Origin of the sequence: Actinomadura sp. 3N508, assembly GCF_044326375.1 — a bacterium.
In the GTDB taxonomy this organism is placed as follows: Bacteria; Actinomycetota; Actinomycetes; order Streptosporangiales; family Streptosporangiaceae; genus Spirillospora.
In genome coordinates this window covers 1-57671 of the sequence record NZ_JBIRAX010000007.1, presented here as the reverse complement: position 1 = coordinate 57671, position 57671 = coordinate 1, and the positions used below count along the sequence as shown (strand labels likewise).

The 57671-nt window shown below is 67.2% G+C and carries 52 protein-coding genes and 2 pseudogenes (1 of these 54 running past the window's edge); 31 read left to right on the top strand and 23 right to left on the bottom strand.

The genetic code is table 11. The features are described 5' to 3' along the window. Positions 1-540: the 5' portion of an IS21-like element helper ATPase IstB gene (gene istB / locus ACH34S_RS24625; RefSeq protein WP_395955142.1), read on the bottom strand. 252 nt of this gene lie to the left of the window's left edge; only the first 540 of its 792 coding nucleotides appear in the window; it begins with the start codon at positions 538-540; its stop codon lies off the left edge, out of view. Further along, positions 540-2090, bottom strand: coding sequence for an IS21 family transposase (gene istA, locus ACH34S_RS24620; protein WP_395955495.1), 1551 nt, complete (start codon positions 2088-2090; stop codon positions 540-542). The genes istB and istA overlap by 1 nt, the downstream gene beginning before the upstream one ends. A gap of 149 nt (positions 2091-2239) precedes the next feature. On the opposite strand from istA, the gene ACH34S_RS24615 reads away from it, so the two are divergent. The 5 genes from ACH34S_RS24615 to ACH34S_RS24595 all read left to right on the top strand — a co-directional run bounded on the left by ACH34S_RS24615 (position 2240) and on the right by ACH34S_RS24595 (position 5597). Beyond that, entirely contained in the window at positions 2240-2389 is a 150-nt protein-coding gene (locus ACH34S_RS24615; RefSeq protein WP_395955141.1) for a hypothetical protein, read from the top strand. Next, the gene (locus ACH34S_RS24610; protein WP_395955140.1) at positions 2370-2897 is read left to right on the top strand and encodes a DUF6879 family protein; all 528 of its coding nucleotides are present in this window, start codon (positions 2370-2372) and stop codon (positions 2895-2897) included. The genes ACH34S_RS24615 and ACH34S_RS24610 overlap by 20 nt, the downstream gene beginning before the upstream one ends. Before the next feature lie 8 nt (positions 2898-2905). After that, positions 2906-3592 (top strand): Scr1 family TA system antitoxin-like transcriptional regulator, encoded by a 687-nt coding sequence (locus tag ACH34S_RS24605; RefSeq protein WP_395955139.1) that lies wholly within the window; start codon positions 2906-2908, stop codon positions 3590-3592. Positions 3593-3645: 53 nt separating this feature from the next. Then, positions 3646-4242, top strand: a complete 597-nt coding sequence (locus ACH34S_RS24600; protein ID WP_395955138.1) for a hypothetical protein — start codon at positions 3646-3648, stop codon at positions 4240-4242. Between the two features lie 80 nt (positions 4243-4322). Further along, positions 4323-5597: an ISKra4 family transposase gene (locus ACH34S_RS24595; protein WP_395955137.1), complete on the top strand. Its 1275-nt coding sequence runs from the start codon at positions 4323-4325 to the stop codon at positions 5595-5597. Here ACH34S_RS24595 and ACH34S_RS24590 read toward each other — a convergent pair. Beyond that, positions 5575-6168, bottom strand: a complete 594-nt coding sequence (locus tag ACH34S_RS24590; protein ID WP_395955136.1) for a hypothetical protein — start codon at positions 6166-6168, stop codon at positions 5575-5577. The two genes, ACH34S_RS24595 and ACH34S_RS24590, sit on opposite strands and share 23 nt — an antisense overlap. Before the next feature lie 172 nt (positions 6169-6340). After that, positions 6341-8944, bottom strand: a complete 2604-nt coding sequence (locus ACH34S_RS24585; protein WP_395955135.1) for a VWA domain-containing protein — start codon at positions 8942-8944, stop codon at positions 6341-6343. 554 nt (positions 8945-9498) lie between these two features. Between ACH34S_RS24585 and ACH34S_RS24580 the strand changes: the two genes are divergently transcribed. The 7 genes from ACH34S_RS24580 to ACH34S_RS24550 all read left to right on the top strand — a co-directional run bounded on the left by ACH34S_RS24580 (position 9499) and on the right by ACH34S_RS24550 (position 18466). Then, complete coding sequence (locus tag ACH34S_RS24580; RefSeq protein ID WP_395955134.1) at positions 9499-10074, top strand: hypothetical protein; 576 nt, start codon at positions 9499-9501, stop codon at positions 10072-10074. 82 nt (positions 10075-10156) lie between these two features. Next, complete coding sequence (locus ACH34S_RS24575) at positions 10157-11677, top strand: ISKra4 family transposase (RefSeq protein ID WP_395955494.1); 1521 nt, start codon at positions 10157-10159, stop codon at positions 11675-11677. Positions 11678-12136: 459 nt separating this feature from the next. Further along, positions 12137-12427 (top strand): hypothetical protein, encoded by a 291-nt coding sequence (locus tag ACH34S_RS24570; RefSeq protein ID WP_395955133.1) that lies wholly within the window; start codon positions 12137-12139, stop codon positions 12425-12427. A gap of 115 nt (positions 12428-12542) precedes the next feature. Continuing rightward, positions 12543-13772 (top strand): methyltransferase, FxLD system, encoded by a 1230-nt coding sequence (gene fxlM, locus ACH34S_RS24565; RefSeq protein ID WP_395955132.1) that lies wholly within the window; start codon positions 12543-12545, stop codon positions 13770-13772. Between the two features lie 49 nt (positions 13773-13821). Continuing rightward, entirely contained in the window at positions 13822-14016 is a 195-nt protein-coding gene (locus tag ACH34S_RS24560) for an FxLD family lanthipeptide (protein ID WP_395955131.1), read from the top strand. A 95-nt stretch (positions 14017-14111) separates the two neighbouring features. After that, on the top strand, positions 14112-17234 hold the full coding sequence (locus ACH34S_RS24555; protein ID WP_395955130.1) for a lantibiotic dehydratase: 3123 nt from the start codon (positions 14112-14114) through the stop codon (positions 17232-17234). Then, positions 17231-18466 (top strand): lanthionine synthetase C family protein, encoded by a 1236-nt coding sequence (locus ACH34S_RS24550; protein WP_395955129.1) that lies wholly within the window; start codon positions 17231-17233, stop codon positions 18464-18466. Before ACH34S_RS24555 ends, ACH34S_RS24550 begins: the two co-directional genes overlap by 4 nt. A 73-nt stretch (positions 18467-18539) precedes the next feature. Here ACH34S_RS24550 and ACH34S_RS24545 read toward each other — a convergent pair whose 3' ends face one another. The 3 genes from ACH34S_RS24545 to ACH34S_RS24535 all read right to left on the bottom strand — a co-directional run bounded on the left by ACH34S_RS24545 (position 18540) and on the right by ACH34S_RS24535 (position 22278). Then, on the bottom strand, positions 18540-19508 hold the full coding sequence (locus ACH34S_RS24545; RefSeq protein WP_395955128.1) for an IS481 family transposase: 969 nt from the start codon (positions 19506-19508) through the stop codon (positions 18540-18542). Between the two features lie 618 nt (positions 19509-20126). Next, positions 20127-20552 (bottom strand): hypothetical protein, encoded by a 426-nt coding sequence (locus ACH34S_RS24540; protein WP_395955127.1) that lies wholly within the window; start codon positions 20550-20552, stop codon positions 20127-20129. 181 nt (positions 20553-20733) lie between these two features. Beyond that, positions 20734-22278 (bottom strand): ABC transporter substrate-binding protein, encoded by a 1545-nt coding sequence (locus ACH34S_RS24535; protein WP_395955126.1) that lies wholly within the window; start codon positions 22276-22278, stop codon positions 20734-20736. Positions 22279-22569: 291 nt separating this feature from the next. Between ACH34S_RS24535 and ACH34S_RS24530 the strand changes: the two genes are divergently transcribed. The 3 genes and pseudogenes from ACH34S_RS24530 (at position 22570) to ACH34S_RS24520 (ending at position 24810) form a co-directional block, all read left to right on the top strand. Continuing rightward, positions 22570-23304: a GntR family transcriptional regulator gene (locus ACH34S_RS24530; RefSeq protein WP_395955125.1), complete on the top strand. Its 735-nt coding sequence runs from the start codon at positions 22570-22572 to the stop codon at positions 23302-23304. 412 nt (positions 23305-23716) lie between these two features. Then, positions 23717-23869, top strand: a pseudogene (locus tag ACH34S_RS24525) (DNA-binding response regulator); the annotation flags it as partial. 215 nt (positions 23870-24084) lie between these two features. Beyond that, positions 24085-24810: a uridine kinase gene (locus tag ACH34S_RS24520; RefSeq protein ID WP_395955124.1), complete on the top strand. Its 726-nt coding sequence runs from the start codon at positions 24085-24087 to the stop codon at positions 24808-24810. 954 nt (positions 24811-25764) lie between these two features. On the opposite strand, the gene ACH34S_RS24515 is transcribed toward ACH34S_RS24520, so the two are convergent. Together ACH34S_RS24515 and ACH34S_RS24510 are read right to left on the bottom strand one after the other, a co-directional pair. Beyond that, positions 25765-26418 carry a TetR/AcrR family transcriptional regulator gene (locus ACH34S_RS24515; RefSeq protein ID WP_395955123.1) on the bottom strand — a complete coding sequence of 218 codons (654 nt, stop codon included), beginning with the start codon at positions 26416-26418 and terminating at the stop codon, positions 25765-25767. A gap of 674 nt (positions 26419-27092) precedes the next feature. Next, the gene (locus tag ACH34S_RS24510) at positions 27093-27362 is read right to left on the bottom strand and encodes a hypothetical protein (protein ID WP_395955122.1); all 270 of its coding nucleotides are present in this window, start codon (positions 27360-27362) and stop codon (positions 27093-27095) included. Between the two features lie 832 nt (positions 27363-28194). On the opposite strand from ACH34S_RS24510, the pseudogene ACH34S_RS24505 reads away from it, so the two are divergent. From ACH34S_RS24505 to ACH34S_RS24495, 3 genes and pseudogenes are all read left to right on the top strand, one after another. Next, a pseudogene (locus tag ACH34S_RS24505) lies at positions 28195-28314 on the top strand (hypothetical protein); the annotation flags it as partial. Positions 28315-28492: 178 nt separating this feature from the next. Continuing rightward, a complete protein-coding gene (locus tag ACH34S_RS24500; RefSeq protein ID WP_395955121.1) occupies positions 28493-29248 on the top strand; it encodes a phytanoyl-CoA dioxygenase family protein in 756 nt (251 codons plus the stop codon). A 797-nt stretch (positions 29249-30045) separates the two neighbouring features. Then, positions 30046-30210, top strand: a complete 165-nt coding sequence (locus tag ACH34S_RS24495; protein ID WP_395955120.1) for a hypothetical protein — start codon at positions 30046-30048, stop codon at positions 30208-30210. 109 nt (positions 30211-30319) lie between these two features. On the opposite strand, the gene ACH34S_RS24490 is transcribed toward ACH34S_RS24495, so the two are convergent. Beyond that, the gene (locus ACH34S_RS24490) at positions 30320-31081 is read right to left on the bottom strand and encodes a hypothetical protein (RefSeq protein WP_395955119.1); all 762 of its coding nucleotides are present in this window, start codon (positions 31079-31081) and stop codon (positions 30320-30322) included. A 1133-nt stretch (positions 31082-32214) separates the two neighbouring features. On the opposite strand from ACH34S_RS24490, the gene ACH34S_RS24485 reads away from it, so the two are divergent. From ACH34S_RS24485 to ACH34S_RS24470, 4 genes are all read left to right on the top strand, one after another. Continuing rightward, on the top strand, positions 32215-32592 hold the full coding sequence (locus ACH34S_RS24485; RefSeq protein WP_395955118.1) for an STAS domain-containing protein: 378 nt from the start codon (positions 32215-32217) through the stop codon (positions 32590-32592). A gap of 360 nt (positions 32593-32952) precedes the next feature. After that, complete coding sequence (locus tag ACH34S_RS24480) at positions 32953-33348, top strand: STAS domain-containing protein (protein WP_395955117.1); 396 nt, start codon at positions 32953-32955, stop codon at positions 33346-33348. Positions 33349-34161: 813 nt separating this feature from the next. Continuing rightward, a complete protein-coding gene (locus ACH34S_RS24475; RefSeq protein WP_395955493.1) occupies positions 34162-34431 on the top strand; it encodes a MerR family transcriptional regulator in 270 nt (89 codons plus the stop codon). A gap of 43 nt (positions 34432-34474) precedes the next feature. After that, on the top strand, positions 34475-35605 hold the full coding sequence (locus ACH34S_RS24470; RefSeq protein ID WP_395955116.1) for an NADH-quinone oxidoreductase subunit A: 1131 nt from the start codon (positions 34475-34477) through the stop codon (positions 35603-35605). A gap of 221 nt (positions 35606-35826) precedes the next feature. Here the strand turns inward: ACH34S_RS24470 and ACH34S_RS24465 are convergent, their stop codons facing one another. The 9 genes from ACH34S_RS24465 to ACH34S_RS24425 all read right to left on the bottom strand — a co-directional run bounded on the left by ACH34S_RS24465 (position 35827) and on the right by ACH34S_RS24425 (position 46116). Continuing rightward, the gene (locus tag ACH34S_RS24465) at positions 35827-36717 is read right to left on the bottom strand and encodes a hypothetical protein (RefSeq protein ID WP_395955115.1); all 891 of its coding nucleotides are present in this window, start codon (positions 36715-36717) and stop codon (positions 35827-35829) included. A 227-nt stretch (positions 36718-36944) separates the two neighbouring features. Continuing rightward, positions 36945-37757 carry an RNA ligase family protein gene (locus ACH34S_RS24460; protein WP_395955114.1) on the bottom strand — a complete coding sequence of 271 codons (813 nt, stop codon included), beginning with the start codon at positions 37755-37757 and terminating at the stop codon, positions 36945-36947. Between the two features lie 228 nt (positions 37758-37985). Next, positions 37986-39080: a hypothetical protein gene (locus ACH34S_RS24455; protein WP_395955113.1), complete on the bottom strand. Its 1095-nt coding sequence runs from the start codon at positions 39078-39080 to the stop codon at positions 37986-37988. A 4-nt stretch (positions 39081-39084) separates the two neighbouring features. Then, positions 39085-41139 carry a methyltransferase, FxLD system gene (gene fxlM, locus ACH34S_RS24450; RefSeq protein WP_395955112.1) on the bottom strand — a complete coding sequence of 685 codons (2055 nt, stop codon included), beginning with the start codon at positions 41137-41139 and terminating at the stop codon, positions 39085-39087. 41 nt (positions 41140-41180) lie between these two features. After that, positions 41181-42251, bottom strand: coding sequence for a lanthionine synthetase C family protein (locus tag ACH34S_RS24445; RefSeq protein WP_395955111.1), 1071 nt, complete (start codon positions 42249-42251; stop codon positions 41181-41183). Next, positions 42248-44284 carry a lantibiotic dehydratase family protein gene (locus tag ACH34S_RS24440; protein WP_395955110.1) on the bottom strand — a complete coding sequence of 679 codons (2037 nt, stop codon included), beginning with the start codon at positions 44282-44284 and terminating at the stop codon, positions 42248-42250. The genes ACH34S_RS24445 and ACH34S_RS24440 overlap by 4 nt, the downstream gene beginning before the upstream one ends. Positions 44285-44362: 78 nt before the next feature. After that, positions 44363-44548 carry an FxLD family lanthipeptide gene (locus ACH34S_RS24435; protein WP_395955109.1) on the bottom strand — a complete coding sequence of 62 codons (186 nt, stop codon included), beginning with the start codon at positions 44546-44548 and terminating at the stop codon, positions 44363-44365. A gap of 322 nt (positions 44549-44870) precedes the next feature. Further along, a complete protein-coding gene (locus ACH34S_RS24430; RefSeq protein ID WP_395955108.1) occupies positions 44871-45272 on the bottom strand; it encodes a hypothetical protein in 402 nt (133 codons plus the stop codon). A gap of 4 nt (positions 45273-45276) precedes the next feature. After that, complete coding sequence (locus ACH34S_RS24425; protein ID WP_395955107.1) at positions 45277-46116, bottom strand: TauD/TfdA family dioxygenase; 840 nt, start codon at positions 46114-46116, stop codon at positions 45277-45279. Positions 46117-46351: 235 nt separating this feature from the next. Here ACH34S_RS24425 and ACH34S_RS24420 point away from each other — a divergent pair, with 235 nt between their 5' ends. Beyond that, the gene (locus ACH34S_RS24420) at positions 46352-46744 is read left to right on the top strand and encodes an NUDIX domain-containing protein (RefSeq protein WP_395955106.1); all 393 of its coding nucleotides are present in this window, start codon (positions 46352-46354) and stop codon (positions 46742-46744) included. Positions 46745-46754: 10 nt separating this feature from the next. Beyond that, the gene (locus tag ACH34S_RS24415) at positions 46755-47930 is read left to right on the top strand and encodes a helix-turn-helix transcriptional regulator (RefSeq protein ID WP_395955105.1); all 1176 of its coding nucleotides are present in this window, start codon (positions 46755-46757) and stop codon (positions 47928-47930) included. A 158-nt stretch (positions 47931-48088) separates the two neighbouring features. On the opposite strand, the gene ACH34S_RS24410 is transcribed toward ACH34S_RS24415, so the two are convergent. After that, positions 48089-48985: a phosphotransferase family protein gene (locus ACH34S_RS24410; RefSeq protein ID WP_395955104.1), complete on the bottom strand. Its 897-nt coding sequence runs from the start codon at positions 48983-48985 to the stop codon at positions 48089-48091. 20 nt (positions 48986-49005) lie between these two features. Further along, a complete protein-coding gene (locus ACH34S_RS24405) occupies positions 49006-50217 on the bottom strand; it encodes a hypothetical protein (protein ID WP_395955103.1) in 1212 nt (403 codons plus the stop codon). 337 nt (positions 50218-50554) lie between these two features. Between ACH34S_RS24405 and ACH34S_RS24400 the strand changes: the two genes are divergently transcribed. The 7 genes from ACH34S_RS24400 (at position 50555) to ACH34S_RS24370 (ending at position 56499) form a co-directional block, all read left to right on the top strand. Beyond that, on the top strand, positions 50555-50908 hold the full coding sequence (locus tag ACH34S_RS24400; protein WP_395955102.1) for a hypothetical protein: 354 nt from the start codon (positions 50555-50557) through the stop codon (positions 50906-50908). Between the two features lie 2 nt (positions 50909-50910). Continuing rightward, positions 50911-51168: a hypothetical protein gene (locus tag ACH34S_RS24395; protein ID WP_395955101.1), complete on the top strand. Its 258-nt coding sequence runs from the start codon at positions 50911-50913 to the stop codon at positions 51166-51168. Positions 51169-51286: 118 nt separating this feature from the next. After that, entirely contained in the window at positions 51287-52117 is an 831-nt protein-coding gene (locus ACH34S_RS24390; protein WP_395955100.1) for an SAM-dependent methyltransferase, read from the top strand. A 105-nt stretch (positions 52118-52222) separates the two neighbouring features. Continuing rightward, complete coding sequence (locus ACH34S_RS24385) at positions 52223-53653, top strand: S8 family serine peptidase (RefSeq protein ID WP_395955099.1); 1431 nt, start codon at positions 52223-52225, stop codon at positions 53651-53653. 178 nt (positions 53654-53831) lie between these two features. Then, complete coding sequence (locus tag ACH34S_RS24380; protein WP_395955098.1) at positions 53832-54791, top strand: hypothetical protein; 960 nt, start codon at positions 53832-53834, stop codon at positions 54789-54791. A 413-nt stretch (positions 54792-55204) separates the two neighbouring features. Further along, positions 55205-56092: a hypothetical protein gene (locus ACH34S_RS24375; protein ID WP_395955097.1), complete on the top strand. Its 888-nt coding sequence runs from the start codon at positions 55205-55207 to the stop codon at positions 56090-56092. Then, positions 56089-56499, top strand: a complete 411-nt coding sequence (locus ACH34S_RS24370; RefSeq protein WP_395955096.1) for a hypothetical protein — start codon at positions 56089-56091, stop codon at positions 56497-56499. The genes ACH34S_RS24375 and ACH34S_RS24370 overlap by 4 nt, the downstream gene beginning before the upstream one ends. Before the next feature lie 90 nt (positions 56500-56589). On the opposite strand, the gene ACH34S_RS24365 is transcribed toward ACH34S_RS24370, so the two are convergent. Beyond that, the gene (locus ACH34S_RS24365) at positions 56590-57048 is read right to left on the bottom strand and encodes a pilus assembly protein TadG-related protein (protein WP_395955095.1); all 459 of its coding nucleotides are present in this window, start codon (positions 57046-57048) and stop codon (positions 56590-56592) included. Next, complete coding sequence (locus ACH34S_RS24360; protein WP_395955094.1) at positions 57045-57512, bottom strand: TadE/TadG family type IV pilus assembly protein; 468 nt, start codon at positions 57510-57512, stop codon at positions 57045-57047. The genes ACH34S_RS24365 and ACH34S_RS24360 overlap by 4 nt, the downstream gene beginning before the upstream one ends. Between the last annotated feature and the right edge of the window lie 159 nt (positions 57513-57671).

The window sequence follows — 57671 nt, the reverse complement described above, 5'->3', positions numbered from 1 at the left end:
GTCGTCGATGATGGTCAGGTCGGAGCGGATGATGCGGGTCAGGGCGCGGGCGATGGAGTCGTCGGCGCGGTGACGGCGGACCAGAGCGCCGAGGTCCTCGATGTTGAACCAGGTCACGGTCATCCCGGCTTCGACGGCGGTCTGGCCGAGGGCCTCGCTGAAGTGGCTCTTCCCGGTTCCGGACGGGCCGCAGATGCACAGATTCTCGCGGCGGCGGACCCATTCCAGGCTCTTGAGCGCGTCCTGCGTCGGGCGCGGGATCGAGGAGGAGGTCTCGTCCCAGTCGCCGAAGGTCTTGCCCGCGGGGAACCCGGCGCGTTTGCGGCGGGTGTGCAGGTTGGCGCGATCGCGGCCGGCGGCTTCTTCGGCGAGCAGGACGCGGACGACCTCGGCCGGGTCCCAGCGCTGGGCTTTGGCGGTGGGGATCAGGTCGGCCAGGGCGCGGCGCATGTGCGGGAGTTTGAGGCGCTTGGTCAGCTCGATGGCCTCGGCGAGCGGGTCGCCGTTGGAGCCGGGAACGAAGCGCAGCGGGGTGGCCATCAGGCGTTGTCCTCAAGAGTCATGTCGGTGTCAGTGGAGGTGCCGGCAGCGGACTCGTCGGCTGCCCGGCCGAAGGAGGCCCAGGCGGAGGTGCCGGGCTGCAAGCTGTGGGACTCAGAGGCCCGGCTCGGCTCGGCGGCCTCGCGTCCGACCTGGTAGTCCAGGATCGACAGCAGGTCGGCCTCGGCGAACCGGCCGGTGATCGCCGCGGTCCCCAGCGCCCGGTCGACCCGGGCGGTCGAGTAGAGCTTGGCCAAGGTGACCGCTTCGGCCATCTTGGCCTTCATCCGGCGGACGCCGGTGTTGGCGGCCTCGACCAGCCAGGACGCTGCCCCGGGCCCGAGCATCAGGAACGCGGCCTCCTCCGGCGAGGTCGCCTTGGGGGTGCGGTCGCCGTCCTTGTCCTCGCGCGGCGGGTAGTGCGCCTGGTCGATGATCGGCGCGCCGGGCTTCCCGCGACGATGGCGGGCGACCTCGCCGGCGCCGCCGTCGGGGCCGATCGCGGTGACGATGAGCTCGTCGCCGTGGAACCTGGCCCAGACCCTGGTGTCGATCAGCTCGTGCGGGACCGAGTAGCGCACGCCTTCGACCGAGATGGTCGCGTTCCAGTTCACCCGCCGGGTCGTGCCGAACGCGACGGTGAACGGCTGCTTGGGCAGCAGATGAAGGCGGGCCTGCTCCTCGGCGAGCCGGTCGGCCGGACGGCGCCGGGTCTCGCGGTGGACGCGGGCATTGACCTCGTCGCAGAACCGGCGGCAGGCCGCCTCCAACTCGCCGAAGGTGCGGAACTCCTCGCGCAGATTCACCTGGGTGGGGACCAGGTCGGCCTTGGCGATCCGGACCGTGGCCTCGCTGCCGCCCTTGGACTCGGGATCGGCCGGGACACAGGTCTTGATCGTCATCCCATAGTGTCGGGCGACCTCCACGATCTCAGGGTTGCGGACCGCGATCCCGGCGATGTGGTCGGTGGTGACGGTCTTCTCGTTATCGGTCAGCGCATAGGCCGGAACCCCGCCGATCCGCCGCAACGTGGTGTCCAAGCAGGCCACCACGGTCGGCAGCGTCTTGTCCCAGACCGGGATCACCACCCGGAACCGCGACCACGCCAGCCAGGCGCACCACAACGTGGTCGGCCGCCCGCCGATCACCGGACCGGTGCCCCAGTCCCACTGCAGCCACAGCCCCGGCTCGGTGATCCAGGGCCGATAGACCCGCCGCTGCCCGGCCTTGAACTGGGCCTTGGCCTCGGCGACGGTGCGGCGGGTGGTGCGTTCCCCGCCGGTGAAGCCCATCGCGACGATCCGCTTGTGGACCACGTCAGCCCGGATCTTGCCGTTCGAGCGGACCACAAGCTCTTCGATCTTCGGCAGGAACGCATCAATCGGCCGCTCGCGATGCCGGCGTCCCTCCGGGTTCTGCCCGGCGGCCCGCATCTTCACATAGCGCGCCACCGTGTGGTGATCGCACCCGGCCAGCTCCGCCGCAGCACGGTAACTGCCCGTGAGGTCATACGCCTCAAGGATCTCCATGATCTCCCTGCTGTTCTTCACCCGGACGATCTTCCTCATCCGGGCCCGGATCGGAACGAACGGGGAGCTATCCGGCCATACTCGGGGAAACCCGTGGCCGCGAGTGGGGGGCTAAGTGGCCGCCAGCGGGGAGCTTTTCATGGCCGCCGTCAACCGACCGTGGTTCCTGGGTGGTGCAGGGCAAGCGGCGGGGGACGGAGGTCGCCACGCAGCTGGTGGCGCTGGCAAACGACGAGACGTTCTGCGAGGTGTCGGGCTCGACGATGGAACACTTCGTTCGCAGGTACGTGGAGGAGCACTATGGAGTTGATCTCGGCTGAGCAGCGCAAGACCCTGACCAGGGGCGCCCGGGAAGTACTCAAGGTGGAGTTGCGGGATCACTACGAGGTTGACGCCGAGCTTCTCGTGGCATGGCGGGCGGGTGAGACCGAGAAGCTGGCGGCCTCGTACGAGTCGTGGCGCGGCGTGATCGAAGCCGAGACCGCCAAGGGCTGGACGTTTCGCCGAGTGCGGGTGGTGTCGGAACCGTTGTCGGACTATCAGCGGATGGCGGTGGAGTGGAGCGGCTCGGCAGTGGACGCTGGAGAAGAGCTGCGCTGGCTTCCGCGTCGGCTGGTGTCCGCAGTCGCGCTGCCGGGCAACGATTGTTTCGTCATCGACGGCCAAGGGGTGATCTTCAACGTCTTGGATGCTGATGGTAGTTACTGCCTGGAGATCCAGTACTCCACCGATCCCGACGTGGTGCGGTATTGCCGGGACGCCTTCGCCGCTGCGTGGGCGCTGGCGACGCCGCACCATGCGTTCCGGGCTCAGATGATCTCTGCCTGAGTTGCTCGGTGTCACAGCTGCAACCGTCCCAGGCGGCCAAACAGGCGTTCGGGGTCCGCCTGCGGGCTCTGCGTTTGAACGCTGGGCTGTCGGGCGCTGAGCTGTCCCGGCGCACCGGCCTGCACCCCTCGAAGATCTCCCGGGCCGAGAACGGGCGCAAGAATCTGCCGGAAACCGATATCCGCACGTGGGCGAGCGCGTGTGGGGCGGAGGAAGAGATCCCGGAGCTGATCGCGGCCCGGCGGCAGGTCGAGCAGATGTGGCTGGAGTATCGGGAGCGGCTGAAGCTGGGCCAGAAGGAGATTCAAGCGCGGGGCCGCTCGGTCTATGAGCAGGCCAGACTTGCGCGGGTGTACGAGGCTCTGCACATACCCGGCATCTTGCAGACCTTCAACTACGCGCGGTGCCAGCGATTGATCTGGGCGCGCCTGCACGGATTGCCGATCGATGATGTCGACGAGGCGGCGAGCAACCGCCTGACCAGCCAGCGCCTGGTCTTTGAGGGATCAACCACGTTCTCGTTCTTGTTGGAGGCCACCACCCTCCACACTGCTCTAGGCAGCCTTGAAGTGATGGGTGAGCAGTTGGATCTCCTCGTCCAGGTGGCGGCCCTGCCGAACGTGGCACTGGGGATCATCCCTCTCGGTACGCCACGAACGCTTTTGGGTGTGGTTCTTCTTGACGGACCTGGGTGAGCTGGGGTTTTGAGCGTTCGGTCGCCGGGGGTGATGTCGTCCTACCGTTCGGGGTGGAGGCGACCACGATGGGTTCACTGTTTGAGGAGCTGGCGCGGCGGGAGGCCGTGGTGCGGCAGCGGATCGAGGAGATCCGGGAACAGATCGCCGAGTTGAACGGGCTGCTGGAGGCTGAGGAGGACCGGCTCTCGCGGCTGGTCATCACCCGGGAGACCGTGCAAGAGGTGGTGGGTGAGGCGGCCGGAACGGTCGAGGATCTGGTGGCTGAGTCCGGCCCGGTTGATCCCGGTGAGGCGGCGACCTCGCCGATCGGGGTGCTGCCGGTGCCGCCGTGGCGGCCGGGCATGACGGCTTCGGCGTTGCCCACCGCGTACCGGGACGCGGTGGAGATCTTGGCCGATGCGGCCGCGCCGATGAGGGCTGGGCAGATCGCGGCCGCGATGGGGCTGGAGGATTCGGCGGCCAAGCGGGAGGGGCTGCGGTCCAAGCTGAAGCGGCTGGTCGAGCGTGGCTGGGCGACCGAGAACGAGCCGGGACTGTTCATGTTGACCGCCTCGGCGGCCGGTGAGCCGGTCGCCGGTCTGGCGGGCGGGCCGCGCGGTGGGCTGAGCGATGGCCGGGACGGCATTGCCTCGTCACCGGCCGGGTGATTGCGGCGGGCTCTTCCCCGGTGCAGGTTCGAAGGTAACCACACCTGAAGAACCAACCGTGCCGGGAAGAAGAGCCCGCGATGGAAAGGTATGTCGCCGGGGCCGATGTTGACGCCTTTGCGGCCGCGAGGAACACCCTCAACTGTCTGATCGGACAGCTCACCGATTCGGAGACTCTGTCCTTCAGTCATGATCGGCTCGAGGATCTGCTGGTCGAGCGGGGGCGTGAGCTGCAGCGGTTGTTGCTGCAGGCGCATCTGGATCTGCGGGCCGAGCGTGAACGCCGGGCTGCCGAGCGCCTTCGCGGCACCGGCGCCGGGATCATCGGGGCCGACGGGGTGCAGCGGCGTCGGCTGGAGGTCGGGCATCATCGGCTGCTGGCCACGGTGTTCGGCACGGTGAGGGTCACCCGCTGCGCCTGGCGGGCCGCCGGGACCGGGTATCTGCATCCGGCTGACGAGGCGTTGTCGCTGCCGGCTGGGCGGCACTCGCACGGTCTGGCGCGCTTGGCCGCGGTGGAGGCGGTGCGGGGTTCGTTCGATAACGCGCTGGAGGCGATCGGTGCCCGCTGCGGGAACGTGGTGGGCAAACGGCAGCTGTTGGAGCTGGTGCGACGCGCGGCGGTCGATATCGACACCTTCAACGCCTCGGTCATGCCGATCCCGCGCACCGCCGACGAACTGCTGATCGTCAGTGTTGACCAGAAAGGGATCGTGATGCGTCCCGAGGCGTTGCGGCTGGCCATCGTCAGGGCCGCCGCCCGCGCCGTGCGCACCTTCCGCACCCGCCTGGCCGCCGGAGAGAAGCCCGCCCGCAAACCGATGGCCACCCTCGCAGCGGTCTACGACGCGGCCCCCGCACCCCGCCGCCCGCACGACGTGATCGCCGTTCCCGGTGGGCGCCAGGGAACCAGGCGGCCGCGACCCGGCCCACACGCGGACAGGAAGTGGTTGTGCGGCTCGGTGATTGCCGAGCCGGGCGAGGTGATCGCCTGCCTCTTCGACCACGCCGAAGCCCGCGATCCCGCCCACGCCCGAACCTGGATCGTGCTGATCGACGGCGCCCGGCACCAACTCGATCTGATCCGTGCTGAGACCGCCCGGCGGAAGGCAGCGATCCACATCGTGATCGATTTGGTTCACGTGATCGAAAAACTCTGGGCAGGAGCATGGGACCTGCACCACCCCGGCGATCCCGCGGCCGAGGACTGGGTCGCCACCGCGTCTTCTGATCACCTTGGGCCTGGCGGTCGAGGCTTTTCCATGCTCATTGGCGTTGGCTGGGTCCCCACCCACTGCACAGCGCGCATGATCTGTCGGTGTGATGCTGACGTTAGGGGGCGAGAGGGAGCTTGAATCGGGTGCGCATCTTTTGCTCGGTCTCGAGGAGGGAACGGCGGGCCGCAGCGGCGTCTGATCCGATCAGTGTGTGGCAGGCATCGGCGTCTTTGGCGATTTGGAGCATCCAGGGCGCTGGGTCGTCGTCGGCGTCAACGACGCGCCGAATCTGGTGGAGGGTGGCCATGGCTTCCACGTGCTGTTCCGCCATGAGTTCGGTGGCCGCTTGCGACCAAAGGATGTTGGGGTTGATGACATCGCGGCCTTGGTGGAACTCCTCGCACAGCCGGTGGTACCCTTCTAGGTCGCCGTAGCGGAGAAAGTAGGGGAGCGCTTCGCTCTTGATGAGGCCGACGAGGCGGGCCATGGATTCCGCCCCAGCGTCGAGGGTCTCAAACGCTGGCCAGTAGGAATTGCCTGTTGCTTGCCCTAGCCGCACGGCCATGGTCTCCTGCCACACATCGGTAGACACATAGAGCGGCTCGACCAGGGCGTGCATGAAATAGGCGGAGCTGTGACTGCTGTTGCGGCGACTAATCACGCAGGCTATGTGTTCCACCGGTTGTTGGATGAGTTGACTGCCCTGCACGAGCCAACTCCCGGGTAGTCGTGGAGCGACGTATTTGGCCACCGCTCGCTTCCAGATAGCCGACTTCACAGCGTACCTCCGGTACTTACAGTGGTCTGGCGCGGGTGATGGCCCCGCCTGTGGAGCGGAGCCATCACCTGTTGACTTTCCAGCGAGCTACGTCGGGCTCAGCTCAGCAGATGAGCTTGAAGACGGGAACTCCAGTGGCGATGCCCTTGAGGTTAGTAACCAGGTCTCTGAGCCACTTGGCAGTGATGCCCTTCTCTCCGGTCTTCAGGTCGAAGAGCGCCTCCGGCTGTTGTGGAGTGCCGAAACCAGCGTCAGGGGCCGTAGTGCCCTTCGGGAACCGAGTGCCGATCTTGTTGACGATGTTGCCGTTCAGGTAGCCGGTCTCGCCGAACAGAGTAGCATCACCGCTCTGCCTGACGAGTTCGTCGAAGCGGGCGTGCACCTGCTTGCCCCAAGATTGCGCCGACTGGCCTGGTCCCCTCGGGACCTCGGCGCAGGCTTGCTTGGCGAGCTTGTCGAGCTTGCCTTGGGCCTCTTGGATGTCTGGCCGGGGTGGCCGGACACCACCGGGGATTACCGACAGGATCTCGGCGAGGGCTTGGGGCAGGTCCTGGTAGTAGTACTCCTTGTCAGCCTTTTCCTCGATGGTTTCGGAGAAGCATTCTTCCGGCCTGGCTGCCAGTGCCTGGCAAGCGTCCGCCAGATGGTCCCGGACGTAGTCGGGGCGCAAATGGCCGTCGTCATAGGTGAACAACGCCTGGACGTCGACGGCCTGATTGATCCATTCTTTACGGATGTCGTCTGGCTGGCATGTAGTCAGGAGTTTGCACAGCCAGCCCTTCTTGGAGTACTCCTCCTGCGCCCAGTCGTAGATCTCCTTGCACTCGACGTCGCAGTCGCCCTTGCGGTCACCTTGGGTGGCCCATCCAAGGATGTCGAATTCCCACGGGTAGTTGTTCGCATCCGGTTTGACCAGCGTCAGCGGATCCAGTCCCGGAATCTGGGCGGGTCCGCCGTCGCCATTCTGGCCAGCCCAGATCCAGCCGTTCGGCTCGGTTGGATCGGTGACCCTGGCCCTGACCTCTTCGTAGTCGGTTGCGCCGTCCCGGTCAGTGTCGGCGATGAAGGCGTTGGTGCCGAGCTGCTTCTCCTCGGCGTCCTTCAGTCCCTCTCTGTCGGTGTCCTCGTCGGCGGGATTGGACGTCGGGTTGAAGAAGCGGGTGATGCCGGCATCGACGAGGAACTTGTACTGCTCGGCAAGCTCCGGCTTGGCACGGAGGTCGAGCTGCGGCCCGAGTTCGGCGCCGTCAGACAGCGAGTCGCCGTCAGTGTCGGCCTTGGTAGGGTCGGTGCGCACGTAGCGCCCGGTCTTGAATGGCTGGTCGTCGGCGTAGACGCCGTGCGCGGTCAGCGCTCCGCGGCGTTCGACGCAGTCGGTGACACCGTCGGCGTCGGTGTCGGTTCCGTCGTCGATCAGGTCTCGAGCCAGCTCGGTGTACAGTTCCGGGAGCTGAGCGGCATCCTTCAACTTGAGGAACCGCCCGCCAGTGCTGCTGGCGATGCTCTCCAGCAGCCTGGTATCGCTATCGCCAAAGCCGACTGTGTAGAAGGCAATGTCTTTTTCACGGGCCTCGTTGACGGTGGTGTCACTGAGTGGCCCGGAGCCATCGCTGATCAAGACCGCGACCCGAGGTCGGCCGCGCCCGGGGGCGACGGTCAACTCGCGGGTGGCCGCCTTGACCGCTTCGTCGAGGTTGTTGCCGCCGGTGGCCGTTTTGGTCTTGTCCAGCGCCTCCTTGACGAGCCCGATGTTGCCCGGGTTGTCGAGCTTGGTGAGGCCGCGGTGCGTGGTGGCGGTGTCATTGAAACCGATTACCGAGGCTTGGTCGGCCGCTCGCATCGCATCGACAAACTTCTTAGCAGCCTCCACACGTTTGCCATCTGGATCTCTGGCGGCCATGCCAGCCGAGCCACCGACGACGAAGGAGACATCGAAATTGGGGATGTTCTGGTCGTCTTTGGCCAGGCACCAGACCGGTTTGGTCTCCCAGTAGGTGCTCAGGCGCGGGTCCTCGGGGAAGATGCTGTACTGCGAGAAGTGCGACACAGTGGCCGTGACGGTGTGATTCTTGGTGTCGACTTTGTGTTTGCCCGGCATCCGGTACCACAGGCCGTACTTGTCGTCGTAGCCGTAGATACGCAGGTGGGGGTTGCCCCCGCCACGCAGCGCCTTGGCCTTTGGGAAGTACGGAATCGTGATTTCAGCTTTGGCGAACTTTCGGTCGGAGTTGAACTCATACGTGAAGGCCACACGTTTAGTGAGCGCGATCCGGCTGCGGAAGTAGTCGCTGCGGACACCAAGCTCGAACTTTGGGATTCGGTCCTCGGAGCGAACGGTGGCCTTAGCGTTGCGCGATCCGCTGACTTTTGTGGTGAAGCCCGGATCTGGTGGGCAGGACTCACACTCGGCGAACTTCTCGGAGGTCGTGGAGGTGGTACAGGCATCCTTGCCCTTGCCGCCGTCTGAGGAGTCGTTTCCGGATCCACCTCGCAGGGTGTCAGCGCCGTCGCCGCCGTACAGCTTGTCGTCGCCGGGACCGCCGATCAGCCTGTCGTTGCCGACATCACCGCAGATGACGTCATTACCCCTACCGCCGTCAATTATGTCGTTGCCATTACCAGCGGCGATAATGTCATCGCCATCGGTGCCGGTGAGCCTGTCGTCACCGTTGGTGCCCCGGATCGTGGCGTTGGCGCAGGCGTTCACCGATTCGTAGCCTGCCTGAGCGGGCTCCACGGCGAACGACAGTAAAAGTACACATGAAAGAAGGAGAACTAGTGAACGACAGAAGGGGTGTCCCTTCAGATTGGGAAACCTTGTGCGTCTCATCCCATAGCCGTTTCGTCGATTAGATCTGTTGGCCGCCGATCCGCAGTTTTGCCAAGCTATATGCAGGATCTTCTTTGCGCCAGTGTCACATCCTTTCCTCTGGGTGGCGCGCCCTAAAGAGATTTCATTGACGACTTTCGTCATGAATATTGACTCGGCGGTTTCAGTTCTAAAACTATAGAGATGTTGATCGCTGTTGGCAATGTCCGGATGTGGACGCACGTCCCAAATAGCCATTCCGATCGGGTAAAACGGCTTCCTCGCCTGTGGCCTTCGGATTGTGGGCAGGTACTTTTCGGAGGTCGTTAACAGTGATCTTGATCTGGGCTTGCATCTGAGCAGATTCGGGTGCGGTTCCTCGTGAAGGACTTGGCTGAGCAGGGGCCTTGAGGGTTTGGTCGCTGTGGATGGGGCGTCTTCTACCGTTCGGGGTGGAGGCGACCACGATGAGCTCACTGTTTGAGGAGCTGGCGCGGCGGGAGGCTGCGGTCCGGCAGCGGATCGAGGAGATCCGGGAAGAGATCGCCGAGTTGAACGGGGTGCTGGAAGCCGAGGAGGACCGGTTCTCTCGGCTGGTCATCACTCGGGAAACCGTGCAAGAGGTGGTGGGTGAGGCCGCCGGGCCCCTGGAGGGACCGGTGACTACGTCCGGCCCTGTTGATGATTCTGGTGAGGTGGCATCCTCGCCGATTGGGGTGCTGACGGTGCCGCCGTGGCGGCCGGGCATGACGGCCGCGGCGTTGCCGACCGCGTACCGAGACGCGGTGGAGATCCTGACCGATGCGGCCGGGCCGATGCGGGCCGGGCAGATCGCGGCCGCGATGGGGCTGGAGGACTCGGCGGCCAAGCGGGAGGGGCTGCGGTCCAAGCTGAAGCGGCTGGTCGAACGCGGCTGGACGACAGAGAACGAGCCGGGACTGTTCGCCTTGGCCGCAGCGGCGGCCGGCGAGCTGGCCGCCGGGTCAGGCGATGGGCCAGAAGGCATCGCCTCGTCACCGGCCAGGTGATTGCGGCGGGCTCTTCCCCGGTGCAGGTTCGAAGGCAACCACACCTCAAAGAACCAGACCGCGCCGGGAAGAAGAGCCCGCGATGAGAAGCTACGTCGCCGGGGCCGATGTTGACGTCTTTGCGGCCGCGAGGAACACATTCAACTGTCTGATCGGACAGCTCGCCGACTTCCAGGCTCTGTCGTTGAGTCACGATCGGCTGGAGGACCTGCTGGTCGAGCAGGGGCGCGAGCTGCAGCGGCTGTTGCTGCAGGCGCATCTGGATCTGCGGGCCGAGCGTGAACGCCGGGCTGCCGAGCGCCTTCGCGGCACCGGCGGCGGGATCACCGGGAACGACGGGATCCCGCGGCGCCGGCTGGAGGTCGGGCATCATCGGCTGCTGGCCACGGTGTTCGGCACGGTGACCGTGACCCGCTGCGCCTGGCGCGCCGCCGGGACCGGGTATCTGCATCCGGCCGATGGGTCGTTGTCACTACCGGCCGGGCGGCACTCGCACGGTCTGGCGCGCTTGGCCGCGGTGGAGGCGGTGCGGGGTTCGTTCGATAACGCGCTGGAGGCGATCGGTGCCCGCTGCGGGAACGTGATCGGCAAACGGCAGCTCCTTGAGCTGGTGCGACGCGCGGCGGTCGATATCGACACCTTCAACGCCTCGGTGACGCCGGTGCCGCGCACCGCCGACGAACTACTGGTCCTGTCCACTGACGCCAAGGGAATCGTGATGCGGCCCGAGGCGCTGCGCCCGGCCACCGCCAAAGCCGCCGCCCGCGCCGTGCGCACCTTCCGCACCCGCCTGGCCGCCGGGGAGAAGCCCGCCCGCAAGAGGATGGCCACCCTCGGGGCGGTCTACGACGCCGCCCCGGCACCCCGCCGCCCACACGACGTGATCGCCGTTCCCGGTGGGCGCCGCGGTCCCCGGCCGCCGCGGCCCGGACCGCACGCGACCGGCAAGTGGTTGTGTGGTTCGGTGGCCGCCGAACCCGGCGAGGTGATCGCCCAGGTCTTCGATCACGCCCAATCCCGCGATCCCACCCATGCCCGAACCTGGATCGTGCTGGTCGACGGCGCCCGCCACCAGCTCAATCTGGTCCGGGCTGAGGCGGCTCGGCGCAAGACAGCGATCCACATCGTGATCGACTTCGTTCACGTAATGGAGAAGCTCTGGGCCTGTGCCTGGGACCTGCATCGGCCCGGCGACTCGGCGGCCGAGGACTGGGTCGCCACCCATGCCGTGGCGCTGCTGGCCGGACACATCGACCAGGTCACCACCGCCCTGAACGCCCAGGCCGCCGCGCTCGGCGAACACCGTCGGGACCAGATCAACATCTGCGTCCGCTACCTGACCAACCACGCCGCGTTCCTGCGCTATGACCAGGCATTGGAAGCGGGGTGGCCGATCGCCACCGGCGTCATCGAGGGAGCGGTCCGTCACATCATCGCCGACCGCCTGGACATCAGCGGCGCCAGATGGGGCCTGGAGGGAGCAGAGGCCGTTCTAAAACTGCGAACCGTGGTCGCCAACGGCCACTTCCCGACCTACTGGAACCACCACCTCGGCCAAGAACACAACCGCGTCCACCAGGACCAGTACGACCCGACCGGCTGATCAGCCCACTCCGTCAGAAAGAACTACACCCAACGCTTTTCCCGGGCGAAGGCTTCTACTTGTTCGACCAGCGGCACGTTTGGCAAGAGTTCTGGTCCGGGGCATTTCAGTCGACCCGCCCCTATGACATCGCCTACTTCGAGAAAGTGTTCGAGATGCTTAGAGGTCAGGCCGTGTATGGCCCGGCGGCTCGTGAGCAGATCGAGGCTGCGCGTCAGCGCTTGCAATTTGGTGCAAGCTCCTAGACGCCTACGGTCGCGATCGGTCAGTGTTCAGGTGGCACCGGTTCCTGCCGGGACGTGCCACTCGCTGACGCTTGGGACAACCCGTGACACTTTCTACTTGCGACGCCATCGGCGAATTGCGAAGTTTGCGCGCCTGTAGCCTCGACGCTGGCGCGGCGACGACGATTGCACAAGCGCGTGAGTCGATCAGCGCAGCGGCGTCGGGTTGTCGGATGTGATCGCCGTGGCCATGCGAGAGAGCGAACAAGACTTCAGCTTGACCAGGGGAGCGTTGAAATTCTCCGGTTCTGACCGGAATGGAATAGATCGGCCAGATTGTGTCGAACAAATTGATGCAGACAACCTTCTGATGCGGCTTCGTGAAAGCTTCCCTGGCTGGGCCATCGTCGCTGACCTGCGGGGAGGTAGATGGGTTGCTGCCAATGGTGAGCAGGAGATCTGGCGTTGCGACGGAGCAAGCCTGCTCAAGGCGTTGATTGAGACCACTGGCAGTAATTCGGTCTAATAGTCAGCGACACCGGGATCCGGCAGAAAGAATCCACGAACCTGCCACGGGAACCAGGACCTTGCCCCCAGAGTTGATCTGCGGCGCGCATTACCGAGAGAGAGGGATACGGCCAGTGATTGATGATGCTGCCTCAGCTTGCGCGGAGAAGTTGCGCAACAGGCTTGCAGACCAACTCGTCGCGGACGGTGTGATCACTTCAGGAGCAGTTGAGACCGCCTTCCGTACGGTTCCGCGGCACCTGTTCGCTCCCGAGGTAGCCATGGAGAAGGCGTACGCCCAGGATCACCTGGTCACCAGGCGAGATGAGCGCGGGATCTCGATCAGCTCGGTTTCTGCCCCGCAGATCCAGGCGATGATGTTGGAGCAGGCCGACCTGGGCTCGGGCATGCGGGTGCTGGAAATCGGGTCGGGCGGCTACAACGCTGCACTGATGGCGGAGTTGGTCGGTCCGGAGGGCCGGGTCACCACGATCGACATAGACCCCTACGTGGTCGACCGTGCCCGCCGCTGCCTCCAGGGAGCCGGGTACTCCCGCGTCGAAGTCGTGGCAGCCGACGGGGAGCAGGGATGCGCGCAGCAGGCTCCCTTCGACCGGATCATGGTTACGGTCGGGGCATGGGACATCCCGCCAGCGTGGGTGAACCAGCTCACCGTGGGCGGGTCCATCACGGTGCCGCTGCGGATCCGGGGACTGACCCGATCGATCACCTTCACGCGTGCCGGCGAGCATCTGGAGAGCCGCTCATCGGAGATCTGCGGTTTCGTCGCGATGCAGGGAGCCGGGCAACACTCCGAGCGGCTGTTGTTGCTGCGCGGCGAGGAGATCGGGCTGAGGTTCGACGATGGGTGTCCGGCCGATCCTGAGCTGCTAAACGGCGCCTTCGAGGCTGGGCAGGCCCGAGTGTGGTCCGGCGTGACGATCGGCCGCAGGGAGCCGTTCGACACGCTGCAGCTGTGGCTGGCAACGGCCTTGGACGGCTTCTGCCTCCTGTCGGTGGACAAGGAACGCGACAGCGGCCCGGTCCGCCCGGTGAACCGCATCGCCAGCCCCGCCGTGGTCGAGGGCGCGAGTTTCGCCTACCTCACCGTGCGCTCACTGGACGAGACGAAGGTCGAACTCGGCGCTGATGCCTTTGGGCCTGCCGCCACACGGCTGGCTGAGGCGCTGGCCGAGCAGGTCAGGGTGTGGGACCGCGCCCACCGCACGGGAACCGGCCCGCAGTTCGCCGTCTATCCGGCGCACACCCCCAAGGAGAGGCTGCCCGACGGCTTGATCGTCAGCAAGCGCCATGTTCACATCGCGGTCTCCTGGCCGGCGGCCCGGCTGTCGACCGTGAGTTAGGTATCCGGAATCTCCGACCGAGTAAGGAGAGTAAGGAGAAGTGATCGAGATGAGCAGAGACAACACTGTCTCGGGTGGCATCGCGCTCGCAGACACCCGCGACCTGGAGGAGGAGTTCGCCTTGGACGTGCGCGTGGTCGAGGCATCCCAGCCGGTCGGCAATCTGCTGCTGAGCACCAGCGACAACTGCGGCTCCACCTGTGACGGCACCGCCTGCACCTCCACCATGGCCTACCCCGCCTGACGTTCTGCCGGTCAGTTGTGCGCCGGGCGAGCACACGTTCGGCGCACAACAAAGCCGTCGGCAGAGAAACGAGGGTGGAACGAAGGCGAGCACTCATGGCAGCGAGAGCGTCGTATCGGCATGCCGGCCTAGCCTTGATTCGCGCCACGACCGATTCCGGTGGGCTGGAACTTCCCGACGATGTGGATGTGTTCGGCGAGGCCGTCGTGGAGCAGGGGCGCGCCTGGCTGGCGCGGACCTGGCAGCGCGGCGAGGTCCGCCAGGCGGTGCAGCTAGCTAGCCCGGCGCTTTGCAAGCGGATCCAGCAGACGCTGGAGGAGCGACCGGACGCCCGGCAGATGCGCCGAGTCGTGCTCTCGCTGGCCTCCTACATTCTGCGCTGGCGAGGCCGCGCGACGCCCTTCGGGCTGTTCGCGGGTGTCGCGGTCATCGATGTCGGCAGAACGCCGATGGTGCGATGGGGCCGAGAGCACCGGGCGGTGGCGCAGGCAGATGCGACGTGGCTCGGTGCCCTCATCAACGATCTCGAACGCAACCCCGGCCTGCTGGAACGGTTGCCCGTGGTGGTCAACAACACCGCCTACGTGCGCGGCGATCGGCTCGTGATTTCCGGTCAACCATCGGACACCAACCCCGGCCAGGTGGCCCCGGAAGAGATCTCCGTGCGCTTCACCGGCCTGGTGCGTACCGCGGTTCAGGCCGCCCGAGAACCGTTGCCTTTCGGTGAGCTGGCCAAATGGCTGTGCGCGGAACACCCAGCCGCGACGCCCGAACAGGTCCGAGCGATGTTGGCTGCACTCGTCGCCCGGCATATCTTGGTCACCGTACTTCGGGCGCCAATGTCGGCTCCCGAACCGCTGAGGCACGTTCACACGCACCTACGGACGGCCGTTTTTGGGCAGATACACGAGGCCGCTGAATTAACGGCGCAGTTGACGGCGCTCCAGAACGATCTTTCGCGCCTGAGCTCTGTCGCAGTGCCGGATATCGCCCAAGAGGATTGGACTGGGCTGGTCGACCGCATGCGAGCGGTGTCCGGCACGGCCGGGCAGTCGCTGGCTGTCGATGTGAGCTTGGACTGCAACATCACTCTACCTGGCACGGTGTTTCGCGAGGCCGAGCGCGCCGCCGCGACGTTGCTGCGGCTGACGCCCTACCCGTTCGGCTTTCCGCACTGGAAGGACTTCCACGTCCGTTTCAAGGCCAGGTACGGCATTAATGCCGTCGTGCCCCTTCGTGACCTGGTGGCCGACAGCGGGCTCGGTCTGCCCGCCGGCTATATCGGCTCGCCGTACGGCACCCCAGCCCGCGCGCTGACCGAACGAGATCACACCCTGCTGGCCTTGGTCCAGCACGCGATGCTTGATGGTCGCGAGGAAATCGTGCTGACCGAGGACGTCATCAGCGCTCTTACCGTTGGTGATCAGGATGAGGTTCTTCCTCCCCCGTACGCAGAGCTGGTCTTCCAGCTTCACGCCCCCTCGCTGGAGGCGGTCTCCCACGGGGCTTTCGGTGTTGCAGTGGTCGGGACCCCTCGCTCAAGCAGCAGCATGGCCGGACGGTTCACTCACCTGCTGCCCGACCACGAGCGCGACCGGCTCTCCCGCCTCTACCAGGCGGTGAGTGACGACGACGCGGTGGCGGTGCAACTGTCGTTTCCGCCACGGCGACGCAGTAGCGAGAACGTCGCCCGCACGCCGCAGCTACTCCGCCAGATGATCTCGCTGGCAGAGCATCGGCACCCCGGCGACCGCGGTGTGATCGCCGTAGACGACCTAGCGGTCACCGCGGACGCCCGGGAAATGCATCTCCTCCAACTGTCGACCGGCAGGCGGATCGAGCCGCGGGTGCTGCACGCACTGGAGGCCGGCGTGCTCACCCCACCCCTTGCGCGGTTCCTCGCCGAGGTCACCATGGCTCGCCGCGCCGTCTACACGGCCTTCGACTGGGGAGCAGCCGCCCGCCTGCCCTATCTGCCGCGCCTACGCTGTGGCCGCACCATCTTGTCGGCGGCCCGCTGGCGGCTGACCGCAGACGACCTGCCCGCGCAGGGCACTGCTTGGCCGGACTGGGACCAGGCGTTCCAAGCATGGCGTCGTCGACTAGGCGTTCCGTCGACCATCGTCTTGTGTGAGAGTGAGCAGCGCTTGCCGCTCAATCTGGCCCACGACCTGCACCGGGCGCTGTTGCGCACCCGGCTCGAACGGGCCCGTCAGGTGGAGCTTCGCGAGGCGCCCGATCCCAGCGACCTGGCCTGGCTCGGCCGCGCACACGAAATCCTCGTTCCTCTCCTCCCCGCCCCTGCCACGGTCGCCGGAAACCGATCAGACACACGAAAGCCGAGACCGACGGCCCGCAGGGTTGAGCGCACGACCGAACGTTGGGGCGGCCACCTGCCAGGATTTGCGCCAGTGCTCTATGCGCAAATCGGCGGTCACCCTGCGCGGCAGAACGAGATCCTCATCGATTATCTGCCTTCCCTGTTCGACGCCTGGAACGAGCAGCCCTTCTGGTGGTTTTCCCGGCACCGGGATATGACCCGCCCCACCGATGAGCGATACCTAGAGATGTATGTACGGCTGTCGGGATCCGATGACTACGGCGCCGCTGCGGCCCGTGTCGGCCGCTGGGCCGCCGACCTACGTGACCGCGGCCTGGTGCCACACCTGCGGTTGGGCACCTACCATCCTGAGACTGGACGGTTCGGCCATGGTCAGGCGGCGACGTCAGCGGAGGACGTCTTTGCCGCAGACTCGGCCGCCGCACTCGCCCAGCTCGCTCTGGCAACTCGTATCGGGATATCGGCACGGGCACTCGCCGCAGCCAGCATGGTCGACCTCGCCTCCTCCTACGCCGAGACCCCCACGCGTGGCCTGAACTGGCTCATCGACCAGCTCCCGCATCAGGCAAGACCGGGAAACGCGCTGCGCGATCAGGCGGTAGAGCTGGCCAACCCCTTCCACGAACACGCGACGATGCGCGCCCTTCCCGGCGGCGACGACGTGGTGGAGACCTGGAACAGACGGAGAAAGGCGCTCACCACCTACCGCACCCACCTAGCCGACCAGCGCGAACCTTTCTCAACAATGCGATCCCTACTCCACCTGCACCACGTCCGGTGCTTGGGGCGCGACCCCGAAGGCGAGCGGGTCAGCAACAGCCTGGCCCGTGCCGCCGCGCTCAGCCAGCTCGCCCGCAGCCACCTGGACCAGCAATGATCGCCCCGACCGCCGTCGCGCCGACCGTCCGCCAGGCCGCCGAGACACTCGCCCAGTCCCTGACACCATCGACACTGCGCGCGCAAAACCCCAATTCGCGCCAATCGTTAGCCACCGGCGCCGCAGGAATTGTGCTCTTGCACATCGAACGCGCCCACACCGGCCTGGGCAGCTGGCAGACCGCACACACCTGGGTTAAGGCGGCCACCCACAACCAGATCAGCGCCGACGACCACGCATGCCTGTACTTCGGCGTGCCTGCGGTCGCCTTCGTCCTCAGCGCAGCCGACGCTGGCGGCACCACCCGTTACGGCGCCACTCTAAGGCGGATCGACACCCATCTCACCGCGTTGGCACACCGCCGAGTCGATCTCGCCCTCGAACGCATCCGCCGTGGTCAACGTCCAGCGTTCGCCGAGTACGACCTGCTGCACGGGCTGACCGGGATCGGCGCGTACCTCCTCACCCGCACTCCAGGCAACGATGCGCTGGGCCGGATCCTGCAATACCTGGTCCGCCTGACCGAGCCGCTACGCACCGACGGGCGGTCACTACCTGGCTGGTGGGCGCGGCACGGCCCCAACCTGAGGGATTCCAGCGGCCTCCGCGGAGGGCATGCGAACCTCGGCATGGCCCACGGCGTCGCCGGGCCGCTCGCGCTGCTCGCCCAAGCCATGCGCGCCGGGATCACCGTTGATCGGCATACCGATGCGATCGGACGGATCTGCGCCTTTCTGGACACCTGGCGCCGGCGCACTAACTTCGGAACCTGGTGGCCGCAATGGATCACGATGGACGACCTACCTACCGGCCGCCCGAACCAGTCTGGCCCCGGGCGACCGAGCTGGTGTTACGGCACGCCAGGACTCGCGCGTGCCCAGCAACTGGCCGGCATCGCCACCGGTGACGACCACCGCCGTCACTTGGCCGAGGACAGCTTGGTCGCGTGCCTCTCCGATCCCACCCAGCTCGACCAGATCATCGATGCGAGCCTGTGCCACGGCTGGGCCGGTCTGTACCAGACCACCCTTCGAGCCTCGCGGGACGCGCTCACCTCGCAGATGAGCACACGGCTGCCACACCTCACCGAAGTGCTCACCCGGCACGCCGCGGAGCGGCCTGAGACCGCCGGATTACTGGAGGGCCGGACCGGTCTCGCGCTCGCCCTGCATTCCGCCGTTGACGCTAAGCCGCCGATCTCCGGATGGGACACATGCCTGATGATCAACTGATCCATCGCGCCGATCGCGCCCAGCCCAAGAAGCCAACGGACGGCACAGTGGATGTGCAACCGACGTAGATCGTTTACGCCTGAGCCTGGGTCTTCTGCTTGAGGCGTTCGTAGGGAGTCTGGCCGCCGAGGCCGCCGTGCGGCCGATCGTAGTTGTAGTAGTCCTCCCACTCGCGGAGCTTGTCGTTGAAGACCTCGGCGTCGTCGATCAGGACGCCGTCGAGCATGGCGTAGAACTCCTCGGCGTCGATGCGATGCGAGCGTTCCACCTTTCCGTTCAGCCGCGGCGTGCGCGGCTTGATGTAGGTATGCGCGATGCCCTTGTCTAGGACGTGGAAGTGGAACGCCGACTGGAACTCAGACCCGTTGTCCGTCTGGATGACCTCGACCTGGAACGGCAGCCGGGACAGCACGTAGTCCAGGAACTGGATGGCGGTCTTCTGGTTGAGGGTCGGGTAGATGCGCAGGACGCGCAGGCGTGTGCAGTCGTCGATTGCGGTGAACTGGTAGTACTTGTTGCGGCCGCCGCGACGGCCGGTCGTCCCGGCGATGGGCTCGATGAACTTCACGTCGATCTGAACGCGATGGCCGGGCAGCTGCTTCTCGTATCGCTTCCACCGCTTGTCGTGCCGCTTGTAGCGCTGCGAGGCCGGCAGGCGGCCCATGTCCAGGCGCTTGAGGATCCGCCATACGCCCGACTTGGAGATCGTGACGTCGTGATACCGCTTGAGGTACATCGCGATCTTCTCGGGCCCGAAGTGATAGTTCTGCCGCAGATAGATGATCTTCCCGACCACCTCGACGTGCGTGGCGTTCGGGCTCGTCTTCGGGCGTCGGGAGCGGGTGCGCAGGCCCTCGACGCCCTCGGCCTGGTAGCGGCGGTACCAGAGGTAGTAGGCCTGCCGGCTGATGCCGAAGTACCGGCACGTCATCGCGACGTTGCCGGTGACCTCCTCGACGTGGCGGATGACGGCCAGGCGCCGCTTGGCCTCACGGTCAAGGGGAGGGTTGGGCCGATCGAGCTGGGGGCTGAGCTCTGACATGTGGATCTCCGTAGTACGTCGGAGACCCAGGTGTCAATGATCATCGTCAGTTCTAGACCGTATGAGGGAACAGCACGCCGCAAGATCGTCCCCGAGACGTTGGAGAAGCGTGTGCTGGCCGCCTTCACCCGCCGTCCGCCCGGGTCGCCGCCGCTGTTCCGTAAGACCTCGTGGGTCAACCCGGCCGGCCCCGCCTCCACCTGCTGCGGGCTCTCGGCGGTAACCCACCACACCGCCTCAAATCGCTCCCGAGCCCGGTTGGCGTACTGCAACGCCATCCCCGACTTGCCCACACCGCCCATGCGGTACAGGGGCTGCGTCACCACGACCGTCTCATCGGCGGTGGTTAGCACCTGTTCAAGCCGCTGGTAGTCGTCGTGGCGTCCGAGGAAGACCGACGTGTCCGGGCGCGGCAATCCGATGATCCGCGCGGCTGGCCGCACCGTCTCCGGTGCCGGGAGCGACACCGCGGCCTGCGTGATCTCATCACCGGTTTGACGCTGCCGAGATTGACGCCGACCCCCGGCGACCGGGCCCTGAAGTCTGTAAATGGGCGGCGGGTGAAGAACTGACCCGCTGCTCCTCGGCTCCCGTTGTGTCGTCGTCGATCATGCCCGGTCACCGCGTGAGGGTGTTGCCGTCGCCGGTGGCGATGATGCCGTGGTTGGTGTGCACTGCCGGAGACCGCTCCCCGGACGTCATCACCCGCACCCTCGTCTTGTGCGCTTCCTGGACCTGGCCCCACTGCCGGACCTGAGCAGCCAGCTCGGCATCGCCGGCCAAGGCCTTGCGGACGGCCTTGCGCAACGCGGCCTGATTGTCGCCGTCGTCGGGATCGTCGATCACATCGGCCAGCGCCTCGGGCACCTCCTCGTCCTCTCCGCGGACGCCGAAGATCCTCTGCGCCAGCCGCTGCCCGACCCTCACCGCGGCATCGGCCGCCTGGTCCTGCGTGCGCGCCAGCACCGCGCCCCCATAGGCGCCCGCCGCCAAGGTCACGTACTGCGTCACGTCCCCGGCCAGATGCACCAGATCCCCGAACATCCCCGCGCCTCCGCGAAACGATCACCAGTGACCGTCAGGCCACTGACCGTAACCTGGGAGATTAGGGGCACCACCCCACGTCCCCGACGCAAACACCTGCCACGACCGAAACCGGCCCCCCACGCGGAGATACCTCCGCGTGGGGGCCCGGTTTCGCGTGGGGGGCCGCCGTTCTACCTGCTCAATGGTCGATGGTGACCTTGGTGAAGTGGTACAGGTTCCCCGAGGGGAATTCCGGTTCGAGGCCGTGCACCTTCGAGGAGTACACGCTCACGACGGGGTTCGACGCGGCGAGGATGCTCGCGCCGCGCTCGTATTCGATCTTCTTCAGCTTCTTCTGGATCTCGCATTGCTCCTGCGCGTCGGCGGTGGCGTAGAGCTTGTTGGCCAGCGATTCGAACTCCGGGTCGTGCCAGTGCTGGTGGTTGAACGAGGCGTCCGTGCTGATCTGCTCGTCCACGGCCTCCATGTAGGGACGCGTGTCGTAACTGGTGTAGAACGTCCGCTCGCCCCACTTCTCCAGGTAGGCGCCGAGCTCCATCTTCTTCACGTTGATGGTCACGCCGATCTTCTTGGCGTCCCCGGCCAGGATCTGGACGAACTGGAGCATGCCGGGTTTGTTCGCGGGCGTCTCCAGGTCGACGGTGAGGTTCGGTTTCCCGGCGTCCGCGAGCAGCTTCTTGGCCTGGGGGAGGTTCTGTACTCGCTGGGGGACGTCAGGCAGGCAGGTGCCGAAGCCCGGGTGGTCGTTCGCCAGCACCCCGAGGCCGTCGAAGGCGTTGGACAGCGCGAGCTTGCGGTTTATGATCAGCTGCATCGCCTGGCGGACGCGCACGTCGTTGAAGGGCGGCTTGTCGACGCGCGTGTAGATGCCGACCTTCAGGACGTTGTCGCTCTTCATGACCTTCAGGCCCGGCGTCTTCTCGATCGTCGGCAGCGAGGTCTGCAGAACGTTGGAGCTCGCGTCGATCTGCCGGCCGATCAGCGCGTTGGTCGCCGACTCCACGCTCTTGAAGCTGATGACCTTGACCTTGTCGAGTTTGGGCTTCGGCCCCCAGTAGCCGTCGAACCTCTGGAGCTCCGTCTCCCGTCCGGGGGCGAACTTGGAGAGCTTGAACGGACCCGTCCCGATCGCCTGCTCGGGCTTGGATCCCTTTCTGTCGAAGATGATGGTGCGGTTGGTGACGGCGAACTCGAACGGCCCGTACGGCTTGGGCAGCGTGAACTTCACCGTCAGGTCATCGACCTTCTCGATGCCTTCCGGGTCCATGAAGTCGATGAAGTTGCGCTCGATGAGCGCGTTCTTCTTGTCGAGGAGCCGCTTGAAGACCGCGATGACGTCGTCCGCGCCGAACGGGGACCCGTCGTGGAACTTGACGTTCGGACGGAGCTTGACCTTCCACTCGGTGTTGTCCTTGTTGTGCGTGATGCCGGTGGCGAGCGCCCACCTGGAGGGCCCCTCCTTCGTCCGGTGGGCGAGCGGCTCGAACATCCCCGCGTTGCGCACGTAGAAGTCCTGCGACCGCACGTTGGTGTAGGCGCCGAGGGTGGAGATCGTGCTGGCGACCACGCCGACGCGCAGCATGCCGCCGGACGAGCCCCCGCCTGCGTCCGACGATCCTGACGAGCATCCGGCCGCGAGGCCGGCGGCCATGACGGCGGCCACCATTGCCGCGAATATCCGGGGACGTCTCCTGTGCTCCTTGCCGTCCGATCGACTCAACATCCTTCCTCCTTAGAAAGACGCTGGTGGGGGTGGGATCGGAGCTCTTGCCCGGAACGATGCCGGTGGCCGTTCGTGGGTGCGGCGCTCCGCGAACGTGCGCGGACAGAAGGTCGTCCCTGCCCGGCAGAGTCGGACTTTGTATGACGTACCAAAGCAGACGTACTATGCAGGGTCAATGACGAGGCCGGACAAGGACGGCTGAGAAGGTCACGTCGTCGACCATGAGCATTGATTGCGGCGCATTGCTAGCGTGTGGACGTGTCCGCTGGAGGTTGACCTTGGCATTGGCGTATGACTGACTTACGTCATACAAATCCAGGAGACGGCATGCCGGAGGTCACCGAGCGCGAGCTGATGGAGCTCACCGGTGTGAGCCGGACCTCGATCCGCGAGGCGGTCCTCCACCTCCAGACGCTGGGCCTCGTCGAGACGTCGGGCCGCGAGGGCGTGCGGGTCGCGGTGCTCGGCAGCGACGAGGTCCGGCAGCTGTACGAGGTGCGCGCGGCGCTGGAGTCCGAGGCCGCGGCGCTGTTCGTCAGGAGTGCCACGGACTTCGAGGTCCTGGAACTGGTCAAGCTCACCCGGCCGGGCAAATTCGACGACGACCAGCTCTCGTCGATCTACCACTTCGGCGACCTGTTGCTGGCTGGGGCGAGGAACGCGCTGCTGGAGTCCACCCTCGCGCCGCTGCACGCCCGCATCCACGCGCTGCGCCGGCTCTCGCTCAGCATTCCCGGCCCGAGAGAAGTCCGAGTAGGAGTATCGCGACCTCGCAGCGGCGATCACCGACCGAGACGCCGACCGCGCTGTCCAGCTCGCCAGACGGCACGTGGAAGCGGCAAAGGAGGCGGCGCTGGCAGCCGTCGCGAAGCTGGAAGAAGAAGGTCCCTTGGGCAGCGTCACGACCAGCTCACGCGGCGCCCGTACGGCGCTCCGCGCCGTCTCGGCGGCAGTGGCGTCGATGAGGGCGGCGCGAACGTCCAGCCGCAGCCCCGCTCGGTCTCGCCGACTACACGCGCAGGGTGATCAGCGCGCGGATATGGCGGGAGCTGCACGCCTCGATCCTGCTGGTGTACGTCCTCAGCGTCTGGCACACCCTGCTGTACGCCATGCACGTGTTGTACGACGGCCGGTTCCGCACGCCCGTGTGGCTGCTGCAGCTGCCCGTCGCAGCGGTTCCTGCTCCAGCCCGATCAGCGAACAGGGGCAGAACCGCGCCAACCGCTCCACGATGCTGTTAGGTGACAGCGTGCATGTGATCGGCACCCCGGGCAGGGTGGCGGTGGGCCCCGGGTGGTGACAGAGATGCCCGAAGCCTCCCGGTCACCACCCAGCCCCTCCTGCACACTGTTCAGCGCGCCCGACCTAGAGGCTGTCACTGTAGGTAACTGAATGGTGACATCTTGGGTTCAGGTGGGGGTGGGCGGCCGACGCCCTCGGCGTCGGCTACCTGCTCAAGGACCGCGTGCTCGACGTCGGCGACTTCGTGGAGGGAGTCGAACGGGTCGCCGCCGGGGGCTGCGTCATCGAGCCGGAGGTGGTTGGCCAGCTGATCACGCGACGCAACGACCCCCTCGGCCGCCTTACCCCCGCGAACGGGAGGATGGCCGGGCCAAGACCTTCACCGACCCCGCCTCTGCGGCACCATCGTCGACCGGCTCACCTTCAACGCCACCACAATCGAGACCGGCAGCGACTCCTACCGCATGGCCCAGACCCGAGCCCGCTTGATAGAGACAAACCAGCAAGGACGTCCAATGGAGCCGCCCAAGCGCGACTTCCCGTCGATCAAGTTAGCTTCGCGTCATGGGAGTTGAACGGGCGCCGGTCCATCGTTCGGTCTCGACCTGGCAGCAGCCTACGCCGCCTCGGGGCACGCCCCAGCGCAACACGGTGGTCGAGCGAATCAACGAACGCATCCTCCGCCTCGGTGCGGGCCGACTGAGGGTGGCGATCGATGGATTGACCGCCGCCGGCAAGACCAGCCTGGGCCACGAACTCGCAGAGCAGATCAGCGCCGCTGGGCGCCCGGTGCTCAGGGCGAGCCTGGACGACTTCAAACGGCCATGGCGAGAGGCCCACCTTTACGACCGCACCTCCGGCGAGGGCTACTACCGCAATGCCTTCGACTACACAGCCATCACGACGCTGCTGCTGGACCCCTGCGGACCGCACGGTTCGGGACAGTGCGCCCTGTGCTGCATCGACCCGCTCACCCAGCGGGACCACTCATCGAGCGTTGTGCAGGCAGCACCCGACGCCGTGCTCATCGTCGACGGGGTCTTCGCCTTCCGCCCGCAGATCAACCAGCACTGGGACCTACGGATCTGGCTCGAAGTGGACCCCGAGGTGTCGATTCAGCGGGGCATCACCCGAGACCACGCCATGGAGGGAACCGAAGCCGAAACTCTGCACCGCGACCGCTACCTACCCGCCGAGCGCCTCTACATAGCCGAAGTCGAGCCAACCCGACTGGCCGAGGTCATCATCGACAACACCGAGATCGACCACCCGAGAATCCTCCGAATATGACGCTGTCATCCCACTAGCCACGCCCAAGCAGCCATCACAAGATCAGCGGACAGAACCCGTTGGCTCGGCCCTGGCTCTGCACAGAAAGATCCCCCACTGGGGCCAACCCAGCTTCGAATCAGGGGCCCGTTCTCGTTCGTCGAATCACGTAGCGGTGCATCAGTCCGGGAGCATGTCAGGGGGAGCCGTTCTTCGGTGCGCAGCCGGAGAGCGCGTTCGAGAAGGCCGTCGAGAAGGCCATCGAGACCCGCGTCGAGGCCCCGGCCGGCGTCGGACAGGTGCATCTCGGTTCCGGCGACCGCGGTGACGTGCCGAGAGAGCTGGCGGGCCACGGAACGGCATCATTTTGTACCGGTTGGTGTACCGCGTTCGGATCGAACGCCTGGGGAGAGCGGGAATGAGACTCGCGGTCCTCTGCACCCTGGCCAGGGATGTGCGCAGTCTGTTTCAGGAGGACGGGCCCTCCGACCCGCACCGACGTCGGTGCGCTGCCAGCCCGACGGGTCCGGAGAGGCTCGCGGCCGAGGCATGGTTACGTCTCCCTGGTGCATGCCTCATCGCCGCGCGGAAGCCGCCCTGTGGCGGGGACAGGGCGGCCACAAGGCGCAACTATCGCCGCCCGTGGCGGAATGGGGCACCCTGCGTCGCGCACGGGCAGCATCACCCGCGCGCCTGGGGTTTCCCAGCCAACCCTCAGCGCCCAACTCGGTCGGATCGAAAGGGCGTACGGAGGGCCGCCCTTCATCCGCGCCCAGAACGGCCTCACCCCGACCCCGCTGGACGAGCATGCCCTGGCGCGGGCGTGGGCGACGCGCAGGTTCGCCACCGGTGCGGCCGCGCAGGCCTCGGCCGCGAAGTCGCAGCGCGAATGGACGCGGCGCTCGGCCCGTTGGTCAAGGTCCGCGCGTGGCTGGTATCGCTGAATGCTCGCCGTTGAGCCGCTCAGTCGAGGCACTATCGGGATTCGCCCGTTCTATTGAGCGCTTCCAGCACTTCATGCAGTTGGTTTCGGAATCGGTGGAGAGCCTGGGGGTTGTTGGGAAAGACTCGACGTCCGGCCTCGTCAACGAAGCCGTCGTGGGCAAACGCGCCGCTGCTCCAGATGACGAACCAGGACAGGAGCCGGAGATCCAGGTCGGCGGAGACGCCCTCCCAGCGAGTAGATGTCAAGAGCACTATCAACGGCGAAAGGTAGTCTTGCGGCGAAAGTTGGATGTCGGCGGCATCGCCAAGTCCTCGATGACGCCACAGAGCAGGATATTCAGGATGGTCGACAATGAAATCCACGAACGCGTCCACGGCAGCATGAATTCCCGCGATAGTCTTCGGGTTCGTCCTGATGGCGGTCTGTATCTGCTCCATCTCGATGTTGTAGAGCCTCGCGAACACCTGCCGATACAGTTGCTGCTTGACGCGTCCTTCGTGTGTGCGGAGGTCAACCCCTTCCCCCGCGACCTCGCTGACCATTCTTAGTGTCGTCGAGTCGTAACCGATTTCGGAGAAGAGCTTCTCTGCCGCATCTAGGATGCTCTCATCGAATTCAAACGCGTGAGCCATCAATTCCTCACCCAGCCGGTTTCCTCCGCTCCCGAACCTGCTGTGCCTCATCCACCAGTCTTCCTCGCCTCACCGACTTCAGAGCCAAGACTGGGCATCATTTCAGTCACGGATCGGACCCGGCGGCCTTAAGGTTTCGCCAATGCCTCTCACGATATCTGCTCCTTTGGAGCGCGCCACTGTTTCCGCCGATTCTCGATCACTTGAGTGTCCGGTCATGTTGCTAGACTCTATCCAATGAACCGACAAAAGTGCCGTCGGAATTAGGTAACGTACCGATATGTCGCCTTCGAGAACGCTGCTGCCGATGCGATCTGCTTAGCCGCATTTTGAGCGAAGTGTCACGCGAGGCGCCGTCTCCCCTCCGAGCGGTCAGTGTGTCCGGCCTTCACGGAGTGCGTCAAGGGCCCATGGCGTCGCTGCGTGATCGGCTGCGCCGACCCTGGCCCCGCTCCGCTTCGACCTGGTGTTTTCGGCTACGAGGAAGGCGGCGCGGGAGAGCGGGCGTCAGGCACCCGGGCTGATTGGGCTACGAGGGCTGAACAGCAAGGTCAGCGCAGTAGTGACCTGGGATCAGCCACGTTTCACGGTCACTCGCGGCACCTGCAACACCAGGTCAGAGACGTTGGACAGCGAGATCAGGTTAATTCCCATTCTGACAGCGCGCGACTGGCCGATGAGAGCGGAGACTCCCGCTGATTCGGATCGGGAGCCTCCGCCACCTATTACTCCTCTACCTCCTTCTCCTCTACCTCCTTGCACTTAGAGCAGTGTTTTGTGCACCCGGACGATCGCTCGCCCACTCCGAACCAGAAGCCCGCCACCAGTATCTCTATGGTGATGGCCGCGCCGAACGCTCCCGCGCCATAAAGGAATGCCGCTGGCAAAGAATTTCCGTCGAGGGCGGCCAGGACTCCACCAATAAGGCCGATGACGATCGCCGCCATGCACGCGAACAGAATGATCAGGAGTTTGTGAATTGCCTCATTACTCATGAGGACGACTTCCCGGTAGCGGAGAAGCCGCCCGCAGCGAGCGGACCTGCTCGATTACCGCTTCATAGCTACCTCAGAAGCAGTAGATTTCACGGGTCGGCTCCTCCTGGTGAAATTGGGACAGGTCTTCGTATCTCTTCCGAGTCGAATACCTTGAACCTTGACGCGCGAGATGGAAGCACGTCGCGCGCAGAGCCCGGGCGAGCGCGCGCGATGCAGACGCGATGGCCAGCAGGATGCAGCTGGCGGCGCGTAGTCGCGAGATATGTGGCGGCATCGTGGGCTGCAAGGTTTCGCTGCCAAACCTCAACAGATTCACGACGTACCTCGCCAGCCAGCGCGCCGGCGACCTGTGCTCCCATGGTGAGCAAGCGCTGCAGCAGTGCGCGAACGGCCAAACGAGGCTGTAGCCACGCAATCAGCTTCCCACGGGACCGTCGATGCCTGCAAATTGCGCACTACGGATGATAATCTGACAAACTCTAACTCTGGTTCCAAATTCGGTCAGACTGACTGGAGCTGCGGGATCTTCTAAGCGGCTTGGCTGGTGAGGAGGTCCCCGCTTGCCCTCATCAGCTGAGAGCCCGTCACTTGATCTACTTCAGGGGGAAGTGGCCGCTTTGGGGCGGACATCTTGCTCTTAATGGCCGGTGCCTGGCTTCCACGAGCACGTTCGGGCATTACGGCGCTAATGCAATCAGCGGCCGGCCCTTGACCCGCTGTGCTCTGGCTTCAGGTTCGCGGCTGCGAGGACGGCATCCACGAGAATGGGCACGAGCGGAAGGTGCTCGTGCGGTCTCCTGCGCTCTCGGGTTGCTAACACGGATGCTTCGCCGCCGCCGACCTCCTACGCCGGTTCTTCCCAGATCTGCGGGTCCGGGTGGTGAACGTCGTCGACCTGATGCGCCTGCAGCCCGTCGAAGAGCATCCGCACGGGCTCTCCGGATTAGAAGGGCGCAACCGGGAGGGATGCTCGCGACGCCGCTCTGCGGGCCTTCAAGGAGTCCTGAGCGCTGGTGTGTCGATGACCGAGCCGACGACGCGGAAAATCCGATCGCCGTGTGGGGCGGTCATGTGTCCATAATGCTGCGGGCTCGGCTGATGCCGCTGGTTTGACCCGGGAGGCGGACATGGATGGCACGGATCTGCGGGAGCGCTTCGCCCAGGACGGGTTCGTACGGCTCGCGGGCGGCTTTCCGGCCGGGACGGCGGAGTCGATGGCCGGCGCGGTCTGGGCCGAGTTGGAGCGCCGGCACGGCATCGAGCGGGAGCGGCGGTCCACGTGGACCGTGGCCGATCCCCGCGGCCTGGGCGCGTTGCGCAAGCGGGGCGTCTTCGACGCCATGGCCACTGCCGAGGTGACGGCCGCGATCGGGCAGTTGCTGGGATATCCCTCGTGGCCCCGGCCGGGCGCCTGGGGCGTGCCGCTGGTGACCTTCCCGACACCGGGGTCCTGGGACGTGCCGTCCAGCGGCTGGCACCTCGATTACCCGGCGCGGTCAGCCCTGACGCTGAAGTGGCTGGGCTACCTCGCGCCGGTGGGCGAGCGCGGCGGCGGCACGGTCGTGCTGGCCGGCTCGCACTGGCTGGTCGAGCGGTTCCTGGACGATGCCGACCCGGCTGATCCAGGCCGCTCGCCCGCGGTACGTGACGCGGTCTTCGGATCCGATCCCTGGCTGCGGGACCTCCTGCGCCCAGGAGGGTCCGGCGGGCGCGTCGAGCGGTTGACGCGGGGGACGACGATCGCCGGTGTCCCGGTCCGCGTAGTGGAGCTGACCGGGCGGCCCGGCGACGTGGTCTTCTTGCACCCGCACCTGTTCCACGCCCCGGCCGCCAACCGTTCGGCGGCCCCCCGCCTCATGATCACCGGCGGCCTCGACGGCTAACGCCCTCCCGCCACCGCGCGTGGGCGAGGCTCGTGTCAAGGGCGCAAGTGACCTGGCTTGGCCGGTGGGCGGCCCAGCACCTTCGATTCACGCGGTTACAAGGACCGCAACGTGGTCGAGCGCCGCATCAGCAAACTCAAGCAGTTTTGAGCGGTCGCCACCCGCCATGACAAGAGAGCCTTCGTCTACGAAGGCCCCCGGGACGTCGCCTCCCTCAAGAGCTGGCTCCGCGACCTCACCAAGGCTCCACCGGCCACGACCTAGTACCCGTTTCTGCGGCGCGGCGCCCGAGCCCGGGGAGCCTTTTGAACGCCTCCTTGAGGGTTTGTGGCGCAGTGGGCAATGACGTGCAGATGCGCGTCTGGCGCGACGACCTCGTCTTTGAGTGGCTCTGGCGGCCAGGTGCCGCGGAGTGCCATCGGGAATCGAAGACGTACACCCGATAGAACTGATGTGATGGACCTGTCCCGGCATGCCAAGATGGGCAGGTCACCAGCACCAACGGCGGCACGGCGCCTGGTGATCGCGCTGACCGCCCTCCACGCGCTCCCCGGGCACGATATCGTCGTCCCGCGCACCTCGACCTGTCCCGCCGCGTCCTCGAAATGCGCCGCGGCACACGTCGCCACACCTCTACCTGGAGAACCTCACCCACGAACTCGTCGCTGACTGGATGACCTACCGCCACCCACCAATGGCCCACCTCCACCAACCCCCAACGGCTGATCAGCCCGAAGCCCGCGCACGATCCCGATCACCCACTCGTCAGCAACGGTCTCCTAGGCCAAGCCCTCCCCATGGGCCTCACTCTGAGCGAGCTGCGCCAGGACCGCATCCTCAACGAGGCCGCCGAGACCGCAGACCCGCTGCACCTGATGTGCCTGTTCGGCATCACCCGCCTGACCGCGATGCGCTACGTCACCGCCGCGCCCCCAGAACGAACCGCGAAACTCCCCCGATAGCCAGGACGCCTTGGGCCCAATGATGTTCTCAGCGCCGGATGCCGACCGGACAAGGCCAGCGTCAAGAAAGCCCTTGAGCGCGGCAACTTCGTCAGTGCCGTGCGCGGAGTCAATGTCGGCCGAGCGCCCGGTCCCCAGTCTCGCGTAGCGAACTATCAGACCGCTGCGGCAAGGGTCTCAACCTCGACGCTTCCGCACTGACCGCAGTGCTAACCAGGCCGGCTTGAGCGCGAAGCCGCATCAAATCGAGCTTTCCCAGCGCGCCAACCTGCGCTTGCGAATTGCGCCAGACGGTGCCGGTGCCGCGAACGTCGTTGTAGCCGTATCTGACCTGGATCACAGTGACAACGGCGACGGAGCCGCGCGCCGATCGGATACACACCCTCTGTCCCCGCCCTCCGTAGACCGTCAGCCTCGGTGTCCCATTGGCTTGCGCGACCTGATCACAACGCGCCGCCGTTGGTGTCCCGGACTCCGAATACAAGGCGATCCGCGCGCCTCCCACACCATCCAGCGTCGGCGGCGACTGAAGATAATTGAAGTAGACATCACCACCAGGCTGGCTGTCAGTGGGGACGCCGGAATCCAAGTCCTTGGGGGTCTCACCGAAGACTAACTCTCCATTATAAGAGAGGCGGAAGCTGCCCGTAAGCGTCTTACCGCCATTCTTATTGCTATCCTCTTCATTGCCGCCCGTGAAAACCCAACCAAGCAGTCCGCTAGCTGCCGCAAGAACACACGTCACCACCAAAGCACCGACCACCTGGTGATTCGTGAGATCCCAGACCATCCGCGAAAGGGTTCGCTCTGATCCGGGCTCAGAAGAGGGTTGCTCATTCGCGGGTCCCTGGCGTTCAGCGGTGTCGGTCACGGCTCTAGGCATACCAGCACGCCCCAATGAAAGGGGGATTACTGCGGCAACTGGCATACCTCAAGGCACGTGCTCGACAACCCATAACGACCCAGTCAGGCCCCAGGCCAGACCATGACAGCACCGGGAAGCGATCTATCCCGTTCCTGGAAACGATCTCCTCAACCGTTCAAGCGCCCAGGTCAGCCCCCTCGTGACACCCCGGTTCATCTTGGTGCCGCCGCTGCGCGAGCTGCTGGAGGCGGCGGTCCGGACGGGGCGGCGGCTCGGGGTGCCGTGGATGGCGCTGGCGCCAGTCTGGGCTGGCCGGCATCTACGATCCGGCCGGGGTGGGCGCGACGCCAAGACGGCGGATGGCGGCGCCTCGAGGACGCCTACCTCGCGCTCACCGCCCGATAAACCTTCCGGGTCGGCGAAACCAGCTCGCCAGGCCACCGCAGGTACTCGGCCATCCGGGTGCGGGATGTCCGGGGCGGGTTCGTGCGGCACTTCCCCGGCGGCGGGGGCGGTCATGCCGCACCTCCTTCGGTCACCGCGAGGTCCGGCGCGGGCGGTGTCGGCTGGGACCTGGCCCTGCACGGCCTGGCCCGCTACTTGGCCACCGGCACCTTGCTGGACCCCGCCCAGGAAGCCACATGGCCCGCCTCCGACGAGGGCAAACAGTTCATTGCGCTGAGCAGCGACGCCTGGCGGGCGGCAACCGTCGCGGCTCGGGACGGACCCAACAGCCGCCAGGGGCGCCGCCGACCGCACCACCACCTTCTACACCAGCGGCCAGATGACGACCGGATCGCTCGAACCCGCCCCACTCCAAGCCGCCCGACCGCCAACCCTCTCCCAGCGCCGCCGAAGCCGACGACCTCGGTCCCTGGTGACGTCGCTGAACGGCACCTGAGTCAGGTCGAGGACCAGGTTCGGGTGGCCGTCCTGGGCGACGGTGGTGGCGTGCGCGACCAGGGTTTGGCTGGTGCGTACCCCGCACATCCTGCGCCGATCCCCATCCGATCGTCCGCACCCCGGTCAGTAACCCCAATCGGCGAACCCCGCGGAATGACCAACGTGCTGTCGGGTAACCCACGCCCCATCGGCGACTCAAGCCACCGGAAGGAAACCGGCGGCGGGGGAGTAGCACCATGGCGGAATCCGGGCAATCACACCCTGATCCTCAACTACGACTTCGAGCCTGCACCCGTCGGCACGGCCCCACGATGATCATAGAAGTCGACGGCGAGATCGACCACGCCACCGCCGACCTGCTCCGCGAGCACGTCATCACCGCCGCCTTGGCGATCAGTCCACCCCATGTGGTGCTGGATTTCGATCAAGTCACCTTCTGTGATTCCTCCGGCCTGGGCGCTCTTATCGCGATCTGGAAAGCGGTCCGAGCACACCACGGCGACCTGGTCGTGGCCCGCCCACCAGGCGTCTGCCGCCGCATCCTGGAACGCACCGGACTAGACCGTCACATCACCATCCATCCCACCCTGGAAGGCGCCCTCCGCCACGCCTGACCGCCCCGATCACTCGACGTCCCGCATGGCGCTCGCCACGGTCGAGGTTCGGGAACCTGCTCCAACCAAGGGATAGGCCCCAGAGGGCGGGCTTCTCAATATTGGCTTGTCTACCCGCGTGAACGTTCCGGATGACCTCTGGTGTTAGCTGCCTTGCCCGCAGGCCGTGACGTGTGACCTTCGCACGTCGCTGTAACAATGCGTGGTGATCTTGCCGCCGCTCCGGACGCTGGCTGCCGTTGCCGCATCAGGCGTCTACCGGCCTGGTCTGGAGCCGGGATCGGACTATCCTCGCTGGCCAGCGCGTTTCCAGTTCATCCGGCCGGTGAGCGGCCGGGTGTCCGGACGGAGGTGACCGGAGTGACCGATGACGCCGGAAGGCGACCGCCGACCGCCCCCGTCGAGCCGCCGAGGGTGCATACCGAGCCCCATCCGGACGGGCGCGTGCTCATGGTGCGCGTCGGCGGCGAGATCGACTACGCGACCGGCGGTCTGCTGCGCGAGCGGGTGATCTCGGCGGCGGGGCAGGCCAGCCCGCCCCGGCTGGTGCTGGACTTGGACGGGGTGACCTTCTGCGACGCCTCCGGGCTGGGCGCCCTGGTGGCGATCCGGAACGCGGTCCGCGCCCGCCACGGCGACCTGGCCATCGCCCGGCCATCGGCAATGTGCCGCCGGGTTCTGCAGTGCACCGGCCTGGACCAGCACATCCACACCACCGCCACGGTCGACTGCGCCATCACCCACCTCACCCCCTGAACAAACCCACCACGCGAGCAACGACGCGGCGCCGTGCATGTCGACGCTCGGCACTAGAAACCGCCTCACTCGGCCCTCGAAAACCTGTAGTGATCGCGGTAGATATTTGCGGCGATGGGAGGTAGTGTTCCTGTCATCGACGAGGAACAAGTCCATGAGACGTGGCAGATGACGAACTGCCCGGTGAAGTGGATGGCGCAGGCAGGGCGTGCCGGGGTCAACGCAGCGCAAGGGACTCCGGCAGCCGGTCGCGCGCCCGGCGGTCAACGGGCCGCCGGTAGCACGAAGGCAAGTGAAGGAAAGCACGCAGGTAGGAGAACACGGAAGGAGGGTTTCGGCGCCATCGGGATCGCCCGCAGCGGGCTCCAGTCACGCCGCGCGGGTACCGCAGCCACAGATTCGACCGTGGCCCGCGGTCACGCATCCGCGATCCCCGCGCCCCGCCCCGGGCGGTCGGCGCGCACGGCAACCGGCCTTCGTGCCGGACAGATGGTGTTGTACCTCACGGCCCCGGCGCCCGCGGTTTGGCGCCGGGGCCCCGTCACGTTCCCACCTCGAACGTCAGGCCCCGAACACCAGGCCCGGAAACGGGCATAGCGCAGTACGGAAGGTGCTGTGAACCCAACCCGGCCGGCCCAGACCGACAGCCACACCGAAAACCAGGACCCGCAGCCCACGCCAACCGGCGCAGTGCCAAGCACCACCAGCGGTGCCGGGGCCACGCCCGACAACGCCCGCGGCGCCGCCCCGGACGACGAGTTTGACCACGATCTGGAAGACAAGCTGGACGACGAGGACTACCCCGCCTACAGCATGGGCCGCGCCGCCGACATCCTCGGCGTCACCCCCGCGTTCCTGCGCAGCCTGGACACCGCCAGACTGTTCGTCCCGCAACGCTCGTCCGGCGGCCACCGCCGCTACTCCCGCTACCAGCTGCGCCTGGCCCAACGCGCCCGCGACCTGGTCAACCAGGGCACCGCCCTGGACGCCGCCTGCCGCATCCTCATCCTGGAAGACCAACTCGCCGAGGCGCAACGCATCAACGCCCAACTCCAGCAGCGCCGCGACCCACCACCTGCCTGACACGCCCCCAAACAGCGGCAGAGTATTCGGCCGTCGTCGTCACGTGGACGCGCTGTCGTTTGTCTACGCACCGCCGGGCGCCCCGGGTACCGGGCCGTTCTTGTCGGGAGCACGTCCGCAGGAGCACGCGGTGTCGTGCTTTCACGTGCGCTGGTACGTCGTGACGACGGTCTTCCTGGCCTTCGACATGGAGATGGTCTTCAGGTATCCGTGGGCGGTGGTGGTTGCCTCGGTCGGGACGAAGGCCGTCGTCGAGATGTTCGCGTTCCTCGCGCTGCTCGTCGTCGGGGTCGTCTACGCATGGCGTGAGGGGGCCTTCCGATGGGCCCGCCTCTTCCGCTTCGCTCACGCGCATCCCCGCGCCTTCGTGGTCACGGCCCCCGGTGCGACGCGGACCAGGCTGTTCGTCGAGGTCGAGCTGCGGCGGCGCGGTGGGTGTCCGGTCCCGTCGCCCGCGGCGGCGTCGATGCTCGTGGTGTGCGGGCGTCCCGGCGCGGATCTGACGGCGGCGGTGGACGCGGTCTGGGAGGACGTGCCGGGGCCGCGTTCGCTCGTCCGGCTGGACGAGTCGGCGTCGGCCGAGGAGGTCCCGGCGGAGCTCGACCGCGCGACCCAGGAGCTGGCTGATGTCCCCGCGCAATGGGCGGACGCCGTCGCCCGCAAAGATCGCGGACCGTGGTCGCCCGCTGATGAGTCCGGTGGGATGGGTGAGCACGACGATCACATGTCTAGCCATGAGCACCACCATGCGGCTCTGTCCGAGTACGACCACGGCGACGGGCCCGACGAGATGCACCACGGAGACGGCCACGCAGGCCATGAGGCCGGACATGGTCAGGCCGACGACTCTGATCACGATGGGCATGAGGAAGGCCCGTCCGCCGAAGAGGGTGATCACGCGCTGGAGCCTCTTCCATGGTTTGGCTTTGAGCTCCTGCAAGGCGCTGTCGCTGGAAATGGCGAGCAAGCCCGTCACGATCACCAGCGCGGTGAGGCCGACCCAGTTTCCCAGGCCGAAACTACTGCCCTTGGGCGTGCCATAGGCGTAGAAGAAGTAGGTGCCGTAGTAGTTGAAGAGCTCGCTCGCGTTTCCGTGGACCTTGAGCCCGATGGCCACGTGGACGATGCTGAGAATGGCCGTCCATGTCCCCGTGTCCCGTGCCAGCGAGGTTGAGACGGGATTCCGCCTGACGCAGTGGAACAGCAGGGCCGCGGCGACCAGCAGGACGCCTGGCCACGTCAGTGCATGAGCAGGGGGTCGGGACTCGTCGAAGGAGCCGGCCAACCCGCCGTCGATAAGGTGCGAGTGCTGGCCCGGATGGTCGAGGACGCCGAGCTCCCGCAGTGGCCAGGGTCCAGGGCGTCATCTAGGGGTGATCGCGTTCGCTCAACCGGTCAGTCCGGCAAAGGAAGCATGGGGGTGCTGGGCGAAGTCGTCCGGGTGGTCCCCAACGCGTCCACGAGCAGATCCAGGAGGCGTCCCGGGGGTGCGTATCCGTCGGCCTGGGCGATGAGATAGTCGCGGGCACGGTGCTTGCGGGCCTGGGCGGTACGAGCGGTCCGGTAGGCGGGGTCGGCGGTGATGCGCTGTACCAAGTCGGGGAGGCGTTGCTCAGCGTCGGCGTAGTGACGCTGTTCCTCGACCATCGCCTGCTTGATTGCGCGGTCGGTTGCTCGCCACTGCACGCCCCGCGAATGTTCACCATTGAGTGTGCCGTCTTGCTCGGCTGTGGCGTAGTGGAGCTGGGCCGCGCGACGGCGGCCTTGTTCGCTGTTGGCGGCGCGGAACTCTGGGAGCGCTACCAGTTCTGCGGTCAGGCGGTCGACCAGGGCCTTCTCCTCGGCCTCCGATAGTTCCTGCCCGGGCTCCTCGTCGGAGGGAGTGAACGCGGCCAGTTCCTCTTCGAAGGCGTCGAACCATGGGGCTTGGACGCGCCAGCGGTGAACAACGCCCTGAAGGACGAACGCGGCTTCCAGGCGGATCGGTCGTCCCGTGTACTGGGCGGCCTTGGCGAGCAGCGCCGACGCTTGGCGGCGGGTGTCGTCGTCGGCCTCCATATCGGCGGCCACCGCGTCGAGTTCGGAGAACTCCTCGGGGTCGAAGGGTTCAGACTCTAGGTAGACGAGGTGTTGGTCGGCGGCCACGACCAGGTCCAGGAACGCGTCCACGGGCAGGTCCTCGGGCTCCAGGTGGACGGTGGGGCCGCTGGTGGTAGGTGTGGCCGGGATCAGCCTCAGGCCACGCTCGATGGCCAATTTCGCGATCCGTTCGGCCAGCACTGCCAACTCGGCTGCTGCTGCTGAGGGTGTCATCTGCTGCCTACCTTCTTCGGTGAGGACGTGGATGACTACGGACGGTAGTGGCCCAGTCTGACAAACAAGCATGGCTCAGCGTGTTGGAACCATGTCGGCTGACGTGTACAAGGGCGTGTTCCGTGGGTCTTATCTGCACCGAGGATCGCGGTAGTAGGACAACAGATCTGCGGGACGTGTCCAAGCTCGGTGGTCCGGGCTCACCGCCGCTGCTGGCGGCGTTTCAAGGTGCGTTCGTAGTCCTGGAAGCGGGCCTTGGCGATCCGTGAGCGGTCGAAGTCGCGCAGCACCAAGCCCTCCGGACGGCGGCCCGCCGTCTCATCCAGACCCGCCTGGGACTCGGGAAGGCGCTCGGCCAGGAAGGCCGCCATGCCCTCCACGTCCTTCGGCGTCTCCTCACCGCTGACCACGCTCAGGTACGGCACCCGGGGGACGTTCAAGCGCTCCGCGACCGACTGCAGGGTACCGACGTCGAGGAACTCCTGCCCGCCGTCGTCACGCCACGAGGAGATGCGGTGGCGCTCCCAGTCCAGGATTTCCATCTCCGCCGAGTTGAGGTCGAACAGCCGGTAACCCACCGCACCCTTCGTGCTGTACTGCTTGGCCTGCGCGCCGATCCTGCCGCCATAGACCTCCAAGTACAGCGTGACGATCGGCCGCTGGAAGTCGGAGTGGTGGCCGTCCACCAGGCGCTCCGCCAGCGGCTTCAGCGCCTGCACAATGCCCAGCGCAGGGTTACCGACACGGTCACCCCGGGCGTACAGCAGCTCCTCGCGGGAGCCGATGAAGTAGTCGGCCGAGCCGGGAAGCAGGACGATCCTGCCGTTCGTACCATCGATCTTCTCCGTCAGGTACGTCGGACCGTCCCAGCCATCGAACGTCGTCAGCTCCTCGGTCAGCGCCCCACGCTCCCCGAGGGCGTGGTAGGTGAGGATCGAGGGGTACTTCGTCACCGAGTTCAGCGCGTCGAACTTGCCCATGTCGAACATCCGGCCATTTTCGAGCACGCCCATGCGAAAACCGAGCCATTTTTGGAGCACAGGTTTTGGAAGTACAGGGTGGCTACTGGTGTGCCGTCCCAACCGAGGTGGCTATGCGCTCCCTTGGAGGGTTGCAGCCCCAGCCTGGCCCAAGGGCTATCCGTGATCATGTTGGTCGCGGAGCCAGATGCGGATCGAGGCGATGTCAATGGTGCCCTGGTAGATGCGCTGTATCGTGCACGCTCGGCTGGCCAGAGAGGGCTATAGGAGGTGGCGCAGGGCGCATGCGGCCTTTTCGACGGCCTCGGTGAGGGCGTGCGTATGGTCCTGTGAGAGGTTCCCGGCGCCGAGCCCTGATGCAGTCAGGACTGCCTGAAGCCTATTTCGGTGATCGCTGCTCAGGTTAGCGCTTGTGAGGGGATGGTTCAGGACGTCGCGGGCGGCGTAGGCGTCCAGTGCGGCCACGTCGGCGAGGGCCTTCGGCAGGATGCGGTGAGCGTTGGTGTGGTCGCGGGCTAGTTCGAGCGCGGTTAGTCCGACTCGTGCTTGGAATACGGCTGTGCTGGGGTCGCGCGGTGCGGTCAGGTTGAGCGTCTCCCGCATTGCGAGATCCAGCTCGGTCTCGGGCGCTGACGTGTGAGGGGCGCTGCAGGAGACCCGTAGGAGGGCCGCGATGGTGTTCTCCCAGGGTTCTGCAGGGGTGGCGGAGTCGATTGTGTCGCGGGCTTGCTGGTCGAGGCCGCGTTCCATTAGTGCCATGATCTGGATTTGGCGGCCGTCGAGGAGGCGTTGGCCGATGCCGCGGTGTGCGGCTAGGGCTTCGGCGGCTTCGGTCCAGCGGCCGATGCGTGCCAGCGCCCTGGCGCCGTCGACGAGAAGGGTGATCCACAGTTCCTCGCAGACTCTTCGATGGTCGGCTTCTGTGCTGGTCAATGAGGCGAGGTCGATGGTGTTGCCGTGGATCTCGGCTGTGTTGCGTTTCTGGGCGGCGCGGTACAGCCGGGTGAGCACGTCGTAGGCGGCTTCACCGTCGCCTTGGCGAGTCAAGAGCCGGGAGATGTTAATCAGGGGCATGAGTGCCATCACGGCGATGTCCCCGGTGAGGTGTCCAGCGTCGGCGAAGACCTCGTGCTGTTTTCGGCACAGGCCGGTGGCCAGGTCGGGCATGCCGATGTCGGAGGCGATCAGGGCAGCGTAGTTGAGGACCGCGCTAGCGCGGGCCACTAGGTCGTGGTGGTCCGCGCTGGCGGGCGCGACCGTGAGCCCGTTCAGGTGGGCGATGCGCTCGTCCAGCGGTAAGGCCGGTGCCTTGGGGCGGCGGACCAGCGGGATGCGGCTGGCTATCGCGGGAACCATCGGTTCAGCTCCTGCGGGGCCAGTCGAGGACGAGACGGCTGTGGGGCTTGTCGATGATGAAGCGCGGTTCGGTGGCCGTGAGCTGGTCGCGGGCGTTGCCGACGGCCATGTGGAAGGTGGGTGCGGGGGCGGAGTTGCCCCAGCCTTGGTCCCATTCGCGGATTTCGGTGGTGACCTGGTCGGCGAGGTCGGTGGCTCGGGAGCCGTGGCCGATGGCGCCGATCTCCCAGAATCGTCCGTGGTCGTCTGCGCCTTCGCGGACGGTCAGGTAGGCCAGGGTGTCGCCGTCGAGTGCGGCCATGGAGCCCCAGCCGAAGTGCGGGGTGAAGCCGGGGCGGGAGCCGGGCATGCGGGATAGGCCGTTGGGGAGTACCGACGCCAGGTACAGGTAGAGCCATTGCCAGGGGTCGCCCTGGCGGAACTTCACGCCGGAGTAGACCTTGGTCTGCTCGTGGTCGAGGGCGGTGCGGAGCGCTTCGCGGTCGATGTTCTGTTCGCTGAAGGTCTCTAGGCGGACGTTGCCTTCCCCGGCCATGGGGACGGGGGTGTAGATGTCGTCGCAGACGCCCTTGCGCAGCGGGACGAAGGTGGCCATCTCGCAGGAGACGGTCGCCCAGGTGTTGTCGCGGGTGCGTTCGAAGGCGAAGGACCGCGAGATGCTGCCGCGGATGCGCATCGGGAGGATCAAGCGTCCGGTGGGGGTGAGCTGGTCGAGGATCTTCACGGGCACGTCGCCGGCGCCGACGGTGAACTGGATGCGGTCGAAGGGGGCGTGCTCGGGAAGTCCGGCGGCGCCGTCGGCCAGCACGACGGTGACGTTGGATGCCCCGGCCTGGGTGAGGTTGCTTCGGGCGCGGTCGATGAGGTCGTGGTCGACGTCCACGGTCCACACGTGGCCGCCGGGCGCGACGAGCCGGCCGAGGAGGGCCGCGTTGTAGCCGGTGGCCGCGCCCGCTTCGAGGACCTTGTGGCCGGGGCGGGTGTCCAGTTGCTCCAGTTGGGTGGCCACGATCGAGGGCGCGGAGATGCAGGAGATCATCTCGCCGGCCTCGTCGTGCTTGATGGGGATGGCGTCTTCGGCGTACGCGGTCGGTGCGTTGATGCCGGGCAGGAAGCGGTGGCGCTCGGTGTCCCCGAAGGCGGCGATAACCTCGGGGGTGCGTAGGTGACCGCTGTGGATGAGGCGGTTCACGAGGGCTTCGCGCAGGTCAGCAGGGTCGGCGGGGGTCAGGGTCTTCTCCATTCGGGTGAGGCTAGGGGCCGTGGAGGTGTCCTGCTGGGCGGACACGGCGGGGTGCTCTGCTTCGGCGAAGGCGATGTGGTGTCCGAGCCAGGCGGTGGCGGCCTGCTGGTGTGCGGGTACTGCGGCGCGGTTGAAGGCGAAGATCGCGTGATGGGCCAGGATCGCGCGCAGGCCTCGGGTCAGGCGCCCGGTGGCGTCCTGCTGCCTCAGCTGGTGACCGGCGTTCTCGAACGCGGCGACGCGTTCGGCCCAGCCGGGCTCGGCGTTTGGTCGCTGGGCGGCGTCGGCGGTTGTCAGTCGGCGTATGGCTGCGATGGCCCGGTCGCGGCCGGGGCCGGTGGGCGGGGTGACGGGCGGGCGCAGGGCGCCGATCTTCGCCCACACGTCTCCGGTCTCGAACGGGTCCAGCCCGGCCGCCCGGATCATGGCCGACAGCAGCAGGACGCAGCGTTCTCTGGCGTGGGGGCTGCCGGTCTCGGCCAGCGCGGCGGGGCTGTCGGCGCAGAACACTTCATGTGCGATGTCCATGCCTTCGGGTCCGCCGAAGGCTTCGGTCTCCGGCTCATAGACGCTGCCGGTCCAGCCGCTGGCCCGCTGGTCGGCGACCAGACTGTCGAGCAGGTCGGCTACGGGCCGCTGGGTGCGCAGCCGCAGCTCGCCGCCTTTGCGCAGGAAGTGGAACCGCTGGTCCTTCAGGCCGCGCGAGAGCTGCTGGGCGGCTTGTGGGCTGATCCCGGTGCCGCCGGGGAAGGTCATGGTGGCGTGCCACCAGCCGGTCTCGGCCGCTTTCGGAAGGACCTCGTCGTCGATGTTCATGGTCGTGCTCGCTCCTTGTCCGCGAGGGCTGGCCGGGTGGGTCAGGTGATCAGCAGGGCGCGGGTCCAGTTGGTGGTGTTGGTGCCGTCCAGGGCCAGCTGGGCACCAGTGCGGCCTTCCATGAATCCGGGGGTGGGCAGCCGTTCCAGGTCGGTGGTCAGGCGCCTGGTCAGGTCGTCGATCAGCGAGGTGAACCGGCTTGCGGCGCTGGTGTCGGCGGCGACGGCGCGGGTGACGGTCAGAAGACCGGCCCAGCCGTGGCAGAGCGAGGCGTCGGTGATCCGGTCGAGGAGGCCGGGGTCGGACAGCGTGCGCGCGATCGTGTTCTCGGCCGCGCGTTGACGCGCGGCATCGCCCAGGGCGATGGCGGCGAGCTGCTGGGCGCGGGCGACGCCGATCTGGCCGTAGCACCAGGACGGGCGTGCGGGCACGGACGCGGGCGGGTCGAGGGCCGACACCTGGTCGCGGGTGATCCAGTAGCAGCCGCCGTAGGTGTCCAACCAGCGCGCGTACGTGGCGATGGCGTCTAGCTGGCCCGGCACCGTGATGTCGTGCTGGGCGGCGAGAGCCAGCATCGCGAGGGGGCCGGCGATGCCGTGGGCGACGCCGTTGTTGCCGTGTCCGCCGTCCATCTCTTCTTCGGCGGGTCCGGTGGTGGACCACCATCCCGGCAGGTCCCGGCCGTCGGCGTGGACCGGGCGTGACAGGGAGACCAGATAGGCCAGCACCTCCTTCAGCAAGGGTGAAGCGGTACCGCGTGCCAGGAGAAGAGCGCCGAGCCCGGTCAGGCCCTGGATGAGGTCGAACTCCGCCAGACGCGGCAGGACGCCTTGTTCCTGCCGCCGGTGCGCGGCGGTGAGCCGTGCGGCCACGACCCGGTCGGCAGCCTCGCGCACTTCGCGGCTGGTGTGTCCGGCGCGGCTCAGCACGAACTCCAGCGCCGGGGCGCCGTGGAACAACGAGGCGTTGCTGCCGGTGCTGACGCCGCCCTGGACCGCGCGGGTCAGGTGGCTTCGCGCGGCGGCCAGGTCGCCGTGCTCGATGGGCAGTAGCGCCATCCCCAGGTCGGCTTGGGCCAGGTCCTGCGTCCTGGGCAGGGGTGGCGCCGTCATGAGCGTGCCTTGAGGGGGACGACGAGGCTGTGGGCTCGCCCGCCGAGCCAGCCGTCGGCATCCGGTGGCGGCGCGTCGTGCAGCACCGCGACGCTCTTCGGGCTGGCATCGAGATAGGCCCGCAGCAGGTCCAGGTGCACGTCGTGGCGCAGATCGAGGGGGAGTTGCTGGTCGTCCTCGGTTAGGAGAACCCGCTCGGGCACACCGGACCGTGCCCTCCACGTGTGCAGTTGCTCGGCCCATTCATCCAGCGTCGCGGTGCGATGGGGCAGGTACCGGGCCGGGAGTTTCCATCGCGCGGGCACCAAGATCGAACGCCGGTAGTGCAGGGCGGGGGTGAACGGCAAGGTCCAGGCCACGCCCCAGTCGAACCAGGTCACTTGCGCTGTTGAGGCTCGGCTGATCTCGGCCAGGAACCGCGCCAGGGGTGGGGTGTGGTTGTTCCACAGGAAGTTGATCGCGGTTGGGGCGAGCAGTTCCAGGCGCGTGCCAGTGGCGGCCTCGGCGAGGTAGAGGCGCCCGTCGCGGATGCCGACGGTCAGATCGCGTGGGAACAGCACCTCGTGGCCACGCTGCCGGAACTCGCCGACGCTGACCAGCCGGGGCAGTGCCTGCGGGGCACGGGTGAGCAGGTCGGCCGGGACGCGGGCGGCATGGAAGGACAGCTGGGCAAGCTCCGCGTCGGGCTCGACGGTGGGGAGATCGGCATAGGAGGCGGCGGCGTCGGGGAACAGGTGCCAGAATCGGCCGGTCATCGAGCCGGCCGCGCGGGAGACGGTGGAGATCCGAAGACGGAAGTCCCCGCGGTCGATCGCCCGGGTCGAGCGGGCTTCGACCCCGACGCATACTTCGATGTGGGGCGGGACGAGCGCGGGTTTGCCTGCCGCGGTCTCCAGCTGCTCGATCATCGCCTCCGACAAGACCACCGATCTGTTGCCTTCGAGGGCCGCGGTACCGGCCAGTTCCAGCAGGAGCCGGTCCCGGTGGGTCATCGCGCGCGGCGGCTCGGACACGTGGCCGAAACCGTCCGGGAAGCCCAGGCCCCGCTCGGTGTCGATCAGCAGCTCCAACGGCATCTCGGCGCCTTCGCCGTAGCGATCGGTGAACTGCTCGGCGTAGCGGCGCCAGGCCGGGATCCCCGCCCGATGGGCGGCGAGCCGGGTCAGGGCCGTCGCGGCCGTATCCGCTTCCGTCAGGATCGACGTGGGCAACCGTACCGTGGCGTCCAGCCGCAGATCTGACGCCGCCTGGCGGCTGCGGAGCTGCCCGCGCAGCGCGGGCGGCAGCACTCCGGTGGGGTCGACGACGGTGGCGGGCGCGCGAAGTGAGGATCGCAGTAGCCGCACCCGCAACAGCTCCGCGAGCAGCCGTGCCCGGAGGTTTTCGGTCGTGTTCGGGAACTCGGCGGCGAGTTTGTCCACTAGGGCCGCGTATCGGATCGGGGCGCGGGCCGCGTCGAGCACTAGCGCGACTGCGGGTGTCAGCGCGACCGAGAACTCCGCCGCGCCCTCGGCTGGGATGTCGACGCGTCCGCTTTGCTGACTCGCGAGGTTGTTGACGCACACGTCCACGTCGGCCATCTGCTCCTTGTCGGTCTCCCAGGCACTGATCGCCTCGTCGAGCGCCACCGGGTCCGGCCGGGTGACGACCCGGTGTCTGTCTCCGAACCGCGCCTCGACCAGGTCGCCGAACTCGACTAGTGCGACGCCCGCGAACAGCCCGAACGGGGTGGAGCGACGCGAGTACCTGATCGCGTAACGGGCGGTGGCCAGGGCCGCCCGCCGCACCCGGTGTGCTTTCCGCGGCCGCCCATCCAGGATCGCTTGCACCTGGCGGTCCAGATCCGTGCTGGCGCTGGCGACCGCTTCGCGAAAGGCATCATCGGCCCACACCGCGGCCAGCCACGAACGCCACTGCTCGCTCGCAGCGGCATGCCCAGGCCAGGGCGGAAGGTCCGGGCCAGTGAGGTTCACCGCAGCTCGCAGCATCCCGTGGCCGATGCCCTGGTAGAGGCTGTGTCGTGGTCTGGTCATCACCCGCACTCCGTTTCTTGGCGGGCACGCGGCGGGCCGGACGGAACCGTCCGGCCCGCCCTGCCGGACTGACGGGGGCTACGAGGTGGTGCAGGCGCTCGGGCAGGAGCTGCCGCAGTTGTCGCCGGTGCTGCACATCAGCACCGCCTCGGTCGCCGGGGTGTTCTCGATGAAGGTGATGTCGAGGTGGAACGGGTCGTCGCTGTCGGCGACGTTGGTCGGCTGCGTGGGAGTAACCGGCTGTTCGGAGTGAACGGCGGTCATCCATACCTCCTTTGGTAATGACGGGCGGTGCGGGGTTCCGGGACCCGCTCGGGTCCTGGCGCTGTGGTGCTAGGTGACTGTGTCGGCTCGCATCGGCCCGGCAACCTGGGCGGATACCGGAAGGTCGTGGCGTGGTCATAGGGACGTCTCGCCTGAGGGTGGGCCGTGACGCTCGCCGCGTCACCGCCCAGCGGCGAGAGCGGCCCAGAGCCTGATCAGATGGTTCGTGCCGACCGTGCGAAGGCTTCGGCGCGAGACATCGGGCGCCTGAGCAGCGCTGGTGAGGACTGGCCGGTCGGGGCCGGATCAGTGTCGTGGACGATCATGTGCTCACCTCCAGGTCGGCTTTGACGACCCGCGCTGCCTCGGTCGCCTGGCCGGGGTTGAGCGCGTTGGTTGCGTCACCGATCGCCCTTCCGGCGGGCAACAGGTGCTGGAACTCCCAGGAGCGTCCGTGCCCGCCGGGAACGCACCCGACCTCCCGGACTCGGGACATCATGTGCGGTTTCCAGCAACGCAGCACCATGGGTGAACTGCCTGAGCGGGAATCGCTGTCGACAAGCCGGCTCTTCACGCCAAGGTCGTCCAGGTCTGCCGACAGCGCCAGGAGCCGGGTCCGCGCCTGGCGTAGGTGATCCCACCCGGGAGGCGGAGCGGTCGCGTCCGCTTGAGGAGTGTCGAGGGTGCGCGGGGTCGTGGTGCCGCGTGGGGTGTCGAAAGCCATGCGATCAGGCCGTTTCGGTGTCTGGGGCGGCGGAAGAGCGTTGGGCAGGACGGAATCCGAGGGGAAGCGGGAACTTCGGATCGCCCAGAGCGCGCCAGCACAGACGATCACCGGTGAACGCGGTGCGGGCATGCAGCCAGCGGCTGTTGTCCAGCAGGTAAGCCTGGCCCGCCCGAAGGTGGAGCGAGATCTGACGGCCGATCGCCGCAGCGTGCAGATGCTTCAGGTAGGGCTGAACCATCGGGCTGAAGCGGGCCAGGCCGTCCAATCGCAGGCGTATCGAGACGCGCCCGTCGGGGTGGCGGGTGAACACCTGGGTGGTGTGCCCGCCACCGGCACCGTCGCCGGCGCCGAAGAACGCGGTACGTGGCTCAGCCAGAACGTCGGCGGCCTCGCGCTGGCGCTCCACGAGGTCGGCGTACATCTGGCGGCCATCGGTCAGCCGGCAATCACCGCCGGTTTGGGCTTCTCTCGCGCACGCCAGGAGCATGAGCCGGGGCGGCACAACCATCCCGGATCGCTCGGTGTGCGGGGCGAGCTCGCCAGTACCGAGCCCGGCGAAGCCAGGCCGCGAGGTCGGTGGCCGTGCGCTGATCGTCGTCAGCTGATCGGGGTCACTGTCACGGTGCGCGGTGACCTCCATGACGCGTTCAGCCAGGGAGAGCACATCCGAACGACACGTCAGCCCATCAAGGACGATCAAGCCCGTCTCGCGCAGCCGCCGAGCGATGACCTGCGGCGTGCCGAAACTGACGGAATGAGGAGTGAGTACGTCCTCATCGAGGTCGTCGTCCGGTTCGTCCGCCTGGTCGTTGGCCAGGTCCTCGCCGAGGGCTGGGTGCATCGCGTGCCTCCTTTGCTGGATGGCCCGCTCTCACTGTTGGTCCAACGAGGTCGCCCGGTAAAGCGACAGATTGTCGACCCCGGCGCACCCGCCATGCCATGGCTGGCGCCGTCCCCGAGTGCTACGGTCCGGAAAACCCGGCCGACAGCCGCTCGCGCACCAACCTGCGCGAGGCGACCCGACTGGACTCCGACCAACGAGGACCGTCATGGCATACACGCCCCCGACCTGGCCCGTGTCCGTCAAAGGCGTTGCCCTCGACGCCCGTGACCGGGTGGCGCTGCTAAAGAACGAGCGCGATGAGTGGGAACTGCCCGGCGGTCGTCTGGAGCCCTCCGATCCCAGCCCCGAGGCAGCGGTCGAACGCGAGATCGCCGAAGAGACCGGCTGGGACGTCAAAGCCGGGCCGCTTCTGGACGTATGGATCTACCAGCCGCTCCCCGACACCATGCCCGAGCGCCGCGTCGTCATCGTCACCTACGGCTGCACGGTCCTGACACCGGACCGCCAGCCGATCGTGAGCACCGAGCATTCACGGCTGGGCCTGTTCACCGCCGACCAGGTGACGGAACTGCCGATGCCCGATGGGTACAAGCAATCCATCGCCGCTTGGCGCGAACGGAGGTGACCAGCCAGCCATGGCAGGCCACGACCAGGGCCTCCTCACACAGCGCCGTTCGTCGACCCACGCCATGTGGCGCTGGGCAACCCCACAGGCCCAGCGCATCGTAGCCACCGGCGACCTAGGCAAGATCCTCCGGTTCCACCGTGCCATCCACGGCATCAACCAGGCGACCCTGGGCGAGGACCTCGGCTACGACAAGACCTACATTTCGCTCCTCGAACTCGGCAAGCGCACGCTGGACGACGTGAACTCGCGGCGCAGGGTCGCTGACCATCTCCATCTGCCGCCGCACATCCTGGGCGTCACCGACCCCGCCGACACCGACCATCGGTCGATGCTCCAGTTCGGTGAATCCACCGTCCGGCTCGCCGAGATCGCCCGCCAGTCCGGCCACGCCACCGAGGCCGTCGCCGAGCTCTGGCCGCTGGTCGCCCGCCTTGAGGCCCGCGTCGAGGACGGCCGCGCCGAGCGGGAGGTCATGCACCTGCTGGCCCGTGCACGCGCTGGTCTGGGAGTCGCTCTCGGTAACGTCTTGCCTGAGGAGCGCTTAAGCACCGCGGCGCACTGGACCGCCAAGAGCCTGAACATCGCCCTGCAATTCGAAGACCCGCACTTCTCCTGCGATGTGCTGCGAATGCACGGCAACGAACTGCGCAAGGCACGCCTGCGCGGGGCCGCCGTTGCGCGCCTCCAGCACGCTCTGGCGCTGGCGCCAGGGCTCGACTCCCACGCAGCGACCCTTCCCCTGCTCGCTCGCGCGGCGGGCGCGCTCGGAGATGGAGCGCTGTTCGACACCGTCATTCGGCAAGCTGAGGCCCTGCTCGACCAGGCCGACCACACCTCGCTGTTCAACCCCTACGCCCTGCATGAGATCCGGCTCCGCGGGCTGGTCGCCACGGATCGAGCCGCTACCGCCATCAGACTCGCCGACGACCCACCAGCGGCGACCACCACCGTCGCCCCCCAGTGGCACGTCATCCAGTTCGTCACCATCGCCGGCGTCCGGCTCCGCGCAGGCGATCGGACCGGCTCTCGCGAATCCCTGGAGGCGGCCATCCGCGAAGCGAGCGCCCAGCGGCTCCCACACCAACTCCAGCGCATCTTGCGAACCGCGTCGGGACATCTGCCAGACATTCACGCCGATGCTGAACAGGCCCTCGACCGCCTCCGCCAGGAGATGGCCGCGTAACCACGTCGGAACTCACCGGCGGAACGCAGTGGCGCAAACAGATCCAGGTCAGGGGACTCGCGTGAACCGGTTCTCGTGACGGAGTCGACCAAATAGACCCGGCCCGTCGCACCAAGCCGATCGAGGGGTTCTTCAACCCCACTTAGCCCAACCGTCAGCTAGCGAGTCGGCGAGTGCCATTGGACGGATTTATCCCCTAGGCGCAGCGAGGCGACACGGTGCGCGACCTCGCGGCGTATCAGCCCGTCGGTCGACGCTTTTCGAATGTATGGGCTCAGTCCGGTGATCTCGCGAATCTGAATGAGGGTTTCTGCACCTGGCCAGTCGCTGACATCCCAGCCATAGGCAGCGGTGAACCGGCCCAGATCCTCTTGCGTATGACGGGCGAATCGGCGGGCCATGTAGTGCACTTGGATGAGGTCCCACTCGCGAGGGCCTTGGGCAACGTGGTCCCAATCACCGAGCACACCTCGGCCCGTCGTGAGCCGGATGATGTTGTTGGTGTGAGCGTCACCGTGGATCAGGCCGGTCGGCAAGGCCGGGCTCAGATCAGCCCAACTACTCCGCAGCCGCCTCACGTGGTCGTTCAACCAGGTGTGATCTTCTTCGGTCATGGCGTCTGGGTGCTGGCGGATGGCGGTCGCCACTGATTCGAAGGGGTCGGAAAGTTTTCGTAGCTGGACCGGTGGCCTGGGCTGGTGGTGCAGTTCGCGGAGCAACTCTCCGAGTTCGGCACCGGTTGCCGGGGGTTCATCGGCTGTGTCCAACAGTCGCCAGACCGAGACCACTCGTGCGACGACGAGGAACGGGTCCACGTCGGCAGGGATCACGCAAGGGTAGCCCTGGCGGGCCAGCCAACGCGTGATGGCTACGGAGGAGACGACGCTATTGAAAGCATCGGGATTGCTCGCGACGCGCACCAGCAGCTGAGCGGCAGGAAGTGCGATCGCGCTGTTGCTGTGCCGATGCACCAATCGAGCATCGTCAACAGGAACCTGGCAGCGGGCACCCACCTCGGCAAGAGCAGCCTCGACTTCGGGCGGCATTGCGGGCATGGGTAAGACGCTCCCCGCTGTCAGAGACCGCAACCTTGCAACACCGGCTCTGCCGCCTCCCGCAGTTCGACGACGGGCCGGTTGTCCTCGTAAGGGGCGAGCGCGTCGAGAACCTCGCCGAGCCGGATGCACACCCGGCGCGATGAAATCTGGGATGCCAGGTCAATGAGCTCATGGGCTGTCTCGCATGCGGCCTCGACCTGCAGGGTCTGCGCATGACCGATGGCCAGGACGCCGAGAGTGAACGCACGTGGCCGCGCGGCAGTGCGTGCGGTGAGGGCCTGCTCGGCCGCGTGGACGGCCTGATGGCCCATGCCGAGGTTGGCGTAGCAGCGGGCCTCCTCGTGGCGAAGATGCCCGTACTCATAGGCGCCCATCCACTCCGGCTCGGGGGCATCGCCGGCATGCTCGTAGGCCGTCCACACGGTACCGAGGACGCGTTGGGTCCGAGCCCTATCACCCGTCAGTGACCAGGCCAGCGCGTGCTTGGTGGTCAAGAATGCGCGGCTGAGGGGTGGCGCCGCTCGTGCGACGCCAGCGGCCCCCTCGGTGTAGGCGAGGGCCTGTCGGACGTAGTTCGCCCGTCGTTCTGGTCGGGGGGTGAGCGCGGCCTGGTGCATCTCGTGCTCACCGCGGCGAGACAGCACCCAGGCGGTCAGCGTGATGTCTGCGCTTTCTGCGGCCATGCTCGATGCTCTGCCTAGCAGGCCAAGTGCCTGGTCCAACTGGTCGGTATCCAGGTACATCGCGGCCACTCGCAAGGTGAACTCCGTCGCCACGCCGAACATCTGCCGTTTGAGGGGTTCGGGTGCTCGTCCGCGCAGCATCGGCTCGACCACGTCGGTGAGATAGTTGTCGGCCTGCTGGCGGATGCGCCTTCCACCGAAGCGGCGGTCAGCGGCCATCAGGGCGTTCAGCATCATGCGGATCGCCTCGACGTCGCCCTGTGTGGGGGCCGGGATCGGCTGCTGCTGGGGGCTGTCCTCGAACAGTTCTTCCTGGCTCATGCTCAGCGCTCGTGCATAGAGGATTCGGTAACGCTCGGTGATCCGCCGGACCTGCCCGTCCTCCCAGCGCTCGACGTACCGGGTGAGGCTGCGCTCGGACGGCATTTTGTGCGGATAGTCAGAGCATTCCCGCAATTCGTGTGCCATACGCGGAATGTCCCACCCGCGGGCCCGGCGTTCGTGCCGCAGACGTGCGCGGATCTCAGGGGTCGTCTCATACGCCATGAGCATGCACCTTCGCAGCCGACCGGGTCACGACACGACATCACAGATGTCGGAAGTTGTCGAACATAGTCGGCTAGAGGCGCGGGACGCGAAAGCGATCTGCTGAAAGCAGCCAATTCACGACCCGTCGAACGAGGTACCGGTGTTCGTCCAGCAGTGCATCCAGGAGCGTGGACCCTCCCACGACAAGGACACCCGCACGGGGAACGAGCTTGGCCGCAGCGGTGGGAGACCGCACAACCCCGCCGGATCCCCGCCGCCGAATGCATCCCGTACCCATCTACCCGAACCGATCGGATCACCCGCGCCTTGCGCACGGGAGGACAGGACGCCAACCATGACCAGCCAGGCCGCACACCAGACCCCACCGCCCACACAGCCCGCCCACCCGGAGCCGGGCACTCCCGAGCGCACCGAGAACGACTTCCTTGACCAGCTCGCGTCCGCGCTGGACGACCTGGACATCCGGACCCGCCTGACCAAGCTCGACATCCACACCTCGCTGGCCGTGATCAGCCCGACCGACTCGGTCCTGAACGAGAAGGTCACCTGCCGCGTGGACGACGGCTGCCCCACCTTCGCCTACTCCTGGGGCGACGACATCGAGGGCGACACCATCGCCGAGGTCGCGCAGGCCATCGCGCACGTGGTCACCACCGAGAACGACGGGCACGGCGTCGCCACGGGATAACCATGAGCGCTAACACCAGGCGCACCGACACCGCCCCACCCTGGCCCGGACCTGCCGACCTCCCTGACTACGACGAGCTGGAGCTAGTCGCGTTCATTGAGATCGTCCGGCTCCGAGAGAGGTTCAGCCGGCCGTCCGGTGGCCATTGGTGCATCCTTTACGACCCGTTCCGGCGGCGCTGGTTCGGAGTCCGCGGCAAGACCGGCTGGGTATGCGCGGACACTCCGACCGAGCTGGAGAAGCTCATCGACCGCGCCTAGCCGCGTCCCGCCTAGCCGAGACGTGCGACTCCGGTCCTGGTGTCACCGTGGCGTCCGTGCACGGCGCTCAATTTCCGCGCGCAAGCTCAAGACATACCCGCGACGAGGGAGAACGGCCGTGTCCTCAAGCGCCGGTGACCGGCACGATCAGCCCGTCACCGAATGCCAGGCGAACACGATCAATTTCGAGGTGCCGCACTTCGCGCGCATCTGGAATTACTGGCTGGACGGCAAGGACCACTACGACGTCGACCGTGAGGCCGGCGAGCAGGTCGCCGAGGTCCTGCCCGAGATCGTTCCGGCGGCCCGGCACGACCGTGCATTCCTCAGTCGCGCCATCTGGTACCTGGCCGACGATGTGGGAGTCCGCCAGTTCCTCGACATCGGCATCGGCCTGCCAACGCACGACAACACCCACGAGATCGCGCAGCGCATCGCACCGAACGCCCGCATCGTCTACGTCGACAAAGACCCTCTCGTCCTCGCACACGCCAGGGCGCTGCTCAAGAGCACCCCTGAAGGGCTCTGCGACTACGTCGACTCCGACGCCCGCGACGTCGACACCATCCTGCGCGAGGCCGCGCGGACGCTCGACTTCGGCGAGCCGGTCGGGTTGATGCTGCTGGACATCCTGAACCACCTCGAAGAGGACACCGAAGCGCACGCGACCGTGACGCGGCTGGTCGCCGCCCTGGCTCCGGGCAGCCACGTGGCCATCGCCCATCCCACAGCCGAACTGCACGGCGAACGCCTGCATCGGGCCATGCAGCTCGTGGTGAACATGGGCGGCACCTCCGTCCGTACCCGCACCCCACAGCAGATCACCGACTTCTTTGACGGCCTGCAACTGCTGGAACCCGGCGTCGTGTCGTGCTCCCAGTGGCGTCCCGAACCGTGGCCCCCGGAGCCTGCCGTACTCCAGTTCTGCGGCGTCGCCCGCAAAACGTAGTGCGCCCGTCCCGATGACTCCGGCGCACCTCAAGTGCCCCGGTTGACCGGATCCCTCCAACCCAGAAAGATCATCGTGTCCATAATCTCAACCCCCAAACGGCGCTTGAGCTTGGCCACCGCCGCCGTCCTGACCACCGGCGTGATCGCTGCACCCCTCATCCAGTCGGTCGCCGACCCGGACGCCACCCCCACGAACGCCTACCCGGTCGCCGCCTGGCAGCAGCTCGCCGTCGGTGGTCTCCGGCTGACGCTGGATGTCGCCCCCGACCCGGCCTCCTCCCGCACTCGCTCCTCCGCTGGCGCCGCCGGGACGCCGGTCGAGCCGGTGCCGCCCTCGCAGTGCCAGCAGGTCTACGGCTCCCCCGGCTGCTACGGGCCGTCGCAGATCAACGTGGCGTACGGTATCGACCGGCTGCACCGCCGCGGCCTGGTCGGCGCGGGCCGCACCGTCGTCATCCCGATCTGCGCGCACAACCCCCACATTCGCCGCGACGTGGCCGTCTACTCCCGGCACTGGGGCCTCCCACCGGCCGAGGTGGAGGTGCTGCAATACGGCGAGGTGCCGACCGCCGACCCCGACAACCCGGAACAGGCGCTGTGCGCCGCCGAAGCCACCGTGGACGTGCAGGCCGTGCACGCCACCGCGCCCGGCGCGAAGATCATCGTGGTGGAGACACCCCGCATCCCCTCCGGCGGCACCAAAGGGCTGCGCGAGCTGATCGACGCGATCGGGTGGGTGATCCGGCATCGCAAGGTCGACGCCGTCACCATGTCGTGGGGCGCCTACGAAGCGCACTTCCCCGAGCAGGCCGGACGCACTGGCGATTACCGGCTGCTCACCGGCCTGCGCGGTCCTCTCCGGGCGGCGTACCGGCGCGGGACGACGCTGATCGCCGCGTCCGGCAACACCGGCCCCACCGGACCCAACCTGGCCGGGACGGCCTTCTATCCGCATCCCACCGTGGCCTGGCCCGCGTCCGACCCGCTGGTCGTCGGGGTCGGCGGCACCCGTGTCCATCTCGATGACCACGGCCGCCGCACCCAACCGGACGAGGTGTGGGGTGACGAGAGCGGGCACGCCACCGGGGCCGGCCTGTCGGCGGTCTTCCCCCGCCCGGCCTTCCAGCGCCGCGTCGCCGGTGTCGTCGGTGACCGCCGCGGCGTCGTCGACTTCGCGCTGAACGCCTCGGGGCAGGCCCGCGAGTGGTACTACAGCGGCGGCTACAACCCGCTGCCCGGTCAAAAGCCTGGGTGGCTGCGGGTCGCCGGGACCTCGATCGCCGCTCCCAAGCTCGCGGGGATCGTCGCGCTCGCCGCACAGCAGGCCGGGCGGCCGCTCGGCGACATCCACCGGGCGCTGTACGCCGCGCCCGGCTCACCCCGGCACGGACTGTACGACCTGACCACCGGCAGCAACACCGCCAACGGCGTGCCCGGCTTCTCGGCCAGGCAGGGCTATGACCTGCCATCCGGGGTCGGAACCGTCGCTGACGCAGGTGGTCTGGTCACCACCCTCGCCCGCGCCGCTCGCTGATCATCCCCGAACCCGCTGATCCTCGCCCGGCTGCGGACACCTGAACCGTGTCGAGTCCGTCGGCCCCCGTCACACGGTCAGGACCTGTGGTCTGCGGCCGGGCGAGCTCCACGCGTCACGCCACCGGGCCGCCGTCGTGCCCGCGTCGGTCCGTTCCCTGAATTGCGAGGTACAGCGCATGACTGAGGTTCGGCTCAGTTACTTCAACTTCGAACACGGCGGACGGCCTGGCGGCAACTACACCGGGGACGCCGAAGGACCCTGCGACTACACCGGCCTGGTCCGCGTCATGCGCGACGACTGGCCCGACATCCTGGTACTCGGCGAGGGCGTCCGCTACGAACTCCTCGGCCGCAAGGGCGCGTGGGGTGCCGCGGCGGCGATGCGCGACGCGCGCGGCCCCTCCTACATCCCGCACTGCTGCTCGCTGCCCCGCGACGGCATGTTCGCCCCGGTCATCTTCACCAACCCCGACACGATCGTCGTGCGCCAGTTCTACGACCACCGGCTGCCCGACTTCGACGCGCGCAACCGCAACCTGCTCGAATTCACCCTCCCCGACCGCGACGAGCCACTCATGCGGGTCATCGCCTGGCACGGAGACATCCACTCCCCGACCATGCGGCTGGAAGACGCCCGCACCTTCGACCGGTTCGCCGACCCGGCGATCCCATGCGCGATCCTGGCCGACTGGAACGCGGTCCCATCCGGGCCGCATTTCGAGCCAGCCGACCTGAACACCCCCGGCGTACACGGCCCGCGCCAGCTCGCCTGGCGGGTCCTGTTCCAGCACGGCCTCGCCCAAGCCGGACCGCACCGCTACGACAGCCGCGCCCTGGACTACCTGATCGGCTACTGGCACGCACCACGTGACCGGCGGCGCGCCTGGCTGCGCCGTCTTCCCGGGCGGCGCGTCGGCGGCGTCGGGTTCCACCACGCCGCCGAACTGGCGGGCGACTTCACCCCCACCCAGATCGAGCGCCCCAACGGCCGCCAGCCGATCGCGCTGGACGCCATCCTCCTCAACGACCCCATGGCCAAAGCCATGGTCCCCGACTCCTACCGCGTCCACCCCTTCCCCGACCCGGACCGGCCCGACTCCGACCACCACCGCGTCAGCCTCACCGTCGACCTCTGATCCCCGCCATGCCATCGAACCCGCACAGCGGCCCCCACGACGGCGCCGACCCGGAGGATCACCCATACCGATGGCGTTCCTACGCACGCGGCGGCTCCATCACCCACGTGGCTCTCGACTGCGGCCACACGCTGACAAACAGCCGCAACGTCGTCGACCTCGTGCTGGCAAGCGGTCGGTCAGTACCGCCGCCACCTGGGCACTCGACACCGTCGCTCCGGCACTGGTGTCCAACACCGGGCCCGGCCAGGACCTGCGCGGCGACCCTTCCGCCGGCATGGTCGGCCTGTTCGGCGACCGCGTTTACCCCAGCCAGGTGATGGGCCTCAACCACTGCGCCGTCTGGGCCGAGTCACCATCGGCGGATAGCGCCGCCCCGACCCACCCAACTCCAAACCAGAGACCCATTCCACATGATCAAGTCCCCCCTCGACGTTGACCCGTTCGCCTCCACCGACCCCACCGCGCGGATTCGCCACCTGTACCGCCTGCGCCGCGCGACACACCATTTCATCGTCCGCTATGGCGAAGCACACTGGGCCGGCGAGCAGGAATTCTCCGGATGGCTCACCGCCCCGCCGACCATCACCGCCCTCCCCGCCAGTCGGCGCCCCAAGGCGCTGGCGACCGACGAAGCGGCGCGCATCTCCGACGCTCACCTGTACGGCCTGGATGAGGCGGCCACCACCACCGCCGTCACCCTCGGCGCCCGCATGGTCGAGTTCACCTCCAGCGGTGCCGGCTCGGACGTTCACCGAGCGTGGAGCCCGGTCGCCGCACCGCCCGCCACGTCCGGCCTCCTGCGGTGGGCCAGCGGCATCGGCTACGACAATCTCGGCGTCCCGTTGATCGCCGCCCACTGGGGCCCCACGCTGGAAGGCACGTGGCTGACGTTTTGGGCCGATAACTGCGTCGTCGCCCGCAACGAAATGACCCAGCAAGGCTGGACACGCAGCGAAGCCCGGCTTGTCCTGCAGGAATTCGGTCCGCTGGCCACCACCGGAATGGCCACGGTCCTCATCCCCTGCCCGGATGCCGAACCGCCCACCCAACCGCCCGCCGTTCCGTGCGCGGAGTCCCCGCCCGCACTGATCGACCCACTGCTCGCGCTGACTGCGACGGTCGTGGCCTCGTGGGCGCTGCTGACCACGCCCGGTGTGGCGCGACTGATCACGCGCGACCCCAAGGACGAGGCCATCCGCGACCGCCGGGCCGGACTCACGCCCCGCCCCGCGACCCTGGCCACCGAGCCTATTGACCCACAGATCAGCCAGCAGCCGGGAAAGGGAGGCTCGGCGTGATCCCTAAGCAGTCTCCGCCAGAGCAGGTGCCGTCGCAGGAGCAGGCTCCGCCGGAACAGACGAGCGGCATGCTGAGGGTTCTGGACGACCTAGCTGGCCAGGCCCAGCACGCGATGAAACGCTTGCGCGGCAGCGTGGACGACGCGCCATTGCCGGAGATCGTGAGCGCGCTGGAGTTGCTGGCGCGCAACGTTGAGTTGCTCCATCAGATGGTGTCGGCGGTGAACCAGCGCGCGGCGCATATCCGGGAGCGGGAGGTCACCGAACGGCGTAGTGGGACCATACTGGAAACAATGGACTCGGCGTTGGTGACTATCTCCCACGGGCAGGAGACCGCGAAGTTGGTGCACTATCTGCTGTCGATGGGGCGCCGCGAGCTAGTCCGCGTGGACGAAGGCGAGGTGTGACCTCACACGTGCACAGAACTCAGCAACCCTCAAAGCCCATCCTTGAAGATGCCGACCCTTTGGGTTCGGGCCATCAACGCCTTCATGAATCTAGAACCCACGGTCCTCCCGTTCGACGCCTTGGAGGAGGTCGGCGGTGGCGGTCTTGGTCACGTGGAGTTCGTTGATGCCTATGGCCGAAAGTAGGAGGGTGGGTTCGCTGATGGTGACGGTGACCCGAATCTGCTGACCGCTGATGATGCTGACCGATCCGATGTTGCCGCTGCTCGTCAGGTACGCACGAGCGGCGCCCACTGCGGTTGTTCGGTCGACGACGAATCGGCCGCCCTGGGTGTAGGCGCGGTCGCGGTCGATTCGTCCCACGCCGGCACGGGCAGCCTCCTCGGCCACGGCGGAGGCTTCGCGGGCGGCACGGAGTTTGATGCCGCCGTCGACGACGAGTCCCGCAGCGGCCAGCAGGGCAAGGAAGAACACGATGACGAGCAGGCTGATCGTCCCGTCGTCATGGGTTCGGAGTTCCCGCGCGGGGGTCAGGATGCTCCGCCTCATGGTTGCCGTCCACGATATGGGTCGACCGGACTGGTGAAACGCGACCTCACGGTGGTCGAAGGGACCCCTGCCAGAGAAACGTCGGCGAGTTGGACGGTGCACGTCACGTGAGCGGTGACGGTGGCTGCGGCTCCGACGGGGCGGGCGAACCCGGCGGTGTCCACGCTGACGTGCGCGGGACAGTTCAGCCCTTCGCGGGTTAGCGCTGCTCGGGCGCTGCTGGTCGCGCTCGTCTGCGCGGTGGCCGGGTCGCGGGCGATGCTGGCTTGGCGGGCGGCGTCTCGTGCGGCGGCCTCCACTGCTTGGTGGGCTTGGGCGACGCGTCCCGCGGCGATGACGAACAGCAGCATGATGATCAACGCGGGGGCGAAGATGACGAGTTCCAGCGTCACCGATCCGCGATCACCGGGGTCGCTCGGCGTGAGGTTTGTGTGGCGCGGGCAGGCGGCATGATGTTCGCGCATTACCCGCCTCCGCCGACGCCGTTGTCGGACGGTACCGGGAGTCCCGTGGGTTCATGATCACCCTGGGTTTGGTTCTTGAGTTGCTGACGAGGCCAGTGGGGTTGCTGCGTCCGTCGTGAAAAGATTGACGTTTCGTCGGGATTCCTGAAGGATCTACGG

Coding starts and splice junctions, on each gene's coding strand:
- ACH34S_RS24475 (WP_395955493.1), top strand. CDS start 34,162: ATGGGCCGCGCCGCCGACATCCTCGGCGTCACCCCCGCGTTCCTGCGC.
- ACH34S_RS24410 (WP_395955104.1), bottom strand. CDS start 48,985: ATGCCCGCAATGCCGCCCGAAGTCGAGGCTGCTCTTGCCGAGGTGGGT.
- ACH34S_RS24415 (WP_395955105.1), top strand. CDS start 46,755: ATGGCAGGCCACGACCAGGGCCTCCTCACACAGCGCCGTTCGTCGACC.
- ACH34S_RS24375 (WP_395955097.1), top strand. CDS start 55,205: ATGATCAAGTCCCCCCTCGACGTTGACCCGTTCGCCTCCACCGACCCC.
- ACH34S_RS24405 (WP_395955103.1), bottom strand. CDS start 50,217: ATGGCGTATGAGACGACCCCTGAGATCCGCGCACGTCTGCGGCACGAA.
- ACH34S_RS24485 (WP_395955118.1), top strand. CDS start 32,215: ATGGCGGAATCCGGGCAATCACACCCTGATCCTCAACTACGACTTCGA.
- ACH34S_RS24440 (WP_395955110.1), bottom strand. CDS start 44,284: ATGACCAGACCACGACACAGCCTCTACCAGGGCATCGGCCACGGGATG.
- ACH34S_RS24555 (WP_395955130.1), top strand. CDS start 14,112: ATGGCAGCGAGAGCGTCGTATCGGCATGCCGGCCTAGCCTTGATTCGC.
- ACH34S_RS24400 (WP_395955102.1), top strand. CDS start 50,555: ATGACCAGCCAGGCCGCACACCAGACCCCACCGCCCACACAGCCCGCC.
- ACH34S_RS24540 (WP_395955127.1), bottom strand. CDS start 20,552: ATGTTCGGGGATCTGGTGCATCTGGCCGGGGACGTGACGCAGTACGTG.
- ACH34S_RS24445 (WP_395955111.1), bottom strand. CDS start 42,251: ATGACGGCGCCACCCCTGCCCAGGACGCAGGACCTGGCCCAAGCCGAC.
- ACH34S_RS24550 (WP_395955129.1), top strand. CDS start 17,231: ATGATCGCCCCGACCGCCGTCGCGCCGACCGTCCGCCAGGCCGCCGAG.
- ACH34S_RS24535 (WP_395955126.1), bottom strand. CDS start 22,278: ATGTTGAGTCGATCGGACGGCAAGGAGCACAGGAGACGTCCCCGGATA.
- ACH34S_RS24365 (WP_395955095.1), bottom strand. CDS start 57,048: ATGAGGCGGAGCATCCTGACCCCCGCGCGGGAACTCCGAACCCATGAC.
- ACH34S_RS24425 (WP_395955107.1), bottom strand. CDS start 46,116: ATGCACCCAGCCCTCGGCGAGGACCTGGCCAACGACCAGGCGGACGAA.
- ACH34S_RS24500 (WP_395955121.1), top strand. CDS start 28,493: ATGGATGGCACGGATCTGCGGGAGCGCTTCGCCCAGGACGGGTTCGTA.
- ACH34S_RS24575 (WP_395955494.1), top strand. CDS start 10,157: ATGAGAAGCTACGTCGCCGGGGCCGATGTTGACGTCTTTGCGGCCGCG.
- ACH34S_RS24460 (WP_395955114.1), bottom strand. CDS start 37,757: ATGGGCGTGCTCGAAAATGGCCGGATGTTCGACATGGGCAAGTTCGAC.
- ACH34S_RS24395 (WP_395955101.1), top strand. CDS start 50,911: ATGAGCGCTAACACCAGGCGCACCGACACCGCCCCACCCTGGCCCGGA.
- ACH34S_RS24515 (WP_395955123.1), bottom strand. CDS start 26,418: ATGAGGCACAGCAGGTTCGGGAGCGGAGGAAACCGGCTGGGTGAGGAA.
- ACH34S_RS24455 (WP_395955113.1), bottom strand. CDS start 39,080: ATGGTTCCCGCGATAGCCAGCCGCATCCCGCTGGTCCGCCGCCCCAAG.
- ACH34S_RS24610 (WP_395955140.1), top strand. CDS start 2,370: ATGGAGTTGATCTCGGCTGAGCAGCGCAAGACCCTGACCAGGGGCGCC.
- ACH34S_RS24360 (WP_395955094.1), bottom strand. CDS start 57,512: ATGCGCGAACATCATGCCGCCTGCCCGCGCCACACAAACCTCACGCCG.
- ACH34S_RS24530 (WP_395955125.1), top strand. CDS start 22,570: ATGACTGACTTACGTCATACAAATCCAGGAGACGGCATGCCGGAGGTC.
- ACH34S_RS24545 (WP_395955128.1), bottom strand. CDS start 19,508: ATGTCAGAGCTCAGCCCCCAGCTCGATCGGCCCAACCCTCCCCTTGAC.
- ACH34S_RS24560 (WP_395955131.1), top strand. CDS start 13,822: ATGAGCAGAGACAACACTGTCTCGGGTGGCATCGCGCTCGCAGACACC.
- ACH34S_RS24435 (WP_395955109.1), bottom strand. CDS start 44,548: ATGACCGCCGTTCACTCCGAACAGCCGGTTACTCCCACGCAGCCGACC.
- ACH34S_RS24380 (WP_395955098.1), top strand. CDS start 53,832: ATGACTGAGGTTCGGCTCAGTTACTTCAACTTCGAACACGGCGGACGG.
- ACH34S_RS24430 (WP_395955108.1), bottom strand. CDS start 45,272: ATGGCTTTCGACACCCCACGCGGCACCACGACCCCGCGCACCCTCGAC.
- ACH34S_RS24495 (WP_395955120.1), top strand. CDS start 30,046: ATGGGCCTCACTCTGAGCGAGCTGCGCCAGGACCGCATCCTCAACGAG.
- ACH34S_RS24520 (WP_395955124.1), top strand. CDS start 24,085: ATGGGAGTTGAACGGGCGCCGGTCCATCGTTCGGTCTCGACCTGGCAG.
- ACH34S_RS24595 (WP_395955137.1), top strand. CDS start 4,323: ATGGAAAGGTATGTCGCCGGGGCCGATGTTGACGCCTTTGCGGCCGCG.
- ACH34S_RS24510 (WP_395955122.1), bottom strand. CDS start 27,362: ATGAGTAATGAGGCAATTCACAAACTCCTGATCATTCTGTTCGCGTGC.
- fxlM (WP_395955112.1), bottom strand. CDS start 41,139: ATGAACATCGACGACGAGGTCCTTCCGAAAGCGGCCGAGACCGGCTGG.